Genomic DNA, 57,671 nt, shown 5'->3' on the forward strand with positions numbered 1-57,671 from the left:
TTGATCTTTCAGCGAGCCGCCGGGCTGAATTATAGCTGTAATTCCATGTTTTGCACTTTCTACTATGCTATCTGGGAATGGAAAAAATGCATCTGAAGCAAGCACTGCACCTTTACATTTTTCACCTGCTTTTTTCACTGCAATGTTCACACTATCTATTCTGCTTGTTTGCCCTGCGCCGATGCCAATAGCACAACCATCTTTTGCTATAACTATTGCGTTGGATTTCACATGTTTACATATTTTCCAGGCAAAAATAAGATCTTCCTTTTCTTTTTCTGTTGTAGTGCACTTTGTTACTTGTTCTGCTTTTATTGTGTGGTCATTATTTTCTTGCACCAAAAACCCACCAATAACATTTTTAGTTTGGTATTTCACATTTTGTTGAAAAGATTTATGAATAATCACTCTTAAATTTTTCTTTCTTTGTAAAATTTTTAGTGCCTCATTGTTTACCGATGGTGCTATCACTACTTCCAAAAATATCTCGTTTAATTTTTCCGCTAGCTTTAAATCTATCTCCCGGTTTAAGGCAACTATACCACCAAAACTGCTTACTTCATCGCACGATAGAGCTTTTTCATATGCCTCCAAAGCATTATTACCAATAGCAGCGCCACATGGGTTATTATGCTTGATTATCACTGCTGCAGGCTCTTTAAACTCAGAAATTATGTTAAGTGCGGACTCTATATCTACTATATTATTATAACTCAACTCTTTTCCATGTAGTTTTTCCAACGGATATTCTGTAAATTGATTACTATAAAATGCAGCTTTTTGATGGGGATTTTCACCATACCTGAGTTCTTGTACTTTATGCCCGTATAGAGCAAAAAACTCTGGTAACTCATTATTTTTACTCTGGGATAAAAACCAACTGTGAATATTAGAATCGTAGTGTGCAGTGAGAGCAAATGCTTTGGTTGCTAAGTGTTTTCTATATTCCAATGTTGTTTCATTGTTATTTTTTATCATCTCAGCTTTTAGTGCTTCGTAGTCTTGAATGCTAGAAATAACTGAAGTAAAACGAAAGTTTTTTGCTGCAGCTCTAATTAATGCCACCCCGCCGATATCAATTTGTTCTATAATTTGCTCTTCATTTGAGCTGCTACTTACTGTCTCCCAAAATGGGTATAGGTTAGTTATAAGCAGGTCTATTGGCTCAATTTCTAGATCTTGCACTTCCTTTTTGTGCTTTTCTCGATCATAAAGTATTCCTCCATGAATTTTAGGGTGTAAAGTTTTTACTCTACCACCCAGTATCTCTGGAAATTGCGTATAATCTGATACTTCTTGCGTTTTTATTCCGGCATCAGATAGTGCTTTATAAGTATTGCCCGTTGAAAGAATTTCTATTTGTTGCTGCGTTAAAAACGATGCAAGATCAATTATATTCGTTTTATCGTATACTGATATTAAAGCTCTTTTTATTTTCATTTTTATATGGAAAGTTTTTTAAGATTATATCTAAGAAAAGAAAATTTGTCTATATATAGCTACTACGTCATACCGCCGCGGTATCCACAACTGTACGAACATTGTGATACAAGAGACCAAGAAAGATGTCACCCAGTCTGGGATCCAGAAAACTTCACTTTAAATGAGCACACCAGGTGGCTGTACAATAGAAACTGGATTCCAGACTGGAATGACACCATCTACTACTCAAATTACCTGCAAATTGCAATGTTCGTACACCAAAACGCGGTATCTTGTTGTAGATTCCGCTAACAAGCAGCGGAATACCAAATTGTATAAGTTGCTTTAGCCCTCCTAACCCTCCCTTCAAAGCAGTCTATTCTATAAATTTTTTTACCATGCTTGATTTCAAGCCACGAATAAAATCTTCAATACTACAAGGATTTCTCCCTTCCATTTGTACAACTTTAGGAATTAAAGTGCCACCTTTTAAACTTATGTGCATATTATCGTTAACAATCTTACCTTGTTCTGAAGCGAGAGCTTCAAAATCAGCATCAAGTATCCTGATACGTTTATTCTCTATCTTGATGAATGCTTTTGGGTAAAACGCTTTAACTTTTCTATAAGCAACTTCACAGGCATCACTTGCATAAATTTTATAGTCTTCCACTTTGTCAGCGTAACATGCATCGTTATCGTTCTGTTTTAAGGGAAGCTGTTTTTCAATTTCGTTTAGCACTTTCAGCAGTAAATCACTGCCTAGCTTAGATAATTTATCATGCAATGTCTTGTAATTATCGTTCTTTTCGATAAGAAATTTTTCCTGTTTTAAAATAGGGCCGGAATCTAATCCTTCATCCAGTTGCATAATGCTAACCCCGGTTTCTTGATCTCCTGCTAAAATTGTGTGCTGTATCGGAGCTGCACCGCGCCACCTCGGTAGTAATGAAGGATGAATATTAATACAACCATATTTAGGAATATTCAAAATTTCTCTTGGAAGTATCAATCCATACGCAGCTACAACTGCAACGTCTGGCTTGAAATTTCTAAATTTTTCTTGCTCTGCCGAGAACTTTAGAGAGATAGGAGTACATACCTCTATGTTACTTTCTTCAGCGATAACATGTACTGGAGATTTCATTGGCTTCTGTCCACGCCCCGAAGGTTTTGGAGCCTTGGTGTATACTGTCACCACTTCGCTCTTTGATTTCAGTAACAAGCTCAGAGAATTAACAGCAAATCCTGGTGATCCCATGAAAATAATTCTCATGGTGTTTTTGCTTTAAGAATTCTCCGCTAATTTACCACTTACAGTTTCTACTAATTTGGCAAAATCATCCTTATAATTAACTGCCATCTCAGCAAGAATTTTTCTATTTAAATCAATGCCGGCAAGTGTAAGACCATGCATAAACCTACCATAAGTAAGCCCATGCTCTCTTGCTGCTGCATTAATACGTATTATCCATAAGCTACGGAAATCACGTTTACGGGTTCTTCTGTCTCTATAAGCATATTGCAGTGCTTTTTCAACTCTTTGTAATGCAATTCTATAACAACTTTTTGCGCGCCCTCTATAACCCTTTGCCAGTTTCAATATTTTTTTATGACGAGCGTGAGTAGTGACTCCACGTTTTACCCGAGCCATTTTATTTTACCTCCATTTTGTTAAATACCGTAAGGCATATGAAGCTTAACTATACGCGAGTCAGATTTACCAAGAATCGTTGTACCGCGCTGATTACGAATATTAGATTTACTTCTCTTTACCATGCCATGCCTTTTGCCTGACTGAGTAGAAATAACTTTACCCTTAGCTGTAAGGTGAAAGCGCTTTTTCACAGAAGATTTGGTTTTTAATTTTATTTTCTTCATATTCCAAATAAATTTACAAGCACTACTATTGAGTTCTTTAATAGTAATTAAGCATTAGTATAAATAATTTTATTAAAGAATCAAATTAAAATTGCATATTAAAGGAGTTTAAAAGTAATTACGCCCAATATGTGTGTTATACCTTCTTTATTCCCAAGTGGCAACAATACTTGCCTCATTTTAACACTTTCACTTTCTTCCTCTTCATTGATCGGGCATTTACTCTCTATTACAGTATCAAGTTTATCAATAACTGCATCTATTTTATATAGTCGCAAAAATGGTGCATCAATTGCATACTTATTATCAATGCGCGTCTTTTTCTCAAAACCATAGAATTCAACAGCCTTTTCTCCTGCATTTTCACAAATATAACCTTGATCCTTGACTTCAATGACAAAACAATGCTGCCATGATTCCATTATTTCTGCAGTGTCTATTTCATGCCTTTCTGGCCAATCTCTGTCTGATCCTTTTATGTCATTCCAGTGTTGAGTCACCACATTTGCTATTCTTTTTTCTTTGCCTACATAAATTTCCATTCCAATTTCCACATATAAAACACAGATATGAGGTAAATTTATCGTGAATATATTGATTTTTTCTTACCACAAGGTGCATGTCACTAGAAGTTCTGAGATCTAGAGAGTGGTATTGATTTTATTTCCATTACAACTTATTATTTATAGATAACCTCAATAAAAACGATGAAGCTAAACGAAATCAGAGAAAGATTTATAAAATTTTTTGTAAATAATGACCACGAGCAGGTTTCTTCTTCTCCTTTGATTCCAGAACATGACCCAACGCTCATGTTCACAAATGCTGGTATGGTGCAGTTTAAAAATATTTTTACTGGTGCTCAAAAAACTGAAATGAAACGTGCTGTCTCAAGTCAAAAGTGCCTAAGAGCAGGCGGTAAACACAATGATCTGGAAAATGTTGGCTATACAACTCGGCATCACACATTTTTTGAAATGCTCGGAAATTTTAGCTTCGGTGATTACTTTAAGGAAACTGCGATAGAATTTGCGTGGGAATTTATCACTAAAGAGTTATCTCTTGATAAAAACAGACTATCCATAACCGTCTACCATACTGATGATGAGGCGTACGAGATTTGGCGTAAGATAAGTGGCTTTTCAAGTGATAAAATCATAAGAATTACAACGGATGATAACTTTTGGAGTATGGGAAGCACTGGTCCGTGCGGTCCATGTTCTGAAATTTTTTATGACCATGGGAGTCCTAATTTACAAGAGGGCGATAGAATTGTTGAAATCTGGAATCTGGTATTCATGGAGTTTAACAAAGATGAAGAAGGTAATTTACACAAATTGCCAAAAAAATGCATCGATACTGGAATGGGCCTTGAAAGAATAGCGGCTGTTATGCAAAACGTCCATGATAACTATGATATTGATCTATTTTCTGCTCTGATAAGTAAATCACAAGAGTACTGTGGAAGAACGGAAAATAAAATAGCGCATAAGATCATAGCAGATCATCTTCGCGCGGCTGCATTTCTCATCGCAGAAGGAGTGCTTCCTGGAAATGAGGGCAGGAATTACGTATTACGCAGATTAATTAGGAGAGCCACACGTTATATTCACCTGCTTGGATATAATGATTCCCTACTCCATCGTATTTTTCCAGTGTTGATAGATAGCACGAGTTCGGCTTATATGGGAGCTGAATTAGTCAGAGCTAAAAGCTTAATAGAAACGACGTTAAAATCAGAGGAAGAAAACTTTAAAGACACTTTGATGAAAGGTATCAATCTCCTGGAGAAATTCACTACAGATTTAAAATCGGGCGATACTTTGCCTGGAGAATCAGCGTTTAAGCTATATGACACCTACGGATTTCCTTTGGATATTACACTTGATATTTTAAAAGAGAAAAAAATAAATTTTGACCAAAAGGGTTTTGATGATGCAATGGGAGAACAAAAAGAGAGAGCACGTGCTAAATGGGCTGGATCTGGTGAAAAATCTGTTGAGCAAGTATGGTGTGATTTGATCAATAAATTTGGCAAAACAAAATTTGTTGGTTATGAGTTCAATGAAGTAAGTGATGCGAAAATACTAGCTATAGTTTCCTCTAAAAATGAAGTAATTGATTCTGCAAAGGAGGGAGAAAAGATAACCATTATACTTGATAAAACACCTTTTTATGGCGAGTCAGGTGGACAAGTGGGAGATACTGGCAATCTGATCAAATCTGATAGAAGTATTATTATAGTCGAGAATACCAATAAGGTTAATGACCTATATTTGCACAGATGCATAGTTAAGTTCGGTTCAATTTGTAAAGGTAACACAGTTGCAGCAAGCATTGACAAGGAAAGAAGGCAAACCTTAAGAAGAAATCATTCAGCTACACATCTTCTGCACTTTACACTCAGAAAAATTCTAGGTGATCATGTCACTCAAAAAGGTTCCCTAGTTGCACCGGATAAGTTACGATTTGACTTTAGTCATAACACTCAAGTTACTCAGGATCAGCTATTCTTAGTAGAAGATATGGTAAACTCTCTAATCAGAGAAAACCTTTCTACGTCTACAAAAATTCAGAGCATGAATCAGGCAATAGACGAAGGAGCTATGGCGTTATTCGGCGAAAAATATAGCGATCAAGTAAGAGTAGTGAAGATTGGAGATTCAAGGGAACTGTGTGGTGGCACACACGTTGAACATACTGGAGAAATTGGTTTGTTTAAGATAGTAACAGAGAGTTCTGTTGCTTTTGGAGTGAGGAGAATTGAAGCTTTAACTGGTCAGGAAGCAATCAATTATGTACGTGATAATGAAATTAACTTAAAAAAAGTTGCAGAATTCGTAAAAGCGCCAGTGAGTGAAATAACAAGCAGATTAAGTATTTTAAGTCAAGAACACAAAAAATCCGAAACCAAAATAAAAAACCTATATAAAAAGCTTGTGAGTGCAGAGAATATAAAAAGCACCGAAATAAATGGAATAAATTTTATAAGCCACACTTTCACTGATATTCCAGCAAATGTAATAAGAGAGTTTGTTTTGCAGCAACAAAAACCAAAAACGGTAATAGCTTTTACGGCAACAGAAAAAGATAAAACAGTCTTGATTATTAAAGTAAGTAAAGACTTAATCAATAAGATTAGCGCAAAAGAACTAATATCCATAGCAGTTAAAAAGAACTGTGGTGGGAATGCTGAACTTGCACAAACAGGCTGTGATAGCAATAAAATAGATGATGCCATTACAGCCATTTATAGCAAAATAACAGCTTCTAATACCAATTCCCATTACAGGGCAAACAGATGGACAATGATGGAAGAAAAGCCATACTGAAGTAAGTAAAATAGCGAGGTTTAAATGGCATTAAGATCAAAATTATTGGATGAAAAAGTAGTAGAATCAGCAAAAGAAATGCTGAAGAAAGTAAGGAATAATGCATATGTTTCAAAAAAACTAAATGCTGTAATTGCAGCAAAAAAGTACAGTATAACGGCTGTAGCAAAAATATATTGCATTTCAAGAAGCGCACTAACTTCGTGGGTAAAACTCTTGAAAATTGGCAGAGAAGAAAAACTGTTTGCTCCTTCACAACGTCGTAGAAAAACTAAATTAAATCAGGCTCAACTACAGCAAATTGAAGAGTGGATAGAAGAAAATCCTAATATCACCATTAAAGAAATGAGAATAAGAATCCAGGAAAAGTTCGGATTAAATATCAGCAAATCTACAGTACACCGCCATATGCAAAAGATGAAATTCTCATATATTACACCAAGACCAGTTCATAATGGACAAGATAAAAGCAAACAAGAGGAATTCAAAAAAAAATCTCAATGGAGCTATTAGCAAGTATCCAGAAAAAGAGCTATTTTTCTTTGATGAATCACGGTTTGGCACACATTCAAAAGTTGGACATGTGTGGTTTAAAAAGGGGATTAGAACACAGGTTAAAACAAAATTAGGTAGGCAAAATTTCTATCTCTATAGTGCAGTTAATCCTAGAAATGGAGAGAGTTCTAGCTTATTTGCACCAAATGTCAACACTGATTGCATGAACATATTTCTTGAGCAAATTTCGCAATATCTAGAAACACGAGAGGCTTTTCTCGTTATGGACTGTGCTAGTTGGCATAGGTCAAAAAATTTAAAGGTACCTAAAAATATCGACATTATATACCTACCTCCATACTCACCTGAGCTAAATCCTGTTGAGAGGCTTTGGTTATATATAAAACAGAACATTTTGCGCAATAAAATATACGATACAATTGCTCTACTTGAGGGTGCTTTGTGCAAATTTATTACTTCTCTTGCCAGCTCCACAACTAAACAACTCTGCAATGTTTCCTATTTGACTGGACAACAATGAGAATTGGTATAAGAGGTTGTCCGGAAACAAGTAAAAGGCTATAATATCTGAAATTTTAGTACGGGGTAAAGATGAGAAAAAAGTATCCAACAGATCTAAGCGAAAGGGAATGGGCAAGAATAGAAAAACACTTCAGAGTATCATACAAGAAAGGAGGAAGGCCGCCAAAGTATAGCAAAAGAGAAATATTAGAAGCAATTTTCTATGTATTGCGTACAGGGTGTCAATGGCGGTATTTACCAAATGATTTTCCGCTATGGAAGACTGTGTATGAGCAGTTCAGGCAATGGAAGAAGCAGGGAATTTTTGAGAAAATGAATTATGAAATTACAAAATATAGTAGAAGAAAAATAGGAAGGAATGAGCAGCCGAGTGCCTGTATAGTAGATAGTCAATCTGTAAAGACTACAGAAAAGGGGGGATCAAAGGCTATGATGGAAGTAAAAAAGTAAAGGGTAGAAAAAGGCATATAATTACAGACACTCAGGGTTTTATACTAGGTTGTTACGTAGGCGCTGCTAACGAAAATGATAGAGATGGTATTAAAATAGCATTAAACAATATGAGAACAAAATATACTAAAGTTAAAAAAATGTGGGCTGACATGGGATACCAAGGAAGAAATTTAAAGAATCACACAAAGGAAGAATATGACATAGATATTGAAATTGTTACAAGGCCTCCATGTAGATTTTGGGTGCACAAAGATACGCCACCTGAGCTACTACCAACAAGAGAACAAGGGTTTAAAGTACAGCCAAGAAGATGGGTTGTAGAAAGGACTTTTGCTTGGGTTAATAGGAATAGAAGGCTATCGAAGGAGTATGATTTACTCACAACATCCACTGAGAATTTCATATACCTAGCTATGAGTAGGGTTATGTTAAAGAGGGAATATGCTTGAATTTACTAGTTTCCGGACAACCTCTTAGCATAGATCCCGCTAACAGGTAGCGGGATGACGGTTGTCAGGCTAGCTGTCATCCAAGTAGCTCGACTACTTGGATCCAGGAAAAAGAATGGTGTCATGAAAGTAGCTGACACTGATTCCTTTATGATGGTGTCATCCCAGTGCCCAGACACTGGGATCCAGGAAACTTAATTGCAAGTAATGCATTGGATTTGGTGAGTATGGGTTTTGCGTTATAGAATGAAGCACTTTTGGTGAATTTATAAAGAAAGCTGGATGCCAGTGGGCTTTGTTGCATCGCTCAAGTGAAAAGAACTGGCAGTTACTGACAAAATTCATTATAAATAGCGATTTAACTGTTGAAGAAAAAATATGCCACAAAAAATGAGGGTCAGTAACCATAGCGAATATAACAAATTTCTAGAAAAAAGAGGAAATATTTTTCATTATATCAACGAAGCCATAGAAAAGTGGTACGAGAATGGTCCAAAAATACCAGGTGGCAACAATATTTATAGCGATAAAGTTGTAATTTTGGTGCACATAATAACTTGTTTATTTAGAATAGGCCTGAGGCAAACAGTTGGGTTTATAGCAGGATACCTTGAGCAAATTGGGAAAAATTTGCAAGTTATCAGCTATTCACAATCATCAAGAAGGTTTAAGAAACTCAATATTAAGATCAATGATTGCAGAATTGATAAAAATAATATGGAAGATATCGAAATTGCTATAGACAGTACAGGAATTAGTATATACAACAACACTCCTGGTCATAGCAAAGAAAATATCGAAGATAGAAAGTATCGCAGCTATGAACAGACAAGAAAATTGCATGTAATGTTGAATACAAACAGCAAAAAAGCCATAGCTGTAAAATACAGTAACGGTGTCTACTCTGATCACTATGGAGCTTGTGATTTGCTAAAAGAAGTCGATTTTCAGTATGTCATAAAAGTACTATATGTAGATAGGGCATATGACAGAGAAAAGCTCTATAAGCTGTGTAATCAATATGGTATAAAAACGAAAATTCCTCCGAAAAACAACGCAGCAGAGCATCCAAAGTTAGACTATATGGCTGAGAGAAATTCTGCAGTCAAGCTCATAAAGTCATATGATGAAGATGGTATAAAGAAGTGGAAAAAAGAGATGAGTTATGGAAAAAGATCTTATATAGAAGGTTTTTTCTCGCGATTAAAAAAGACATTTGGGTTTAGTTTTAGGAGCAAATCTGAAATTAATCGTGAGAAGGAACTGCTACTCAAGTGTTATTTGCTTAACAAATTTACTGAAATAGGCATGGCTAAGTTTGAGATAGCTTCATGAATTTATTGTACGTTACCTACTATCCGAAGAGCGATGCAACAAAGCCATCCCAGTGTCACGCACTGGGATGACATCATCCTTTTTTTTGGATTCCAGCGTCACGCGCTGGAATGACACCTCTCTTGGGCTCTCTTAGCTATAAATATTAAGGAATTTACCAAACGAAAAAAAAGGCAAAAGAAGCCCCGTGGTTGGCTAATTACTTACATTATACTTTCAAGTATGGCGTTTTTTTATTCTAAACGCTTAATAACCGCGATTTAGTTGCTTTTAAGCCGCAACTAATCTAAATTATAAACATTAAGAAATTTACTAAACAGAAAAAAAGGCAAAAGAAACCCTAGGGTAGCTAGTTATTCACTATCCATTTTTTAAATCGGCGTTTTTTGATGTTTTAAATGCTTTATAAGCGCATTTCAGCTTATATTAGGTAAAAACCTAGAAATTTTATAAAGACATAAGGTGCACATAGTGCAAAAAATTAAACATGGGACGCCAGATACGTGAGTTTTTTTGTCATTTAATCTGTACAGAGAAGATAAATAAATAGCTTCAGTTTCATGATAAGGGAGCTGGCGAAGGGTGTCAAGTAAGTTTTTTCGTTTCTATTTCCAATAAAAGTTTGTTATATGGTTATGCAAGAAGTCTATTTAATAGCGCTTTCTATGAGAGAAATCGTATTATCCATTCCATAAAGCTTTATGAAAGATCCCATTCTTGGACCGGTTTTTTGGCCAAGTAACGTTTCATATAATAGCTGAAACCAGTCACGTAAGTTAGTGTAATCATATTTTTTTCCAATAGAAAATACCTGAGATTGAATTTCTTCAGCAGTAGCAGTTATAGATAGAGAATGTAAAGTGTCCTTCAAATCTAGTAACGCTTCTTTCTCTTTTTCATTTGGAGTTTTATATGATTTTGTTGGCTTGATAAAATCGTGATAATACTTTACTGCAAAGTCTGAAAGTCTATCAAGCATTTTATTATTTTCTGGTGTAACGTTTGGTGCATAAGAGGATATAAAACCCCATAGGATCTCTTTGTTTTCAGCATTACAAGCTGCTGCTAGGTTTAAAAGTAGTGAGAAATTTATGCCTGAAGTTTCTATACTGGAAACATTGCCCTGGTGAATGTGCCAAGCAGGATTATTTATATCCTTTTCTTTGTTCTCATGATAACGCTTTACAAATTCTAAATATTCATCAGTTGATTTTGGTATCACATCAAAATATAAACGTTTAGCTTTTTTAGGACTCTGAAAAATGTACAATGCTAAGCTCTCTGTTGGTGCGTAAGTTAGCCACTCTTCAATTGAAATGCCATTTCCTTTTGATTTTGATATTTTCTTTCCTTCTTTATCAAGGAAAAGCTCGTAGCAAAACAGAAGTGGTGGCTTTTCTCCAAGTATTTCACATATTTGACTTGAAAGCACAGCAGATGGAGTTAAATCTTTTCCGTGAGCTTCGTAATTTACTCCAAATGCGGCCCACCTCATTCCCCAATCAGGTTTCCATTGCAGTTTACATTTTCCTTTTGTCACTGGAACTTCTATTTTTTCCCCGTTTGGGTCTTCATATGTGATTGTTCCTTTCTCTGTATTTGTTTCAATTACTGGAACTTGTAAAACTTGAGAAGTTTTTGGGCATATTGGCAAGAATGGACTATAAGTCTGCTGTCTTTCTTCCCGAAATGATGGAAGCATTACGTCCATCACTTTATCATAATTTTTCAGTAAGAGTAAAAGTTTTTCATCGTAAACGCCAGATTTATAACACTCTGTTGCACTCCTGAACTCGTATTCAAATTCAAACATATCAAGAAATTTACACAACAATGAATTCATATGATGACCATAACTCTGATGAGTGCCAAATGGATCAGGTATCATAGTCAATGGTTTATTTAAGTGCTCTCTTAGCATCTCTTGATTTGGCACATTATCTGGTATTTTTCGCAAACCATCCATATCATCTGAAACTGCAATGATTTTGGTTTTTATACCAGGAGCTATTTTTTTTAATGCATTTACAATAACTGTAGTGCGGAAAACCTCTCCAAAGGTTCCTATGTGGGGTAAACCAGAGGGTCCATAACCAGTTTCAAATATTATTTCTTTTTTATTAGGAAACTCTTGCAATATTTTTTCTGCTTCTTGAAATGGCCAACTTGTCATTACCGGGATTAAATAATGTATCTTAACTTAAAGTGCTACTAGTTTCAATGGATTTTTAATATAATGATATAGTATTAGTGTTAGAGCTATTATTAGAAGGTTAAAGATATGTCCACAGGTAGTATACAAACAGATCAATTATTTAAAGGTCTTACAAGACCTGCAATGCTCTTTGGTGTGAGTTATATGTTTGCAATATTAAACGTCCTGATTTGCATGCTAATTTTCATTAATTCAAATGATTTAAGAGTGATTCTCTTAATGTTACCAGGTATGCATGGACTTGGTTATATAGCTTCTGCAAAAGAACCGTTGTTTATTGAATTATTTATGGTAAAATTGGGAAAGTGCTCGAAATGTTTAAATCGTTTTTACCATGGAGCCAATTCTTATGATATTGCTTAACGTTGTGTGATGCTGAGGTTTAGGGCTATTCAATCAAAGAATAAATCTACTCTGAACAGGGAAGTTCACGCTGCTGAATTTATTCCTTATTCTTGCTATTGGAATAGCACAACCTTGATGACAAAAGAAAATTGGTTGGTTAAGGTTATAAAATTAAGTGGTTTTGCATTTGAAACTGCCGATGACGAGGATTTAGTCATACAGAAGAACATCAGGAATCAGATGCTAAGAAGCATTTCATCTCCGGCATTTAGTTTGTATTTTCATACTATCAGACGTAAGAAAAATATTTTTTCTGATGAATTTGCAAGTCAAGGTTTGCCGAATTTTTTCGCTAATCACGTAAATCTAAAATGGAGAGAAAAACACGCAACAAGGAAATCATTTATTAATGACCTATACATTACGATTATCCGTAGAGCGGACACAAAAGGAGTAGAATTTTTGTCACATCTACTAAAAAAATTCGGACATGTAACTTCAAAACATGCTTGGGAAAGTGATATACGTGCCACGTATGAAGATTTAGAGGAAACGACAAATCGTGTAGTGACAAGCCTTAGAAATTATTCGCCTAAAATTCTTGGAGTAAAAGAAACTCCAGATGGTTTGTTCTGCGAAATAATGGAGTTTCTATCTAGAATCGTAAATTGTGGCTTCGTTACAAATACGCTTTTTCCGCTAAGAACTGAAATATCAAGATACTTACCAGTACATAGGTTATTCTTTGGCCGTAAGATGATACAGGTTGTGACTCATAATGAGAGTAAATATGCTGGAATAATTAGTATCAAAGAATATGGAAATCATACTTCTGCAGGAATGCTTGATTCGTTTTTACAACTTCCTTACGAGTTTATAATTACGCAATCTTTTCAATTTATAAACAGGCAAATGGCGATTGGAAAAATGCAGATACAGCAAAATCGAATGATACAGTCTGCAGATAAAGCTATTTCTCAAATAGCAGAAATTTCTCAAGCGCTTGATGACGCAATGAGTGGTAAGATTGCCTTTGGTCAACATCACCTGACTATTTTATGTATAGAAAAAAGTCCTAAATCATTGGATAACGCTCTGTCGTTGGTAGAATCAGAGCTTTCTAATTGCGGTGTTTACCCTATACGTGAGAGAGTTAACCTTGAACCAGCATTTTGGGCGCAAATTCCTGGTAATTTCGATTATATAGTGAGAAAAGCTACAATAAGTAGTCTTAATTTGGCTGGATTTGCATCTCAACATAATTATCCTACTGGTAATAAATTCAATAACCACTGGGGAGATGCCGTTACAGTTTTTGACACGACATCTGGTACTCCATTTTTTTTCAACTTTCATATAAGGGATGTTGGACACACTATGATAATTGGCCCAACTGGTGCTGGTAAAACTGTTTTAATGAATTTCCTGTGTGCCCAAGCGATGAAGTTTTCTCCAAGGATATTCTTTTTTGATAAAGATCGCGGTGCAGAGATTTTCTTAAGAGCACTTAGTGGTATCTATACTGTAATAGAACCAAGAACTAAAACAAATTTTAATCCTTTACAACTTGATGATACCTCTGACAATAGAACATTTTTAATGGAGTGGATAAAGTCTTTAATTTCGGTATATAATGACAAATTTACTTCAGAAGATATTGCACGAATTAATGATGCAATTGAAGGAAATTTTAAATTAAGAAAAGAAGACAGATTCTTGAGAAACCTCGTACCGTTTTTAGGGCTTGCAGGTCCTGATACTCTAGCTGGGGCAATATCTATGTGGCATGATAATGGTTCTCATGCTGCAATATTTGACAATAAAGAAGATTTGCTAGATTTTTCACGAGCAAGAGTATTTGGTTTTGAGATGGCTAGCTTGCTCAAAGATCCTGTTGCTCTTGGACCGGTCTTGATTTATTTATTTCATAGGATTAGTATATCTCTTGATGGCACTCCATCTATTATCGTTCTTGATGAGGCATGGGCGTTAATAGATAATCCAGTTTTTGCACCCAAGATAAAAGACTGGTTGAAGGTACTGAGAAAACTAAATGCTTTTGTGATTTTTGCTACTCAGAGTGTTGAGGATGCAAGTAAAAGTACTATTAGCGATACGCTTGTACAACAAACAGCGACACAGATTTTTTTACCAAATCTGAAAGCTACTAGTGTCTATCGGGATGTTTTTATGTTAACTGAACGTGAATATATATTAATTAAGCACACAGATCCGAGTACTAGATTCTTTTTGGTGAAACAAGGAGTCAATGCTGTAGTAGCTAGAATAGACTTAAAAGGCCTGGATGATATAATCAACGTATTATCCGGACGTGCAGAAAGTGTTCTATTGTTACACGATATATTAAATGAAGTTGGGGACAACCCAAAAGTATGGTTGCCTATATTTTATCAGAAGGTAAAAAATGTTTAAGACTAAGCTGTCATTGCTATTAATTGCGATATTTTTACTAAATATAGACTTTTTACTCTCATATCCAGTGCTTGCAGATGGAGTAAGTGGTACTGACAAGACAGAATTTGTTAGCAGATTTAATTCCACTGGCAGTTTTAGTCGTGCCTCTAATCCTGATTGTGGAGCGTTTAAAACAGCTGCAGCACTTGCTGGAATAGCGATTGCTGTTGGCGCAATATTTACTGGCATTGTTTTGATCGTTTCTTCTGCTGGTTTGTTTACCGCTCTTGTTATTGTTGGAATGATAGCTGCAATTGTTGGAGTCTGGAAAGCGATAGGAGGGCTTGTTGTTTGTGAACATAGTTTTGTTAAACACCCAGTTGCACGTGATCATGATGGAAAATACAAAAATTTTAAATTAGAAGACACAGGTTATAGTGGCTGCACCAATGAAAATTACCAAACAGAAGAGGAATATTTTTCTTGTTTGCAAAATAAAGCTCGGGAAGACGTGAACAAAAAAGATTATGACGGGAAAAGAGCAGAAAAAGAAGCCTTAAATTCTAACGTTCAGGAGAGTACAGAGAGTTATTACTGGCCAAAAAACGGTGTGCAATACAGTGAATATATAGAAGTATGTCATCGAAACCCTTTAACTTTTGGTAATCTTTTTAACAAGAAAGACTTTGATTTCAGAAAAGAAACTGGATACATAGATTTTGATGTCAGGGAGAAAGATACTGGATATGTAGATGGGTCATGGTCCCCGAAGGTTGATGGTGAGCTGAAATGTAAAGTTCTCAAAGCAGGACAGAGCGAACCCATACATGGAGCTACATTTAAAGCAGTAAGAAAAATGGGCAGATTATGTGTGGAGTTAGCAAGTGTGAAAATGCTTGGTATCGAAATGACTCCTTGGCCGCAAGGGGTTGATATGGGGTGCACGGAATTGCCACCTGACCCACTTGCTCCTATGTGTGAAAAATCTGTGATGATATTCAAAAATAAAGATGGTACAGGAGAGGAGAAAGTTCCTATTGGTAATAATGATGACTATAAAACTATTATCAGATCTAAAGAAAAAAGACTCAACGGACAAGGGGGGAAAATTTTTGTAGGTTATGATAATGCTGGCTGTTTTAGCTCGTATGTTTCTGAAGCTTGTTATAACCAGGCAGGGAGTAAATCATTAGCTCCTATTCCCGTAACTTCTATGATAGTGCAATGCATTAAGGAATCGTTAGATAATTTAGTTGCAGGTAAAGGTGCACCAAATGGTGAGAGTTTTATATCTGTAGCACAGAAAAGGCTGAAAAACACTGTAACTGCTGTTTTAGTTTTAGCTTTAATACTGTTCTCTATAAAAGCCATGTCTGGTGGAGTTCAGAGGCCTCAAGAAATGTATATGTTGATCATAAAATTCGCTTTAGTGATTTACTTCACAACAGGCAGTACCATGTCTCATTATTATGGAGAATTAACTCGTCTCTCAAATGGTTTGTCAGAGATAGTGCTAAAAGCATCATCTGAAAGTAAAGGCATATGTAATTATAAAGCAGGTACAGATTATGAATATACTCGTGCAGGAAAGAGGGTATCTTACAGTTATCTTGCACCTTGGGATAGGCTTGATTGTAGAATTTTATTTTATTTAGGTGCCCCTTTAGATGGAATTGGTGGCAAAATTGGTACTGGAGGTGTTGCAACGTTAGCAGTCTTGCTTGGTGCTGCTCCTGTCTTATTAGTTGCAGGTTCAGTAATCGGTATTATTTTTGCTGGTGGACAAATTTTAGTAGCTCTTGTCTGTATATTTATGGCCGTTCTGATGATGATGGTTATTTTGTGGCTGTGCTATGTATTTATTTTATCTCTAGTTGCTTTAAGTGTAATCATCATTTTATCACCTTTGTTCATTCCTATGGTTTTATTCCAACACACCAAAGGATATTTTGAAGGCTGGGTGAAAGAGTTGATTACCTATAGCTTATACCCGGTTATCCTTTTTGCGTTTTTGTCCTTTATGTTCATAGCATGTGATAAAATCTATTTTAAAAATTTAAATTTTGAACTGGACGAGTCATATAAAAATGAACAACCGGACAAGTCATATGAAAAGAAACAAGCAGAAATCTCATATAGTAAGAAAAAACAGTGGTTTAAATTGAAAAATGGGGAATGTGATAAAAATGAAACTACTCTTGCATGTATGATGCAAAATTATAGCTTTAAAAAGAGCAGCATACTTGGTCTATTCGACTTTACATACATGGAGTTTGGCAGCTCTCTCATCGGAGAATTATTAAAATTGTGTTTAGTATTATTCCTCTTTTACCACTTTTTAAACATTCTTCCTGGCATGGCTGCTGAACTTGCTGGTAACCATAGAGCAGCACTTGGCTCAGGTCAGACACCTGGACAAATGGTGGGCAAAGCTTTATCTGCTGCCAAAGCTGCTGCTGGGGGTGTTGCTGGAGTTGCTGGTGCTGCTGCTAAGAAGTTGAGTGGTGGAGACAAGAGTAAATCTCGAGGTTCTGGTTCTAGTAGCTCCGAGAGTGTTAACAAAAGCACTGAATGAGTTGGATTTATGCTAAAATTTTTGCTGATAATACCGTTTTTTTTTCTGTCAGGCTGCGGGGAACATCACTGTATTAAGCCAGAAAATTTATCAGGTTTGCGTGAAAAACTAGATATAGTGTCAACAGAGCAGAAGTGGGTTGATTCCGGTGTTAATATCTCAGATAGAATAAGAGTAACAGAGATTGGTATAGTGCCTAGTAAGGTTAATTTTTGCCCTAAGCAGTATGAAGATTTTGCAATTGGGCCTGGGGAAAATAGCGTTACATTACCATTTGCACTTAAGGAAGGCGATACGATAAGCTTTAGTGTTATTGGAAGTAAAGTGTGTAAAGATAAAGAGAGTGAGACAAAAATCAGGTATGTGAAAATTGATGAAAAGTGCAGCGAACAAGAAACGGAACATTTTGCACATGTTTTAAATCGAGAAGGATGTCAGGGTGAAATATGTCCTAATAAATATATAATAGGCGATGCGCAATGGTTGAATGGAAAAGAGTACTGGGATTCAGATTTTTCGCAGTTAAGTCAAGATACAAACATTATTAATTCTATAAAACAAGGAGAAAGTGTAAACTGCAGTGAGCTTTCAAGTGATCAGAAAAACAAAACAGATACGCGCATTTTGAATTTACTCTGCGGACGTATATGTAAATTTCCTTCCGACAGCGGAAACAAAGGTTGCGCATACATTGAATACAATAGTATAGAAGGTGAGATATTCAATGCTTTAAATTCTAGTGGTGAATCTGTTATTGCTGAAACTATTAGTAACGTATTAAAGGAAAAACAGGTAAAAACTGACATTACACTATTACGTGTTCACATGGATGGTGAAGATTTTGAACACATTCCAACAGGTGGCATATGCACTAACTGTGATTATAAGATAGAAAAATACCATCGAACACCAAGTTTAACTTTTAGTTTATGTAGTAGAAATGACGAGCACTGCTATGATAGAAATGACAAAGGTGGTTTCAACATAAGAGTAGCGAAGAACCACAGTCTGGAGAATAGTTTGTATATAAGCGTCTCTGACAAACTTCCTGAGCATAAGCCTGGTGAAAACCAAGCGGATATATCTGTAGATATCAGCAAAGTTCATGATACTGAGTACATGGAAGGCTTAAAGGAAAAGTTAAAAGAAAAAAAAGGCACCATATATTATGGAATAAGAGACCATGGCTGCGATTACAAAAATGAAGGTCAGTTTAGTATTAACCTAACAACTAAAGAGCCACCTACAAAAACTTTTAGTGCAATATATAATTTCTTTGATGAAAAAGTGAAAACTGCATTTTTCGGCTCTAATTATAAAGACCCTAACGCAATTCACTCTGATACTAGTCCTGTGAAGTCTCTTTACGAAAGTTTTATAAAATCAAGCAGAACAAATACCATTAGATCTACTATAATATCACTATTAGTACTATATATAATCTTATATACTCTTTATTACTTTTTTGGATTAACTCATATTTCTATATATGAGTTTTTAATTATATGCGTAAAGATAGGAATCATCGCCCAGCTATTGCAGGATAATAGCTGGGACTTTTTTTATAACAACGCATTCTCTATATTTATTAACACTCCAAAACAACTAATAGAAATAGCAAATTTTAGAGGCACTACTTCAAATGTTTTTGAGTTTCTTGATTTGCCGCTCAATAGGTTCTTGTCATCGCATTCAGTATTGTTAATAGTATCTCTTATATTTTCTGGCCCTTTGGGCATTGTATCTTTTTGCTTGGTGATTTGGGGTTTAATCACAGTGAGCTTATCTATTTTTAATGCCTTATTTTCTTTTATTACATCTATAGCAATAGTTGCGTTATTACTTTCTTTAGCACCTATTTTTATTATTTGTCTTTTATTTGCGTATACTAGGCAGATGTTTCAAAACTGGGTTAAAAATTTAGCAAGATTTGCAATTCATCCAGTGGTCCTTTTAATTTTTATATCACTGATAAGTCAGGTTATGGATTATATTGTGTATTCAGTATTTGATTTTGAGGTCTGCTCTACATGTATACTTAATATTAACCTAAAGATTTTTAACCCTTGTATTTTTTATGGTTATGCTTCCAAATATACACCTAATATTACCGCTATGATGGCTTTTGTTATTTTGGGACACGCTATGAAAGCTTTAGTTGAAGCTTCTTCGGCAATATCTGACTCGTTGTTTGGTGCTTATGTAGCAAGCGAACCTGGAAGACAGTATCAACAAAGCTTAATGGGAACAGTAGGGTTAGATGAACAAAGCGTTCAAAGAAGAGAAAGAGGAGATGCCTCTCAACAGTCAGGTACGTCAAGACCTCAAATACCACAAGGGACTCAAAGGTCAACGCCTCAGATACCACAAGGAAGACAGCAATGATAAGTAAAAGATCACTATTGTTGATACTGTGTCTTGCAATCACTGGTTGTAATATGGATTGTGTCGAGCCTGGGTTGCAGAGCAAAAACACCAGCGTTAATGTGGATGTTCCAGTTCGTAAAGCCGATAAAATTCATTGGGTTGATTCTGGTCAGGTAATTAGTCAGGGTGAGAAAATCAAATTCACCCTCGATGGATCAGTAAATTTTTGCCCTTTTAAAGAAGACAAAAATCCAAGGAAAGTACTTGTGCCAGCTAGCTTTTGTGCTGATGGCTCAGAACCAAATTATAGTAAGGCTGCGGATATTAATAGTGTACCTAACAATTATGGTGTTAATGAAAGTAAAAACGAACTATGTGGTGGCAAAGGATTTGGCAGCAATAGACGTTATGTGGACACTGGAATTAAAGTAAATCCTGGTGACAAGTTAAGCTTCAGCTTAGTTCCCAGAAAAATAACAATTGATTACGACAATCCAGAAGGGAAAGGCATCAATTTTGATGACAATTGTTATAAAGCTGTAGAAAATGACCGTAAGGAAACTGTATATAAGAAAGCTACAGTGAGTGAAGTACATCAGGGGGGAGAGTTTTTTTGTGATGGTAAAGATGGTACAAAAAATAAAATACAATTTTTACCTCTTGATAAAACAAAAGCAAAGGAAAGCAAAGTGCTAGTTGGCAATGGGTATACCCCATATGATAATAAGGTGCATTTTAATAAAGGTTATATTCAAGACAACGAACCATGGGTATATGGTTCACTACTTGATTTACGCCGCGCTAAAATAGGATTGAACGAGTTATGTGATGGAAAAAACTGTAGTCTTGATGAGAGAAAAAAGTACTCCTCCTATGAGCTTAACTGTTACCATCAAAATATATGCTATACTGAGAAGGGTATATGGAACTATGGTTTAGGTCAAGCAGGAGAACGGAACTGTGTCTCCTCTATAAGGTATAAGAAGTACGATAAAGGAAATAAATGTGATATGTATTCTTATCTAGAAAAAATGGAAGGGAATGTTAAAGCAGGTAGTTTTACTGAAGATGATAAATCTTGGGCTGAGGCTCTTGTTGCAAAAATAAGCGATCCAGGTGATGCAAGTATTTCTGAAGGCAAGCGTAATGATATGAAGGGCGATGCTAAAGGTATTCAATGTCTTCCAAAAAGAGGAGGAGCAGGAAAGGAGAAAAATGATAAACTAGTATGCTCAAAAATCAGTGATAATTTTGAAGATTTTTCCTTAAAATTAAATCATGACTATCCAATAGGAAGTGTAACACCTGGTAGCAGTGTGATGCTTGCCATTGCAGATTATGGTCACTATGGAGCTAATAGAGGTGGGTACCATGTTAAAGTGACTAGATCATGTGAATATATTAATGGCGAAAAATTATATGTATATTTAGGTGATGAGCCACCTAAAGATTTGCATGGTGTGGGAACTAATGATTTTAAAGTGGTAGAAGTGAGAGAAAGAGTAAACGGAAAAGATGAGTACACCATATTAGATGTAATAAGCGGAGAACACTTTCAGAACGAAGAATCTAAGAAGATATATTTCGGCATCAATGTAAGCAACGTAGAGAGAGATGACATTACAGATAAAAATGGCAAATATTATGAAAATAATAAGTACACAGTAACTTTATTTGTTAAAAGAAAAATTAATGATTTTATTTCATCGAATGTAAACGGGGTATTTAAACTTATAAAAGAAGAAGTAATTGGGGACAGCGTTAAAGATTCATACAAAGGATATGCAAGAGGTCTTCTTCAAGGGGTAAGAGCTTTGCTTACTCTATACGTTATATTTACTGTCGTTGGCTATATGCTTGGAACAATACAGCTAAGTAAATTTGATTTCATTGTAAGAATGTTCAAGATAGCATTTATAGCTTTTGCCTTTAGCGATAGAAGCTGGGAACTTTTTGGTACAACTTTATCCAGACTTTTTATAGATGGTAGCACTTATTTGGTTGATAGCTTTTCTGGCTATATAGGGGAAGGGGGGAGAAAATTTGCATTCTTAGACTTGACAGCAGGAGTATTATTCACAGCAGAAACTTGGTTAAAGTTTTTATCATTGATGCTCTCTGGTCCTTTTGGCTTTATTGCATTTTTGGCAATACTCTACGCTACTTTTATGTTCTTAAAATGCATTATTAGCGCTACGTTTAAATATGTAATATCTACTGTTCTAGTGGCGTTTTTACTGTCATTAACACCTTTATTTATCGTATTTATTCTATTTCAAAAGACTAAACCCTTGTTTGATAATTGGATAAAAACGTTGGCTCATGTTTCATTAGAACCAGTCATTTTATTTTCATTTTTATCTCTTTTAAATCAGTTGATGTATTCAGTTTTATATAACCTCACAAATTTTTCTGCATGCTATCAATGTTTAATTAGCGTAAATTTCTTATCGTATGATCTGTGCTTGATGAAATCAATACTGCCTCTTGGATACAGTCCTGGCACTAGCGTTGATGTTGCACTCAGTACCGGAGAAAGGGCTGGTGGACACTTTGCAGCATTACCTATAGACCTAATCCAGGCGTTTATATACCTCATTATTGCCGGTGCAATGGAAGCTTTTGTTTCTATATCGGAAACTATGGTACAAACACTATTTAGCTCTGGTTATGGAGTTACTGGCGGTGTTGGTACAGTTGCTAAGAGCGCATCGCAAGCTATGCTGTCAACCGTTGGCCTTGATGATAAGACCCAAAGTATGATACAGAGTATCAAGCAGAAAATGAGTAAAGATCGGGGAAAAATTGAGGCTAAATTACCTAACACGCCAAAGCAACCAGACAAAAAAGAAGATTCTAAAGGAAGTTCTGATAAAACAACGAGTGATAGACCTAAAACATTAAAACAATCAGATCAGCAAAAAAATTCTGATGAAACAATAAGAAGTGATCCTAGTGCTAAAGCTAAAAACAAGGAAGAAAATGGAGAGGAGTAAGATATAAATGATATTATGGAGTAACTAATTAAAAAGATATTTTAAGTAAAGTTTTAGAAATTTATTCTGTATTTGGAAAAAGTTTAGATATGCAATCACGTTTAGGCAAATGTTGGTTTAGGGTATTACTTCTTGCAGCTTATGTGCTGATCACAGGTTGTAGTAAAAACGATATACCTTTTCCAAGGTGTATATCTGCTGACTATTTTGGTCCTAAACCTATTGCAGTAAGCGCTCATTTTTCAAGCGACCACGATGCGTTTATTCCAGGAGATGGAGAAGTTATTGATCCTGAAACTGGCGAAATTAATTATGGTTTTCACCATAACCAAGTGGTGAAGTGGGAGGATACCGGACTCGAAACCAATGGAGATAGTTTAAAAGTGCGAGTTAATGGTGCATGGACATCTTGGAGTAATAATAACAAGAAGGAATCTAAAAAAGGCAGTTATACCTTACAAAGCTTGGAGCAGTTAAAATATGCAACTAAATTTGAAGGTAAACAAAGTGATAATAGTTTACCTAATTTTCACTTAGTTTGTAATGATTATAAACCTAGCATACAAAAATTTTCAAGTAAGCCTAATGCAAGTTGCACTGTAAATTGCAAGTGCATTAATGAAGATGATAGTGCAAATACAGTATCACGTGGTGCTCCATGTTGGTTTACCAACGGTCATGGTGCTTATCTTTTGTTTCAAACGGGGAAAGATGATCCTAACGAAAATCTAAAGTTAATGCGCGATCCTCAATATCCTACTGTACATCTAGGTTATAACTCCACAGCAGAGGGCGACAATGGATTTTTTACTTTAGACAGAGATAACACTAAATTAAAGGACAGAAATTGTAATGAGTTGAAGTTAAAAAAGGGATGGAAAATATATGTAAAAATATTAGATAGATATTACTTAGATAATGTAGGTGGCTACTCTTTTGAGTTCTTAAGTGGAGTGCAGCAGCCAAGTAGTTTTGGGTTTTTTGATTATATTTATAACTATCTAAAATGTGTATTATTGATTAACAAAAATTGTGAAGAGCATTTTAACAGTAACGATCCTGCAGCTGCACAAGCTATGTTCGAAAATATAGCTGAAAAAAGTACGAGCTTTCACAATTTTGTTCTTTCCTTGCTTGTTCTATTTGTAATGATTTCATCGCTTCTTTATCTTTTTGGCATGATACAAGAGACTAAGCATGATATGCTCATCAGAATGATGAAAATCACTCTAGTAATAGTGCTTATATCTCCTGGAAGTTTTAGATTTTTCTATGATCATTTTCTTGTTTTATTCGTTAAAGGTCTTGAACAATTGATAAGTATAATTACTAACTTTGCTCCCAACATGAACACCGGAAGTATTGCTCAAGGAGATGAAGCTAAGTTGTTTAGCTTCATGGAGGACATGTTCAATAAGTTTTTTGCTTATTCTGTTTGGAAAAAGTTTGCAGCGTTTTTGCATTACCAAATGTGGGCAAGCCTTCTGATGATACCGGCAATTTTCATAGGGATAGTTTTATATTTCTTGCTGTGCTTATATGCTTACATAATATTCCTCTCTGGTTTTATGGGTATAGCTTTTCTTATAGCTATCATGCCGCTGTTCCTAATCTCTATTTTATTCTCACCACTGAAAAGTCTATTTGAAGGTTGGATAAAATTCTGCATCAGCTTTTGTTTGAAGTCGATTATGATATTTGCTCTCTTGTCATTACTGGCTTCCATTATAATGAATACCTTTTATAGACAACTAGGTTTTACTGTATGCTACAATAAATGGTTCGAGGTAAGGTTATGTGCTCCAAAATGGGTGTTTGGTGGTTTTTGTATCATTGATAAACAGTATTTTGGTTGGACCCCAGGGCAAATTTTTGTACCTTACACTCTTGGAGAAGCTTCTCCACTTAACATAGATAAAAATATAGAAGGTATAGAAAAACTAAGCAGAGAAGGTGGTACAATAAAATTTACTGGCGGCGCTGGATATATCCCTCTTCCACCTGATTACATTGAAAAAGGGTTTCGTTATATAGATTATCCTTTCTTTAACCCAATTCCTGGTACTGAGAAGAATCCAGCAGACCACTATATTGCAGAAAGTGATATGATAGTGAAGAATGACTGTAGAGCAAAAGATCTAGTACGCTTAACAAATAGTTTATCATATGCATCAGAAAAAGCTGATATTCTACTGTTGATCAACAATATAGACAAAAAGATAGGTGGTATGAATAGTAAAATAACAGAGCTTTACTGTCGATCTCAGCAAGATGAAGCAAAGTGTAAAAATTATAGGAAAATAGTGGATGACTACAGAAAAGGTACCATAAGACCAGATCTCAAAAGAGAGATAAAGTCTTTGGTGCAAAGAGTATTAGAACAACAAGGTTGTGGAAGACTGAAACTTCATGATTTATATAAGGATCCCAACAGTGAATACTGTAAGAAATGTAAAGATTGTGAGGATTGCAAAGATTATCGAGAAAATAGTGATTACCAAAGGGTGCAAGACATACAGAGAGGTTATTTAATCAATGCAGGGGAAATCTTTGTATTATTCTTGCTTTCATTTTTAATGTTCTCCTTACGCACGTTCGTACAACAAATGGGCTCAAGTATCGCTGGTGGTGGATTCAGCGTTTACAATATATCTAGTATGTATTCTAAGCATTCTCCAAGCGCTACTGCACATGGCGACCCAGATGCGTCTTTTGTAAGTCAAATCTTATATTTTGGCAAATCAGCAGTGCAAGATAAAATTGGTGGAGGGTTAGAGTCTTTAGGCAGTTGGGCTACTCATTTACCGGATAGATTAGCTGGAGGTGCAGCTAATCTGCTGGGGAGAGTACCAAGAGTTGGAGGAGTGCTGAAATACGCTATTGATGTGCCACGTAAATTTGTAGGTGCTACTATTGAAGCAACAAAATTTGCAACATCACCTAAAAATGACGTTGATAAACTTGAGGAAAAAATCTACAGGGCATTTGGAGTTGATAAGGAAGATATTACGCATAGAAGGATCGGTAAATATTTAGAATATTACAAAGGATATGTAGGATCACATTTGGGCTATACAATAGAAGATGCTATGAAATTTACTTGGGAGCATGGCCTTGACTCTATAGGAAAGCATGGCTATGATCATAACCTACTCTATAGAGCAAAAGAATATAGGCGAGATTTCTTAGAGAAGCTTCATGATTACACTATCGGCCGTAAGAGAGAACCAGAAAAAGACAATCCTGATCAATCAAATAAGGTAGAACGAGAGTTAGGCACGGAACTAGTAAGAGATAACCATGATCAGCCACTAGAAGAAGGCGACCCTCTTCGACTACGAGGGGGAGGTCAGCCAGATAAGGTAGTACGAGAACTAAGCACAGAACAAGAAGACAAGCCTAATCAACTACAGCATGATCAGCCAACAGAAGAAGATAAGCCTGATCAATCAAATGAAGTGACACGAAATTTAGGCACGGAACCAAAAGGCCCAGATGAAATTGATGATTTTGGATCTGCTTTTGAAGGTATGGAAAAACGTGCTGAAAGAGAAGGCAGAAGAAATCAAGATAAAGTTTACAACCTCTCACCACTTTTTGAAATGAACACTCCAGAAGCTGTAGAAAAACGTGCTGAAAGAGCTAGAAGAAAAGAAGAAAGAGATCGAAAAGACGAAGTTTATAATCTTAAGCCTTTATTTAAAGAACCAAAAAATCCAGAAGAGTACGTTAAGGCACTTTTTGGAATGAATACCCAGGAAGCTATAAAAAAACGTGCTGAAAGAGAGGAAAAAAGAAATCGAGAAGACAGTAAAAGGAAATTACCGGAACCAATGAGGAAACCAGATGCAAAAGGAGATGAGAAGAGGATTGAAGATGAAGACTAATAAAAATTTCAAAGGCCTTGATTATTATAAATTGCAGCAAGACAAAGATGGCAACATAAAGTTAAATGACTACGACGACATTTTAAATGCGCGTAGGGCAAGGGTAGACTTGTTGCGGGATAACACATCACTTGACAAGGATGTCAATTTTGCTAAATTGAATAAAGCTTTGAGTGAGAAATTTGTAGATAATCATAGTTTATTGTCTGAATTTGATAAGGAAGACAAAGAGATTGTACAAGAAAGGATTAAGGTGTTTAGTATTTTAGAAAGTCTTGAAGACCTTAAAAGCGTGAAAAGTGAAGATCTGTTAGAGGTTAGCTTACTGCTGTCAGATCTTAGCTTCATAGAGAGAAATGTTGTACTAAATACCGATCAGAATTCTGATCTAGCAGGATTTAAAAACCTATTTATTGAAAAAAAAGCATCTGGTGAAGAGTATAGTGAAGAAGAATGTAGAGGCTTTCTTGATAATATAGATAAAATCAATACTATAATTAAGTTAGAGTTAGAAAGCAGAATTGAAGGGCTAAATCATGATGAAAAAAATGATCATGATGATTTACAAGATGAGATTGGTCAAGCAATTAATGCAGCAGGCAAATCAGAAAAAGATAACTGATGAGTCTTGTGTTTGTGTTTTTCTTACAAGCGACTCGATAGCTTCTCTCTATTAAACTGCTAAAGCCATATTGACATTAATCATATAGTATAAATAATTAATTATTTTGGAGCTTATTTAATATGCTACGCATCATTGCAGGCAAATATCGCGGAAGAAAAATAACTACAGGTAAGCATTTAGCTGCACGGCCAACTATGAGTATTGTCCGAGAAGCAATATTTAATATGCTTTCCTCAAGAAAACCTATTTATAACTTGAATGTACTTGATTTATTCTGTGGTAGTGGTTCTTTTTCATTTGAAGCGCTTTCTCGCGACGCTAAACATGCATTCATGGTGGATTCAGATTATTACAATTTGCAACTGCCTAAAAAAACAGCAGAAGATTTTGGAATTACGAACAATGTCACGCTAATTTGTTGTAGTGCTAACAAATTGCCACAACCTATTTCAAAGTGCGATGTAGTTTTTATAGACCCACCTTACAATAGCAATCTAGTTGAATCAACGTTGAATGGACTAGCTCACTCAGGCTGGTTAAGTGATGATGCATTGATAATTCTAGAGATTAGGAAAAACGAAGATTTTGAGTGCAATAAAAACTTCAGTATAATCTTGGAACGCACCTACGGTATAGCGAGAATAATTTTTCTTTCTCTATTAACTTGAACTTGCATATACTTTTCATTGATGAGTTCCAGTTCTATTTTCGTCAAGTTTCCGGAGAAATTACTTATTCTGTACTGCCCTAGATCAAAATTTTTATTAAATTCAGAGTCTATTAAATATTCATGTGCTTCTTCAATAAATTTATTTTCTTTTTCTTCGTAACTGGTGTATTTTGTTGTACCATTATTATCCTCACGATAAACTAAATGTTCTTTATGATCAGCATGAATATTTTTATTTTCACAAACCTTTTCAGGATCGTGCTCAAGTACTTTTCTACCAACAATCAATAGCTTATAAGAAATTTCCTATGATTCCTTTTAAGCGAGTTTTGAATTTTTGAAATGTCATGACATTGTTGATACGGTTATCAAGAAACGATAAAGTATCCACAAAATCTTCTGAATAATCATTGATAAAAAAAAGTATCGTACTTAAGTACACTCCAGCTAATATTGCTCTTTTTGTATAGTAGTTAAAATCTGTTGATTGGTCATAAATGCCATACCAAATCGCACTAACAGTTCTGTATAAAAGTTTACTAGAAAAATATGTATTTTTTGGTGATACAGAGAATAATAAAACATTTTTTAAAAGTTCTCTATAATTTGGTAGCTTAGCGTAATTTGAAAGGCGTATTTGAATGGCTAACTTTACTCGCTCTCGCACTTTCATATCTTCTAAATTAGAATTCCTTAGTTCAGCTTCCATTGAGCTATTTAAGTCCTCTGCTATGTGCTCCAAAGCGCTATATATTCCATTCTGAAATTTGCAAAAGCTATTAGCTAGATTAAGGTCAGTGCACACCTTTAATAGGGTTTCATCGCTTATCCCTTCAAATGGAATAACCCTAATTAGCTTATCTATTATTAACTTTTGTTCCACGCAACATCATACTAAACAGCATGTGTGATTGTACCTGAGATTTTCAAACATTCTACAAAATGCTTCACCACGTTCCTCGAAATTTTTCCATTGATCAAAAGAAGCACACGCGGGAGAAAGTAATATTGTTACTTCTTCTGCGCTATTTAAGGCCTCTTCAAAAGCCAATCTGAATGCATCTTCTAGATTGCAACATTTAACATAATCTACTTTATTCTCCATAACATTTGCAAAAGCTTCGGTTGATTCTCCAATAAGAAAAGCTTTTCTAACCCTTGTAAAATGCTTGCTTAATGATTCTATTCCACCTTTTTTGCTTCTTCCACCAGCGATCCAATTTATGTTTTCATAAGATAAGATCGCCTTTTCGCTCGATTTTGCATTAGTTGCTTTGCTATCGTTCACGAAAAACACATTTCTTATTTTGCCAAGCAGTTCATTCCTATGCCTCAGTCCTGAAAAGGACTTGATTCCATTGATAATAGTGTTGCTATCTACTCCAAGTACCTTACATACGGCATATGTGGCTGCTATGTTTTCTGCGTTGGATATTAGGTTTATTTTCACGTCGCTTACTGATAAGCTATGATTCTCTAGTTTTAACGAGATCTTCTGGATCCCAGTGCCCCTTTTGTCATCCAAGTAGCTGACACTGGGATCCAGATAATTTCGATCTATACCAGTAATCTGTTCACTATAATCAAGCAAATTGTTACCTGCCAATGATATTAGATCTCTTGCACCACCCTCTGTCATCTGAGTAGTTGGCAATGGTTTTTCTTTTCTGGATTCCAGCGTCACGCGCTGGAATGACATCGGGGAATATGTTACTGAGATTGGAATTTTGTCTCCAGTGAATTTGTTGAATATATCAGCAGTAATCTCATTGTCACATCCTATTACGGCAACCTCACTACCGTTTATCAGTTTTAATTTAGTTGCTATGTAGTTCTCCATACTTCCATGCCTATCTATGTGATCTGGTGTAATATTGAGCAGTGCTGAAATGTCCACGTTAATTTCATTCATCAACTCCAATTGAAAAGAGGAGAGTTCGATTACATAAATTTCTGCATCTCTTTCTAGATCCAAAACAGGAACGCCTAAATTTCCACCAATAGCTACTTTTTTCCCTGCAGATTTTAATATGTGCCCTATTAGTGATGTAGTGGTTGATTTACCATTTGTTCCTGTGACGCCTATTACCTTCTGGTTCGTAGTTTTAGCTTCAAGAAATAGCTCAATGTCTGATTTTATTTTGCAATCAAATCTCCTTGCAAGTTTTACTATCCAATGTGGCTCTGTTGGCACTCCAGGGCTTAAAACCAATGCACTGATCTCATGCCAATTGTATTCCTTGGGATGAATAAAATTACATTTTTTATTCATCATTTTTGCATTTGCTATTTGCTCTTCATGATCATCCCATGCATATATTCTTGCACCACTCTTTGTTAGAGCGTTAATGGCGGATAAACCAGTTTTACCAAGACCAAAAACCGCGAGGTTTTGATTTTTGTATTTGTTTAGTTGCACTGCTAGATAACTTATGCGAACCATTTTATAAAGATATCGTACAAATTACAACAGACTTCTTTCGTAGGTTACAACTGTCATTCAATAGAAACAAAAAACTTCCTTGACAAACTCCGCCAGCCCCCTTATCATGAAACTGAAGCTATTTATTTATCTTCTCTGTACAGATTAAATGACAGAAAAACTCACGTATCTGGCATCTCATGTTTAATTTTTTGCACTATGTGCACCTTATGTCTTTATCAAATTTCTAGGTTTTTACCTACACAAGCTGAGATACGCTTATAAAGCATTTAAAACATTAAAAAACGCCAACTTAAAAAATGGATAGTGAATAATTAGCTACCCTAGGGTTTCTTTTGCCTTTTTTTCTGTTTAGTAAATTTCTTAATGTTTATAATTTAGATTAGTTGCGGCTTAAAAGCAACTGAATCGCGGTTATTAAACGTTTAGAATAAAAAAACGCCATACTTGAAAGTATAATGTAAGTAATTAGCCAACCACGGGGCTTCTTTTGCCTTTTTTTCATTTGGTAAATTTCTTAATATTTATGGCTGAACGACAATCGTCATCCCGCTGCTTGTTAGCGGGATCTAGAGATACCGCGGCGGTATGACGGTTAAGTGGGGTGTCATCCCAGTGTCAGCTACTCGGATGACAGGAGAAGGAGGCTACTTGCATGACACCATTCTTTTTTCTGGATCCAAGTAATCAGGGCACTGGGATGACAAGAAGAGGGCACTGCCGTCATAAAGGAACCAGTGTCAGCTACTCGGATGACAACAAAGAGCTACTTGGATAACAAGAAATATAGGTACTGGAATTGTAAAGAGTTTGCAAATATTAGTTATTACCTGTAGGATATAGAGAAATTAGTAAGGATTTTAATAGGAATAATATGCCATCTGTTACTTTTATTTTACCTGATGGGAGTAAGAAAAGCTATGAAGCTGCAGAGGGAGAAACTCTGCTCAATTTAGCCCACAGAAGTGATCCAGATCTGCTTGAAGGTGCATGTGAAGGTTCTCTTGCTTGCTCTACATGCCATGTAATTGTTGATCCAAAGTTTTATAATGCTGTAGAAATACATAACCCTATATCTGATGAGGAAAATGATATGTTAGACCTAGCTTTCGGCTTAACAGAGACGTCGAGGCTTGGATGCCAAATAAAAATCACAAAAGATATCGACGGCTTGTGTGTAACCATACCAAGGGGTACAAGAAACATATCATTAGATAAACAGGGGAATCATGCGTAAGATTTTTATCTATATTATCATCTCTTTACTTTTGTTTATTCCTGTAGCGTATAGTGGTTTTTGGTATTTTTCTGCATGTAAGGTAAAAAATCTTTTAGCTGAAACAATACTATACATTAACGACGAAAAATTTGATATTTCACATGATTTTAGTGGATTTCCTACTAACCTAATTTTCCGTGTGACAAACCCAAAATTTTCCAATGAGCAATTAACCATCTCATCTGATGCTTTATTGATAAAAAATAGATTGTTTGATAAATCAGTATATATCTACATACCAAGCAATGAAGTCAACATTGCTGTTCATGATGATGAGAAAAAGAATATAAAATGCCACACAAACGATAGCAGCCACTTTGTTGTTAGACTAAACGATTTACCATCTTCATTGCGATTCAACAGAAATAGTACCGTGATAGACTATATAGGTACACTTCGTTACGAAGATTATGGATTAAAATGTGATGTTTCAGAAAATCAGCAAAGTGTTATAACTGAAGTGAATGATAAAAGTAATTACATTCAATTTTACCTCGATAAAGAACTGAGTGGAAATGCTAAGCTAGGATTTGATTTGTATACTTATCGGTATAAAAATACTGCAAGTCCTGAAAGTTACCTTAGTATCGATACTAAATTTGATTATGAATTTGTAAACGACATCTCGGCTTCCAGAATTAATTTCAATATAGAGAAATTTTTGATTCAAAGTAATAATTTTTCTTTTGCTGCAGATGGTGGGGTAAACAATTACAACTTAGTTACTTATTCATTTAAAGACAAAATCAACGTGGCTATATCAAATTATAAAGAATTAATCTCGTTTATGATTGGTGACTCAAAAACTTCAGATGCGTTTGAAAAATTAATGTCTTCCTTATCAGAAAAAACAACTGATGATGGCATTCAATTTTCAATAAAGTACGATGATGATGTAGGGTCAAGTTTTATTGGAAAGTTATCCACCACTGATTTTATGAACCAGCTCAGTAAAATAACCCAATTAACCAAGGATGAGAGCAGTAGTTAGTTTACTTTTCATATTGATATTCCACTCAGGCGTAAACGCTTTTACTCTGGATAATAAACTCAGAGATAAAAGCATGGAAAAACGAGCAACAAGTTTATTTGAAATAATAAGGTGTCCAATATGTTCTGGCGAATCATTGTCTGAATCTGGATCTCAGATCGCGTATGATATGCGAGAAGCAATTCGTAAAAAAATCAATGATGGATACACAGATGAAGAGATAATCTCAGAGTTAAAAAATTCTTACGGCAATTCAATTATAATCGTACCGCCTATAAAATCTAGCACTTACATTTTGTGGTTTATTCCACTTACAACTCTGCTTATTGGGTGTTTTTTAATACAAAGATACATCAATACAACCACTTAAACCTTTTATATATAGCTAAAGTGACTTAGAGGTTGTCCGGAAACAAGTAAAAGGCTATAATATCTGAAATTTTAGTACGGGGTAAAGATGAGAAAAAAGTATCCAACAGATCTAAGCGAAAGGGAATGGGCAAGAATAGAAAAACACTTCAGAGTATCATACAAGAAAGGAGGAAGGCCGCCAAAGTATAGCAAAAGAGAAATATTAGAAGCAATTTTCTATGTATTGCGTACAGGGTGTCAATGGCGGTATTTACCAAATGATTTTCCGCTATGGAAGACTGTGTATGAGCAGTTCAGGCAATGGAAGAAGCAGGGAATTTTTGAGAAAATGAATTATGAAATTACAAAATATAGTAGAAGAAAAATAGGAAGGAATGAGCAGCCGAGTGCCTGTATAGTAGATAGTCAATCTGTAAAGACTACAGAAAAGGGGGGATCAAAGGCTATGATGGAAGTAAAAAAGTAAAGGGTAGAAAAAGGCATATAATTACAGACACTCAGGGTTTTATACTAGGTTGTTACGTAGGCGCTGCTAACGAAAATGATAGAGATGGTATTAAAATAGCATTAAACAATATGAGAACAAAATATACTAAAGTTAAAAAAATGTGGGCTGACATGGGATACCAAGGAAGAAATTTAAAGAATCACATAAAGGAAGAATATGACATAGATATTGAAATTGTTACAAGGCCTCCATGTAGATTTTGGGTGCACAAAGATACGCCACCTGAGCTACTACCAACAAGAGAACAAGGGTTTAAAGTACAGCCAAGAAGATGGGTTGTAGAAAGGACTTTTGCTTGGGTTAATAGGAATAGAAGGCTATCGAAGGAGTATGATTTACTCACAACATCCACTGAGAATTTCATATACCTAGCTATGAGTAGGGTTATGTTAAAGAGGGAATATGCTTGAATTTACTAGTTTCCGGACAACCTCTAACTTTAAAATCATAGAAAATACTGTCGAAAAAGGAAGTTTTCTTGTTCGTGTAAAACTCAACACAATGGATTTTCTGAAAAGTTTTCGAGTATATTATATTTTTAATTTGTAGAATAAGGTTTTTTCCTTTTTGCATATTTCACCTAAAAAGGACACATTTTAGACTTCTTTGTTGAAATAAAACAGAAACAAAAGTGCTGTCCCTTGCACTCTTTGGATAATTTAATGATAAAAAATTTGGAGAGAAATTTTATACACAATCTCTGACATTTTTCCTTAAGTTGACGCCATTGCCTGAACGGATACAACTTAATTTTTAATCTGCAGGAGTCAAGTTGAGAATGTCCAATTTTCCACTTTCTTTATAGCATAACATACTTCAGCGCCTCTTGCTCCTCTTGAAGTCCAATGGGCTCACCACTTATGTGTAAATTAATCGTTAATGTTGTACACGTTCTTTTCTTTTTCTACTCTCTCTTGCTCTTCAATACAATATATAGCAAGCGGATTAGCTTTAAGTCTTTCGACTCCTATTTCTTCTCCTGTTCCATCGCAGTAACCATAAGTGCCTAATTTTATTTTTTCTAACGCCTCCTTAATTTTTTCTTTTCTATCTTTTCGACGCTTGATTAATTCCTCGTTTCCACTATCTCCATCAGAATAGTATGTATCAATACTATTCTCTTCTAGTTCTTGTTTCTCCAGCTCAGCGAGTATTGACTGTAACTTTAAGCTGAAGTATTCCAGTTGTTTTACGCTCATATATTCTTCATCTTCTGAAGGAGTGTAATCTTCTGGTGACTTTATTTTTGGTAACTTTTCCATAATTGCATTATCAAAAAAATAATAAAACCTATATAATTTATGAACAAAAAATTATACTACCTCAAAGTAAACACTATAATTTATAATAAACATTTAAAAGCCTAGTATGATCGACTCAGTAAAAAAATTAGTAATAGATGATAAGAACTTTACCTATATAGTATGTATTTTTATCATAATGTTAAGTTTATCTTCATTTACACTTAAAAACAACAATAAACAAGAAGTTATGTTAACATTAACATGGATATGTGCTACATTTGTTTTGCAGATTTCTACAAATAATTTGTTTACATCTGATTATCATGATGGAATATTAGAGCAAATCTTTGTACAGCCACTCTCTTCTAGGCTTATAGTTGCTTATAAAATTTTCGCTCACTGGCTATTATTTGGATTACCAATTTCAGTGATTTCTTCCATATTCAGCTTTGCAGTTCTATGCAATAGTATTGAACACTCAATAGCAGTTGGAGTGTCTTTATTATTTAATACGCTGATAATCATTAATATTTCAGCTACTGGAAATGCATTGATGATTGGTCGAAACAACTTAGCATCAGGAGTATCGCAAATTCTTGTTTTGCCAATGATAATGCCAACCTTTGTGTATTTTAAAATGCTAACTCAATTTGAAAATTTGTCCTTGAATATTTATACACTACTAATCACCATCTTAATTTTTGTTATTTTGATTGTTAACAGCACCATAACTACTCACATGGCACTAAAATTTGCTGTGGAACAGGATTGAAAAATCTTACTGTTATTCAGTAGACTTCTTGCATAACCTAGAAAAAAGGCAAATAGTTATTATAGATTTAGGTTTATCGACAATTTGAAAAACCTTCATTCCAGCATCCTTCCCTGTCATCCAAGTAGCCCTTCGTTGTCATCCCAGTGTCAAAAACTGGGATAACAGCTAACCTGACAACCGTCATCCCGCTACTTGTTAGCGGCTAAGAGATACCGTGACGGTATGACGGTTCGCGGTGGCATGACGAGAAAGGGGCTACTTGGATGATACCTTTTTTCTACTTAGTTTGGGTTATGCAAGAAGTCTATTCCTTCATAAGGAGAAGTAGTTAAAGGAATTTACTCTATTTCTCCCTCTTTTTTTATTATTTTTAATCTATAGTTAACGTAAAAGAGATATGCAAAAACTCTATTGATCCATAGTCTGCAAATTATTAATAACACTTACTTTAAAGAACCTCACTTTACGCTGATCTTTGAGCGCTCTTCTGTGGTATTTTGTAAGAGTATAACTTGTGAAATCGTCTTCCCTATAGATTAAAGAGTTACACTGCTTTATATGTGATGCTATCCACTCTGCATAGTCCTGATGATCGGTTGCAATGAATATTTCCCCTGTTATAAGTATTTTTTTTGCTAATAAATTTAAAAATTCCGTATTAATTAATCGTCTTTTATTGTGACTTCTTTTTGGCCATGGATCTGGAAAGAGAATAAAGAATCTTTCAACACTGTTATCAGGAAAATTTGCAATCAATTCTCTTGCATCTTCTGTCCACATTAAAATATTTTTTATGTTCTGTATTTCTATGTTTGTCAGCAAGCGAAAAACCCCCTTTAAGTAGGGCTCACATCCTATAAATAATAGATCAGGTTCATTGAGCACCTGGTAAAGCATATTTTCACCGTTGCCAAAGCCTATTTCTACCCATATTCTTTTTTGTGAATTTACAATTTTCTCTATAGATTCCTTGCTGTTTTGAATAGAATATTTTTCCAATATTTCATCAACATCAGGTTTTAGCCTGGACCTTCTGGAGAACGATCTAATCCACTTGCTATTCTTAAATAGCATATTCTTGATACATATATAATTTTCTCACTATATTTTATATAGCTTAAACAATTCTCGAAATGAGTTAATGAAAAATTACTTGTCAATAATTGTTAATATTATATAATATATGAGTTCTAATAAAGTTTAAGTTAAAGGTATGAATAATAATAATCCAGTCGTAAATCTACCGGTTACTATCAGAAAGCTATCATCAAACAAATTTATAGAAGAGATATGTCAAGGCCAATTTGAGGATCAAGATAATACCTTGTTTGAAGATTCTTTTGTTAACAAAATTAAAGAAGGAGATGTGGTAGAAGGTGTAATTACAAGAATAAACCCTAACGACGTTGTGGTTGATATTGGTTTAAAATCTGACGGGAGAATTCTGATCAAGGAACTCGGTTGTAATGATGAGGTCATTATTGGCTCGAAAATCAGAGTTTATGTGGAAAGAATTGAAGATTATCATGGTAATGTTGTTCTTAGTCGTGAAAAAGCAATTAGGGACGAAAAATGGAATAAGTTGGAAGAAGATACAGTTACAAGGGCTGAAGTAAGCGGAGTTATTAAACGCTCAATTAAATGTGGCTTTATTGTTGATCTTGGTGACGGAATAAGCGCTTTTTTACCGCTGAGTCATGTGGATTTGAAGCAAGTAAAAGATGCGAAGCACCTTATTGAAACTGAACAAAAGTTCATCGTGCTTAAAATGGATAAGAAGCAGGGCAATATTGTAGTATCAAGAAAGCTGGTGTTAGAAAAATTGCACGCTGGTGAAAAAATTAAATTTTTAGAATCTTTAAATGAAGGTGATATAATAGAAGGGAAAATAAAAAGTATCACTCATTACGGTGTATTTGTCGGTATTCATGAATCAGATGTAGTGGGAGTTATAGATGGATTGTTACATATTACAGATATCTCTTGGAGTAGGGTAAGTCATCCGTCTGCAGTTTTTACTTGTGGTCAGACTATAAAAGTTAAAATTATAAAAATAGACAAGGAAAATGCTAAAATTTCCTTGGGTGTGAAGCAGCTAGAAGATAGCCCTTGGCAAGATGCAGAGTCAAAATATCCAGTTGATAGTGTGCATAAGGGTTATGTAACAAGCATAGAAGATTATGGATTATTTGTTGAGCTTAGACCTGGAATTGAAGGTTTAGTGCACTCGTCAGAAATAACTTGGGTTAAGAGTAATTTACCAGTTAGTAGTCTCGTAACAAGGGGACAAGAAGTATATGTAAAAATTCTCAGTATTGACATTGCTAAGAGTAGGATGAGTTTAAGCATGAAAAGGTGTGTAGACAACCCTTGGCAAGTATTTATCAATAAATATCCTCCTGGTTCTATTGTTTCTGGTGAAGTGAAGAATAATACCGGCTCATATGTATCTGTTGCTTTCGGTGATTCTGAAATAGATGAGAACGTAGAAGGGACAATATATGTGAAAGATTTTAGTTGGTCTAAAAATGGTTCAGATGAGATAAAGAAGTATAATGTAGGTGATAAAATAGAAGCAAAAGTAATAAGGGCTAACGTGAATCGGGCAAGAATTTATCTTGGAATAAAACAAATAGAGTATGATCCTCTTGAAGAACTGATAAAGAAAGTTAAGGTAGGTGATAAAATACAGGTTATTGTAGGTAAGAGAGAAGATAATGGACTAGTCGTTGAAGTTGAGAACGATGTAACCCTTCTAATAGATCAAGAGCATTTACCAGAGAATAAAAAATTCTCTATATCAGAAAAAATAGAAGTTGAAGTATTGGGTGTTGAAGAATATAACATAGCATTATCTGCTAAGTGATAAGGTTTACTTATTTTGGCTTCATATAAATGGCAACAAAGTCTGATATAATAGCGAGGGTAGCAAAAAGACATCCTTTTTTAGATAAGATTGTTATAGCAGCTATAGTTGATAGATTTTTTGGGATACTTTCAAGCACATTGAAACATCATAATAGAGTTGAAATTAGGGGGTTTGGTTCTTTTTCAGTTAGAAGTTATAACTTGAAAGAAACAAGCCATTTAATGTTACAGAAGTTTACAAAGAATCAATACTTTAAAACATATTTTCGTAGCAGTAAAAAATTATCTGATTTGATAAATGAATAAAAATTTATACCATAAATAAGATGAAAGTAGGGGTTTGAGTTTATACTGTACGATAGAAATTTTTAGCACCATATGCAAGTAGTAGAAATAGTTATACGCAATAACACATATAAAATATCTTGCGAAAGTGGGAAGGGGAATCATTTATTACGCCTTGCTAATAGTTTTGACAAGTTAGTTAGTTCTGTATCTCAAAAAACTGGAGGTAAGGGTTCGGATGCATTAAATTTCTTACTTGCAGCACTAATTCTTGAGGATAAAATTTTAGAATTAACAAAGCGATTAGATGAAGTAAATCAAGAGCGCGAAAAGTATAGAAACGAGAAAAGAATAGAATATACTGAGGTACTAGATAAGGTAAATAAGATTATCACTAATCTTGAGTGCATAAAGGATTAGCTTCAATAAAGCAAGCAATTAAATTGACTATCTGACTATTCAAGCCAGGAGGGAGGTTTGTCTTACGAGTTATGTAACAATATAATTCGTAATCATCAAGATCAACTATTTTTTCGTATTCGATTAGTTCGCTTAAGGAAAATTTATCAAGATATTTCAATGCGAAATGCCCTAAAAGTATATCGGTTTCTTTGCAACCCCTATGCCAGCTTCTATATATTAATTTTCTTCTGAATAGTGAGGTATCTGTCATTACAATTAAACTTTTTTTAATTTAAAAGTTAAACTAAATACTTGTCAAGCGAGGCGCATTTTAATATACTTAACATTTTGTTAAGATCTAAATATACAGGTGGAATTAATTTCTAATCTTATCCATCAATTTAGCGATGGAATATATTATTTTTTATCATTTTCTTTAATAATTTCTGTCATAGTATTCGTGCATGAATATGGGCATTATGTTGTTGCCAAAGCATGCAAAGTTAAAGTTGAATCTTTTTCCATAGGTTTTGGTCCTGAAATTTTTGGTTTTAACGATAAGTCTGGAACTAGATGGAAATTAAGCGCTGTTCCATTGGGTGGTTATGTTAAAATGCTAGGAGATACTAATGCAGCGAGTGTCCCAGCTGATCAACAAGAATTAACGGAAGAAGAAAAATTGTATTCATTTCATACAAAAACGCGTCATAAAAAAGCAGCAGTAGTTTTTGCAGGGCCTTTTGCAAACATGGTATTTGCTGTTATAGCTTTTACAATATTTTTTAGCATAGCAGGTTATTATCGCACTCCACCGGTGATTGAAAATGTAATCGAAGGTAGTGCAGCTAAGCAAGCTGGTTTGTTGCCAGGTGACACTATTACACAAATCAATGAGCATAAAATAAAATACTTTGAAGATATTTCACGTGTGATAATGTCGAATCCTAAAACAAGAATGGAGATTGAGTATAGCAGAAATAATGAGAAGCACAGGACCAGTTTAACTCCATTAATAATCAAGGACAAAGACGTTTTTGGCAACACAATAGAAAGAGAAACTATAGGGATTATTTCAGTCAATACATTAAAGCAGTCGTCTTTTCTTGGGGCTGTGAGCTTATCAGTAAGTGAAACTTACCACACTATGTGCTTAACGATCAAAGCTCTCTTTCACATTATTGTTGGTAAAAGGAGTATCAATGAAATAGGTGGACCAATAAAAATCGCAAAATATTCAGGACAATCAGCTAAAAAGGGATTTATTATGGTTCTATATTTTATGGCAATCATTTCAGCTAATTTAGCTGCAATTAACTTGCTGCCAATACCACTGCTAGATGGTGGGCATTTATTTCATTATATCATAGAAGCGGTTATACGTAGGGATTTAAGCTTGAAATGTCAAAAATATGCAGCTATTTTTGGTGCTTTAGTGTTGTTTTTGCTTATGGCAACTGGAATGTCAAATGATATTAGGGATCTTTTTTGAAATAAAATATGAAAAAGCTATTTTATATACTGGTAGTGGTTTTTATTTCTTTTCCTGCCCTGCTTGTTGCTTTAGGAACTGCGGAAAAAGTGCAGGTGAAAGATGTCAAATGTATTGGTAATGAGAGGGTAAGCAACCAGACAATAGGGTTCTATATAAAACTAAAATCTGGTGATTATATAAACGACGATGATATAGACTCAATTATAAAAGATCTATATAAAACAAAGTTATTTGCTAGTGTTAATGCTTACATAGATGATAAAAAAAATTTAGTAATAAAAATTCAAGAAAATCCACTAATTAACAAGATAATATTAAAGGGTAATAAGTTATTTAATAGCAAAGAGTTACTAAATAATGTGATTCAGTCAAAATCGCTAACTATTTTCACTGAAACAAAATTGCAAAACGATTTAATGAATTTAATCACTACTTATAGAAATAACGGTAAGGTTGGCGTTAAAATTGAATATGAGTTGGAGAAGCTCGATAGTAATAGGGTCAATCTAATTTTCAAAATAAAAGAAGGCAAAACCTCTAAAATTAAGGATATAAGATTTATAGGCAATAAAAACTTTTCTGAAAATGAGCTAGAGCAAGTTATTAAAAGACATAGTAATGACATATTTAGTAAGTTATTTAGAGCCATTTTTAAAGGCGAAAATCATTATTCACCGCAATATCTATTGATTAACACAGAATTGCTCGATCGTTTTTATTCGTCTAAGGGATATATTCAAAATAATATTCAACCAATTGTTGAGGTTGATAATAACAATCAAACAGAGTTAACTTTTTTGATTGACGAAGGACAGCAGTATTTGTTTGGAAATAATGAGGTTAATATTGAAACTGAAATTCAGGATTTGAGCCTAAAAGAAGAAATATTGGATTTTATAACAGAGGAAAACGATAAGATATTTAATAGAGTTAAAATTAATAATACAGTAGAAAAAATAAACAAATATTTAAATGAAAAAGGATACATATTTGCAAAAGTTAATCCAGAGTATGCACAACGTGACAACGTTGTAGATGTAACCTACAGAGTGCTGCCGGGTAAAAAGATTTATATAAATCAAATTACAATTGATGGTAACGATCGCACTTTAGATAAAGTGATCAGAAGTAAGCTAAGTGTAGCAGAAGGTGATGCATACAATATATCTGAGATTCAAAAGTCACGTAAAAAACTAATGAGTAGTGATTTTTTTGAAACAGTGAAAGTAAATAGTTACGCAGTTAATGACAATACAGTAAATCTTGACTTAAATGTTAAAGAAAAAAACACTACTTCGTTGTATTTGGGAGGCGGTGTGTCTCTTCCTGGTGGAGCATTGATTAAAATTGACCTCAAAGACCGTAATTTATTTGGTACTGGAAAAGAGCTCTCTTTTGCTCTTGAAAAAAGTCAATACGTATTTTCTACTGATTTAGAGTTTGTTGAAAATAATTTTAACGATTCTGATACGTCACTAGGCATGGGTGTATTTTATGAAAAACAAGATAAACCAAACACTACTTTTGATAGTTGCGATATGGGATTTTTTACAAAGTTATCATATAAAGTCACAGAGAACTTAACTAATTCCCTTCGCTATTCTTATAAGTATAATCATATACACATGGATAATAAGGGTGGACAAGACACCGATATCTCTGAAATAATACTGGACCGAAAAGGTAAACATCAGATTTCATCAGTGGGATACACGTTGGCATATAATAAACTGGATAATCTATATGCTCCAAAAGAAGGGTATTTACTGCGCTTAAGTCAGGATATTTCAGGATTGGGAGGAAACGTGAATTTCCTAAAATCTGAATTCTTATCTTTTTATACGCACCCTATATTAAGCAAAATTGACGATGATATAACGCTACGCTTTAAGATGGCGGCAGGTCATATTTTTTCTTATACTGATGAAAATCTAAACATTGGCCAGCACTTTTTTAAAGGGGGTAATGAGATTAGAGGGTTTGACCTTTCCGGTATTGGACCAAGAGCAGAAGACAAAAATAAAAGCTCATTAGGAGGCAAAACTTATTTTAATCTAACACAGCAAGTGGATTTTCCTCTACCAAAACTATATGACTATGCTGGTATCAAAGGCTCACTATTTGTTGACTATGCGACACTTTTTGGCTTAGATGATAAAAATAAGAAGTATGAAGGGAAATACTATGATAGCAAGCTTGTGAGAGTGTCACCAGGTTTTGGCTTTTCAATGCTTTCTCCTTTTGGTAGACTTAGATTGGATTTCGGGTTTCCTTTAGTAAAGGAATCTTATGATGTAATACCATCACCAAATGTTAAATTTTCTATTGAAGCGGGGATTTGAATGAAATATATACAGTTATTTATATCAGTTATTGCCTTAATTATTTCCTTATTTGTGGGGTATAAGTTTGTAGGATATCAACCTCAGAACACAAAAGCTGCAATTATCGATAGTGACAAAGTCATCAATGAATCTCTTGCTCTGCAAAATATACAACAACAAATAAAGGAGCAGAATTCTAGATTACAACAAGAATTTGAAAGTGAGTTAGAAAAACTTAAGCCATCAAAAGAAGAATTTGAACTTTTGTCAGAAGAAGCAAAAAAAGAAAAGACAGAACAGTTTAATAAGCACACTGTAAATACTAGAGATAATTACGCTAAAAAAATGTTACATTTAGAAGAAAGCTATAGAGACGCAGTAGAGAGTGTTTTTAACAAGATAAAAGAAGTCGCTAAAAAAACGGCAGAAAAAAACAACATAGATTTGGTACTATTTATTTCAAAAAAGAACCAAGTTTTATACTCCATGGATGAAGTTGATTTATCAGATGTGGTATTAAACAATATAAACAAGAAAATACCTGAATTTGCTTTGAAAGGCATTGAGTAGGCTTATGCAATTTAATATCAGTGATATTATAAAAATATTACCACATTCTTATCCGTTTCTCTTAGTAGATAGAGTTATAGAGTGTGATCCTGGTAAAAGTATAAAAGCAATCAAAAATGTGACTTTCAATGAGCCATTTTTTATTGGCCACTTCCCTGGTCATCCAATAATGCCAGGAGTCTTGATAATTGAATCTCTAGCTCAGGCATCTGCTATATGTGTTCTAGGTAAAGAAACAATAGAAAATAAAGTTGTTTACTTGAGATCCATTGAAAATGCAAAATTCAGAAAGCCAGTTACTCCAGGGGACACATTGATTCTTCAAGCTAACATTCAAAGTGTGTGTTTAGGTGTACACAAATTTAGGTGTATTGCATCTGTTAGCGAAGAAAAAGTTGCAGAAGCAACAATCTCAGCAGTACTGCAAAATAAATAAAATCTTCATCTGTAAGAAACAGCATGTACACTTTATAGTATAGCAATGAAGCTGAATTTCAAAATCTCATTTTCGAATCTATATACTCGCAATGGATTAACAAAATTAGATGAGACATTTTTGAATTATATTAAATCATGTGATGAGAGCTTGTTTTGTTCATTAATTGAAGCAAGAGAAAAAGCAGCTTCTTCTTCGATGTCATCCCAGTGTCACCTCCCATCATCCCAGTGTCACCCCCCGTCATCCCAGTTTCACCCCCCGTCATCCCAGTGCTTGACACTGGGATCTAGAAAACAAGAAGGACGGTCAGCTACTTGGATGACAGATAGTCAGTTAATAGTAGACCTCTCATATTTACTTGATGAATTTATTGCAAAACTTTTCAATGTTGAAAAAGAAATAGAGGAGCTAAAGAAAAAGCACAACGACTTTGCTGTAATATATAAGTGCAAAAGATTATTTGTCCAACGCTATGCATTGAAGAAATACACTAATGTGGCGAATATAGATATTACTAACAAACTAAGTCATTTTCTCACTTTGCCAACAACAGAAAAAAATTTTGCTGAGCAGGTGATGCATTGGTTTGAAGATAAAGAAAATCACAAAGAAGAAATAGAACTTGCAGCACAATATGCAGTGTGGAGAGTAAAAAATAAACAGAGTATATTATTCAGTATTCATAAAAAAATCGACCACGAAAACCTCATACCATTTTCTAAAAAAGAAGTGGACAAAGTTGAAGTGCTGTATTCAAATGAAGTAAAAAGACGATACGGTTTTGATCTAACAAGCAAAAAGGTGAGTTTGAATAAAGCACTAGATAATGCTCACTACTGCATATTTTGTCATAAGCAAAGTAAGGACAGCTGCTCAAAGGGGCTAATTAATAACGACAATACTTTTAAACAATCTCCACTAAAAGTTGAACTGCACGGCTGCCCACTAGAGCAGAAAATATCAGAAATGAATCTGGTGAAAAGCGAAGGGTACAGCATAGCAAGTCTTGCAATTGTGATGATAGATAACCCATTATGCGCAGCCACTGGACACAGAATATGCAATGACTGCATGAATTCGTGCATATATCAAAAACAAGAACCCGTAAATGTGCCAGCAATTGAAACAAGGATTCTGGATGATGTGCTCAGTTTACCGTACGGATTTGAAATATATTCTCTGCTCAGCCGTTGGAATCCTTTAAATTTTCAGCGTTCATTGCCAAGAGAAAACACCGGAAAAAACATTCTAATTGTAGGCCTTGGTCCTGCTGGTTTTAATTTAGCTCATCATTTGTTGAACGATGGGCATAACGTTATCACCATTGATGGACTAAAAATTGAGCCTTTGATCGATAATTTCCAGCTAATTAAAGATTTTGAACACGAAAAATTGAGTGAACGCACGGCAGGAGGGTTTGGTGGGGTGGCAGAATATGGTATTACTTCTCGGTGGGATAAGAATTACTTAAAGATTATTAGATTACTGCTGGAAAGACGTGAGCATTTCGCACTTTATGGAGGCATTCGTTTTGGTGGCACGATTAATGTTGATGACGCGTTCAACTCGGGTTTTGATCACATTGCCCTAGCACTTGGCTCTGGCAAGCCACGAATGATCAAAATAAAGAATATACTAGCTCGTGGAGTGCGTATGGCATCTGACTTTCTTATGTCGTTACAACTGACTGGCGCTCTTAAATTTGATTCTATAGCAAATCTGCAAGTTCGTATGCCGATAGTTGTAATAGGGGCTGGGCTTACTGCGATTGACACTGCCACTGAAGCTTTAGCGTATTATCCAATTCAAGTAGAAAAATTTCTTCTTCGTTATGAGATATTAGTTGATAAGTATGGAAAGGACTGTGTTGAAAAAGATTGGACAGAAGAAGAGCGCGAAATTGCGAATGAGTTTATATCACACGCACAATTGATCCGAGAAAAGCAAAAGTTAGCAAAAAAAGAGAATAGAGAAATAAAAATATTAGAGTTGATGCAGAGTCTCGGGGGAGTGAAAGTTATATATAGAAAAGAGCTAAAAGATTCACCAAGTTATCGATTAAATAGCGAAGAGGTGCAAAATGGGCTGTCAGAAGGGATTTACTTTATTGAAAACTTAGAGCCAGTTGAAGTTGTGACGGATAAATATAACCATGCTGAATCAATAAAACTGATAGACACAAAATCCGGCGAAATCAAACGTATAAAAGCACGTTCTATTTTTATAGCAGCAGGTACTGAGCCAAATACAGTTATTGCAACAGAAGATAAAAAGCATTTTAAATTAAGTAATGGGTATTTTACTCATTTGAATTCATCAGGAAAAGAAATAGACCCAATATTTTCTCCTAAAATGCAAAATAAAGATAGAATATTAGTGTATAAGCAAGGCAATAAAACAATCAGCTTTTTTGGTGATCTTCACCCTTCGTATAGTGGCAGCGTCGTGAAAGCTATGGCAAGTGCTAAGAACGGCTACCCTATTATTTCTCAGCTTTTGAGTGGAGTTAATAGCTTCGTTTCTGTCATTCCAGTGTGTGATGTTGTGGGCCAGAAAAAAAATGCGTGGTCAAGTGTTGAAGACCTGGCTAATAAAGAATTATTTAATAGAATCAAAGAGCAATTCACTGCAAAGGTTATAAAAGTTCAATATTTAACAGACAAAGTTGTGGAAATAGTGATCAAAGCACCACTTGCGGCAAAGAATTTTAAGCCTGGGCAATTCTTTAGATTGCAAAATTTTGAAACCAATGGCAGAAAAGCCAATAATACAAACCTTGCTATGGAAGGTATAGCCGTAACCGGCACTGAAGTAGACAAAAAAAAAGGAATTATTTCCACTATTGTGCTGGAAATCGGCGGCTCCACTAATTTATGCAGACACTTAAGAGAAGGCGAGCAAATAATTCTTATGGGCCCAACTGGCAGACCTACTGAGGTTTACTAAGTCTCAATATTAAAGTGATGCCAAATTTTATTTCAAAAAGTAAATAATTTACTAACGCTCGTGCACAAATTAAAAATAAATTATGCACGAGTGTAGCGTTATGAATTAGGAGTGCTATATTAAAGCTTACCTCACTATTAAAGCTGTCGGTCAGATTAGATTAAAAACCTAATCTGACCGGTTTCTCTATAACCCTCTAAACTCTGATATAATTATATGATAATTAGTTTAATTAGTGGTTAATATGCAAATTGATTTTATTCATATATTGAGATAGCATAAACCATATTGGTTTTAATTATTGTGCAACTTTATAAATCGTCACTGTTACTTCTACTGACTGTATTAATAGTTATAGTCCTAAAATTACCTGAAAATTTGAGCATTGCAGTAAATTGGTCTCTCCCAATTCTAGATTTTGATTTATCTTTTCGTACCATACTAATATCTTTTTTATCAGTTGCATTTTTAGCTGTTCTACCAGCACAAAATTTGACTTTTTCAGAGATGCTATCTTTTGCTGCTTACACTATTAGTTCACTTTATGCAGTTTTATCTGAACATATGATATTGGTTATAATATTCTGTGAATTAATGACCATCAGTGCATTTTTTATTATCGCAGCTAGCTGTAGAGATAGTGGACCTGCAATAAGGTACGCTTGTGTACACTTTTTCGTTGGAGTTATATTAATAGCAGGATTGGCACTTCAAAGCACTAACCTGATAATTTTGGGTTTATTGATAAACTGCGCTTGTTTTCCTTTTTCGTTTTGGGTTGTTGATGCATATCCTGCTGCATCGCTACATGGCACCACATATCTCTCTTTATTTACCACTAAAGTCTCTTTTTTAGTGATGCTTTTACACACTTATAACCTATGGCAAGATTGTACTGAAATATTAGCGCTTGTAGGCACCATCACTGCAATTTACAGCATTATATTTGCTTCTCTTGAGCAAAATATTCGCAGATTTTTATGCTATAACGTTGTAGGACAAATGGGCTTGCTGATTATTGCAGGAAGTTTGCTCAGTCCTTCGGAAAAAGCAATACCAATTTTGATACTGCATATAATCTTCTCTCTTGTTTATCAATCATTATTGTTTGTGGTCAGTAATTCGATTATTTCACAAACAAAAACAATTAGTTTTAATGGAGTGGGTAAACTGATGTCAGTGGAAGGCATGTGTGCTATAATCGCAATACTTACAATGGCTGCATTTCCTGGAACCGTTGGATTTATCAGTAAATCATATATCACAGCTGAAATTGAAATGAACACTGTTGCCTTAAAAGGGTATAAAAATTTATATAAGCTTCTAAATTTGCTGCTTCATTTAAGCGTGGGGCTAAAGTTTCTTTATTACTTATTTATTGCAAAAAGTAAGTCAAAACCTTTAGCAGAGAGAGGAGGCAAAATGACTATGATTATTTTAGCATTTATATGCGTAATCGCTGGCAATCCTTACTTACCTATTTACAATAAGCCTTCAATTTTTAATCTTGCGTACAACACAAAAAATATTTGGTCGCAATTTAATTTATTACTATGTACCACTTTATTGTTTATTCCTTTACGCAAGTTATTTTACCCGAGAGTAAATTTTAAAATGGATGTTGATTGGATTTTTAGAGCTTTCATACCCTATATTATCTTGCTGTTCAATCAGTTAGTCTCTAAAACTAGAGAAATGTTTGCCAGCGTAGTGCAAAACTTGACTAATCCACTTACTGGTTTATACTTTAATAATATTACTAAACTTAAAGAAGTGCTGGGTTATAACTCAGTGAGTTTTGTTTCAGCTTCTTCTCTCTTTTTAATGAGTATTCTACTAATGCTATTATGTTTAAATCGTTAACTGAAAGTTTAAATTCTGTATTTAGTAAACTGAGAGGAAAGTCAATCATTTCTGAAGATGATTTTAATCTTGCCATGCGTGAAATACGCATAGCCTTAATTGAAGCTGACGTTTCACTTGAAGTTGCAAAAAAATTCATCAACGACATTAAAGATAAAGTGATTGGGGAAAAAGTCATAAAAAGTGTTTCTCCAGCACAAATGATAATTAAAATTGTACAGGATAATTTAGTTGCAGTTCTCGGATCAGAGAAAAGTGACTTAAATCTAGCAGTTAAACCCCCTGCTGTGATTATGATGGTGGGCTTACAAGGTGCAGGTAAAACAACTACCTCAGGAAAGCTTGCTTTAAAACTAAAAAAGCAAAAGAAAAAAGTGATGCTTGCCTCTTTAGACATTTATAGGCCTGCTGCCCAGAAACAACTTGAAGTGCTAGGTAAACAAATAGATGTGCAAACTTTACCTGTAGTAATAGATGAGAAGCCCATTACAATTACAAAAAGGGCAATAGCAATAGCAAAGAACGATAATTATGATGTATTAATACTAGACACTGCAGGCAGGCTTCATATTGACAATAATATGATGAATGAGTTGAAAGCCGTAAAGGAAATAGCTTCACCTGCAGAAGTTATTTTAGTAGCCGACGCAATGATAGGCCAGGATGCGGTCAACATTGCCAAATCATTCAATGAGGTAATAGGTGTAACCGGCATTATTCTCACCCGTGTTGATGGTGATGCACGTGGTGGTGCTGCTCTTTCTATGAAAATGATCGCCGATTGTCCAATTAAATTTATTGCTTGTGGTGAAAAATTAAGTGACCTCGATGATTTTTATCCCGATAGAATTGCAAAAAGGATACTTAGCATGGGTGATGTTGTATCATTGGTTGAAAAAGCTGCTGAGATTGTTGGTCAGGAAGAAATTGATAAGTTACAAAAGAAAGTGAAAAAAGGTAAATTCGACCTAAACGACCTAGTGGGAATGTTAAAAACTCTGAGTAAAATGGATGGCATTAGCAACATAATGAAATTCATTCCTAGTTCATTTACAAAAAAGCTAAGTAGCAGTGTGCCAGATGACAATAAAGTGAAAAAATATATAGCCATCATAAACTCAATGACTGAAAAAGAAAGGCAAAATCCAGATATTTTAAATGGCAAAAGAAGACTTAGAATTTCTAAGGGGTCCGGAACAACTGTAACTGACATTAATCTTCTAATTAAGCAGTATAATCAAATGAGCTCTATGGTAAATAAGTTCAGTAAAGTTGACCATAGTAAACTCAAAGAATCTGATTTGATGGATATGCTAAGCAGAAAGTAAGTGACCTTACCTTTAGCTATATCAAAAGCCGGCTTAGGTCTCGCAAAAAAATTTACAGCTTCTTGCTAGCCAAGAAATTTATTATTAATTTTAAGAAATACTATAGCTGACCCAAGCAACACGTCATACCGCGATTCATTTCATAACTGTACGAACATTGTAGTGTGGGCCACCAGTGGGGTGTCATCCGAGTAGCTTGACTACTTGGATCCAGAAAAAAGAATGGTGTCATGAAAGTAGCTGACACTGGTCTCCATCCAAAAGGGTGCCATCCGAGTAGCTTGACTACTTGGATCCAGGAAACTTAATTGCAAGTAATGCATTGGGTTTGGTGAGTATGGGTTTTGCGTTATAGAATGAAGCACTTTTTGTGAATTTGTAAAGAAAACTGGATCCAAGTAGTCAGGGCACTGGGATGACATCATCCTTTTTTTTGGATTCCAGACTGGAATGACAGCAGTCCTACGTCATACCGCGATTCATTCGCGGTATCTCTAGATCCCGCTAACAAGCAGCGGGATGACGGTTGTCGTTTAGCTACAAATATTAAGAAATTTACCAAACGAAAAAAAGGCAAAAGAAGCCCCGTGGTGGTTGGCTATTTACTATGTACTAAAATATCGGCGTTTTTTTTATTCTAAAACGCTTGATTAAGAGCGATTTAGCTGCTTTTAACTTGCAACTAACCTACACCGCAAGTGTTTAAGAAATTTACTAAGCAGGAAAAAAGGCAAAGAAACCCCGTAGTAGCTAGCATTCAAATTCTCCCTTGTCAATTTGACGTTTTTTGCTGTCTTAAACGCTTTGTAAGCTCGTTTCGGCTTATATAGGTAAAAACCTAAAAATTTTTAAAGACATGCGATGCACGTAGTGCGAAAAATTAAACATGAGACGCCAAATACCCTAAGTTTTTTGTCATTAACCTGCACAGATTGCGAAGATAAATAAATAGCTTCAGTTTCATGATAAGGGGGCTGGCGGAGTTTGTCAAGTAGGTTTTTTCGTTTCTATTGTAATGACAGTTATGGCCTGTGCAAGAAATCTATTGATTTACAGCAGGTTCTTTGTTACAGTTCGTAGTTATGCAAAGAAACTTAAAGCCTCATGAGTTTATTTACAGCCAGTGATTTACATAATTTGGAGCTGTATAGCTGAGTATTGTATATGATAATATTGATAACAAACGATGATGGCTTTGGAAGTGAAGGAATAAAATTACTCAAAGAGGTTGCACGGAATTTTGCGTCAGAAATATGGATAGTGGCACCAGATACTGATAGAAGCGGAGCTGCAAGATCTCTTGATTATCCAGTGAAACAATCTATTGGAATAAAACAACATAGTGAAAGGGAATTTAGTGTGTCTGGTACTCCTGCAGACTGTGTCATTATTGCGCTAAATAAAGTTATGAATAAAAAACCAGACTTAATATTGTCCGGAGTAAATATTGGATCAAATGTCGGGGACGATATTTGTTATTCAGGAACAATTGGTGCTGTAATGGAAGGTGCTGCAAGGTCTATACCTTCTATTGCACTGAGCCAAGTTTATCATGATAAAATAGACTGGCACAATACAAAGGTTTTTGCACCAAAGGTTATTGCCAAGCTCGTTAAGGTTGGTTGGCCTAAAAACATAGTGATGAGTGTAAATTTTCCTGCTACAGAAAAAGTAAAAGGAGTAGAATTTGCTGAACAAGGTGAATATAACATTGATGGGGATTTAATTTTTACTGAAAATTCGAATGGCTCTTTTAGCTTAAATTGGTCTCGAGAGCACTCAGGCAGTGGTAGTGTAAATAAAATAAAAGAAGGATTTATTACTATCACACCAGTAAAATTAGATTTTACAGATTATGATACATTGAATGCTATGAAAAATTCTTGTGCAGACGAATTTTCTTCTATAGCTGACTGAGAAAAACATTTGCATTGCTCCTAATTAGATGTTTTCTATTGTGTTATCGCGAGCAATTATTTTTTCTTCACCTGTATCCATGTTTTTAATCTTTAAAGTTTTACTACTCAATTCTTCATCGCCAAAAATTAAAGCAACTTTAGCATTTGCTTGATTTGCTTTTTTCATTCGGGTTTTAAGCGCTCCGCTATATTCATAGATCACATACAAATCATTTCTGCGCAATTCATTTGCAAGTGTTAGGGCATATTCTTCAGCCTCTCTACCGATTGGAATTAGGTAAATAGGTCGCTCTTCTTTCGGAGAATAATTGATTAACTCCATTATGCGTTCAATACCTCCTGCAAATCCTATTGCTGAAGTGTGTTTTCCACCCACTGAAGATACTAAATTATCGTATCTTCCACCGGCAAAAACTGCCCCTTGTGCGCCTAAATCCTCTGTAACAAACTCAAACACTGTGTGGCAATAATAATCCAAACCTCGAACTAGTTTATTGTTTACGGTATAAGGTATATCAAGAATTGTTAATCCATTTAGTATTTGTTCAAAGAAATCTGAGGACCCTTTCGTATAATAATTGCTGATTTTAGGAGCATCAGAAATTATTGATTTATCTTTCTCATCCTTGGAATCCAGTATTCTGAGTGGGTTTTTGATCAACCTATTTTTGCTATCTTCTGATAGATCATTTTGATACTTTGTAAAGTATAAGATCAAAGCTTCTCTATACTTAGTTATTGTTTCACCATCACCTAAAGAGTTGATTTCCAGCTTTACATTTTTATTGATGCCAAATTCAGTTAGTAAGTGCTGAACGAGTGATATCAATTCAATATCAGCTTTTGGATCTTCTATGCCAAAAACCTCAAAATTTATCTGATGAAATTGCCTTTGTCTTCCCTTTTGCGGCCTTTCATAGCGAAATGCAGGTCCTGTTGAGAATAATTTTATCGGTGTTTGCAGTTTTTTTTCAATGAGTAGCCTAACAATCGCTGCAGTGAACTCAGGACGTAAAGTTATGCTCTTTCCCCCTTTATCATTGAAGCTATACATCTCTTTAGTGATGATATCTGAGCTATCACCTAAGGTTTTTGTAAAAACCTCCGTGTATTCAAATATTGGAGTTTGGGCGGGCAAAAAGCCGTATAGACTTGAGATTCTATTTGCTGTTTGCTGAATGTATTTAAACTTGTACCATTCATCAAACAGGAGATCTTTTGTTCCTCTAACCGTTTGATTAGTCATAGTGTGGTCTCTATACCCGCAACCTCTGGTATGTGGTAGCTCAGCATATTCTGCACTCCTTGCTTGAGGGTAATTGCAGCACTTGGGCATCCAGAGCAGGCTCCTTGCAGCTCAACATAAACTATTCCATCTTTATAGCCACGGAATTTGATATCACCACCGTCTTGAGCAACTGCAGGTTTGATATAACTTTCCATCAATTCTTTTATTCTATTTACAATTTCTATATCATTTTCATCGAAAAATTCCTCATCTGATATATTATTATCATTCACTCCTTCTTTATCTAGCGCTTTTCCACCTGAAGTAAAGTGATCCATGATTGTAGTTAAAATTTCTACTTTTAGTGTATCCGAATTAATTCCACCCAATTTTGTTACTGAAATAAAATCATGACCAAAAAACACTCTTACCACATGTTCTATTTGAAAAAGATTTGCTGCTAACTTGGAGTTTTTTATTTCATCTGCATTTGAAAAATCAGCCGTTTCTCCTTCGTTTAGAATTGCAAATCCAGGAAGGAATTTTAGCGTATTTGGGTTTGGTGTTTCTTCAATCTGGATGAACATGTTATTTACCATGACAATTATAATTGTTACTATTTAATCATAAAATGATAAAAAAATATACATGTCATTCATCTTTTTTCTTTTTTTAGTATTCATAGTAATTACATTTGTCTTGCCTAGCGTTGTTGTATTTTTTCTTTTCCTGACAAAAAAAAATAACATAAGTTTCATGATGAACTCTATATTGAGTAAGTTTTTGAACGAATTTAATAGCAGTAGAAGTTATACTGAAAATTACACTGGTGACAACATATCCAAAGATGAAGCATTAAAGATACTGGGGCTGAATCCTGAGGCAAGTCAAAATGAAATCAATAAAGCATATCAAAATTTAATGAAGTTAGTTCATCCAGATAAGGGAGGCTCGGAATATTTTGCACAAAAGTTAAACGCGGCACGTGATAGGTTGCTGAAGAGGTAATTAATATTGCTTTAAAGTTTTTATTTGTGCATAAAGGATAAGCTGCTACAATAAAACGAGTTAAAGGTAGAGAAAGCTTTAAGTTATGCAAGATGATACTAAAAAAAAAACAACGATAGAAGAAGAAAAAGGCATATTAGGGTGGATAGAATATAGACTGCCTATATTTTCTTTTCTAAAACACACCTCTTCTTATCAAGTACCAAAAAACTTAAATTATGCTTGGAACTTTGGCTCTTTGGCTGGTATAGCGCTAATTTTACAAATAATAACAGGTATATTTCTTGCTATGCACTACACTCCGCATGTTGATTATGCGTTTAATAGTGTAGAGCGCATAATGCGGGATGTGAATTACGGGTGGTTAATACGCTACACTCACGCTGTTGGAGCATCGCTCTTCTTTATGGTAGTCTATGTTCATATAATGCGTGGATTATATTACGGATCTTATAAAAGACCGAGAGAGATGGTGTGGTTTATTGGAATATTTATATTTTTTGCAATGATGGCAACTGCCTTTATGGGGTATGTATTGCCTTGGGGACAAATGAGTTTCTGGGGTGCAACAGTTATAACCAACTTATTTTCTGCTATACCTTTAATTGGCAATAAAATAGTTATATGGTTATGGGGTGGTTTTTCAGTGGATAACCCAACACTTAACCGTTTTTTCGCTCTGCATTATCTTCTGCCTTTTGTTATTATTGCTTTAGCTATGCTTCATGTGATAGCTCTGCATAGGTTTGGCTCTGGTAACCCAAGTGGAGTGGAGGTAAAATCAGATAAGGATACCATCCCTCTCTATCCTTATTATATAGTCAAGGATTGCATAACTTTTGGTCTGTTTTTTGTAGTTTTGTTCGCATTTGTTTTCTATGCTCCCAATTATCTTGGACATCCAGACAATTATATAGAAGCTGACTCTATGGTAACTCCGGTACACATAGTGCCAGAGTGGTATTTTTTACCTTTTTATGCAATGCTACGTTCAATTCCAGATAAACTTACTGGTGTGCTTACCATGTTTGCGTCTATTTTAGTGTGGTTTTTGTTACCTTGGCTTGATAAATCAAAAGTTAAAAGTGGTGCTTATCGCCCGGTGTTTAAGAAATTTTTTTGGGTTTTTGCAATAAATTTTGTACTTCTTGCCTGGCTTGGAGGACAAGAGGTAAAAGAGCCTTACATCACTATGAGTAGGCTATCTACTCTTTATTACTTTGCATACTTTGTGATAGTTTTACCACTGCTTAGTAAGTATGAAAAGCCAAAAGAACCACCAAAAACCTTAAGTGATTCTGTGCCGGAGATGAGGTGATGTCAATTCAAAGCAGATCTCTTACAAAATTCTCTGTCATCCCAGAACTCTCTCCTGTCATCCCAGAGCCCTCTTTTGTCATCCCAGTGCTTGACACTGGGATCCAGAAAAAAAATAAATGGATTCCAGCATCATGTACACAATTGTATGAACGTTGTATACAACACACAGTGTCATTCCACTATCTTCCGTTTTCATCCCAGTGCTTGACACTAGGATCCAGGTATAAAAATACTTACAAATCATGCAATGGACAACAGATTCTAGGAGTGCACGATAACCATAATGTCAGTGATGAAATAAGCTGGATTCCAGTGTCAGCTACTTGCATGACATCAATTCGAAATTTACTAAAACAGTGGTTATGCATGGGATCTAATGTATTTGCAATCTTCTGCATGTTATTTCTATCTAGTCTTATATCTGCAGAAGAATTTAAATCATCACCAAATAAGAAAATAGACTGGAAATTTGATGGAATTGTCGGATCTTTCGATAGAGAGTCAATTCAGCGTGGCTATAAAGTGTATAAAGAAGTCTGTGCTGCTTGTCATTCAATGAATAGGGTAGCATTTCGTAATTTGCAAGATGTTGGTTTTTCTGAAGAAGATGTAAAACAGATTGCAGCTTCTTATCAAGTTAAAGATGGCCCAAATGATTTGGGTGAAATGTTCGATAGACCTGGAATACCTTCGGATTATTTTATTGCACCTTTTGATACAAAAGAAGCAGCTGCAGCAAGCAACAATGGTGCAGTCCCACCAGACTTATCATTAATTATTAAAGCAAGGCATGATGGTGCAAATTATGTCTATTCATTGTTAACAGGCTATCAAAACGGCGAACACGATGAAAATGATTTATATTTTAATTCGTATTTTCCAACAGGCAGATTAGCTATGGCGCCACCACTTTCTGAAGAAATGGTGGAATATGATGGTGCAAGGCAAGCCACAGTTGAAAATATGGCGTATGATGTGATAAATTTTTTACAATGGGCAGCAGAGCCAGAATTAGAGCGCCGGCATAAACTTGGATTAAAAGTAGTGGCGTATTTTATAATTTTAACAGTGTTTTTTGTATTAACTAACAACAAAGTTTGGAGCAAGCTCTATAAAAAGAAGTGATAGTCAATTTTGCCTCAAGCACAATGGTTGTCATCCAAGTAGCTAACACTGGTTCCTTTATGACAGTGTCATCCGAGTAGCTGACACTGGGATAGCTTTGTCGCATCGTACCTTATACGGTAATAATTTACGATAAATTCATGTAGCCATTTCGAATTTAGCCATACCAATGTCAGTAAATTTATTAAGCAAATAGCACTTAATGAGCAGTTCTTTTTCACGATTTAGATGTATGGTCCCAGAGAGTGATGGTATACTATCATCATCATTTAAGGAGTCATTATGGGACAGATATTACATGGGTGCGCCAAAACAACACAGACGATTCGTAGAGCAATACAAAATAGAAAAGAGAGCATAGCAAAACTCTCCAAGCATTATAACCTTAATCCAAAAACTATTATTAAGTGGAGAAAACGTTCATTTACGAAAGATGCTGATATGGGTCCAAAGCATCCAAGATCAACTGTTTTAACGCTAGAAGAGGAAGCTATAATAGTTACATTTCGCAAGTATACACTACTGCCACTAGATGATTGCCTTTACGCTCTGCAGTCTACAATTCCGCATTTGACTCGCTCTAGCTTGCATCGTTGTTTACAAAGACACAACATTAGCAGATTACCAACTGTTGATGGAGAAGTTAAGTCAAAAAAGAAATTCAAACAATATCCTATCGGTTACTTTCATATTGATATTGCTGAAGTTAGAACTGAGGAGGGCAAATTACATTTGTTTGTTGCTATTGATAGGACATCCAAATTTACCTATGTTGAGTTGTGTAACAGTGCTACAAAACCCATAGCTGCTGAGTTCTTACGTAATTTGATTAGAATTTTACCGTATAAAATCCATACTATTTTGACAGATAACGGTATACAATTTACAAACCAGAAGCGTCATAAGTATGCTTTCCAACATATATTTGATAGAGTTT

General features: G+C 34.9%; 47 protein-coding genes and 3 pseudogenes (2 of these 50 only partly in view). 34 read left to right on the plus strand and 16 right to left on the minus strand.

Features of this window, described 5'->3' with window-relative positions; translation table 11 throughout:
• Nucleotides 1–1,440: the 5' portion of a bifunctional phosphoribosylaminoimidazolecarboxamide formyltransferase/IMP cyclohydrolase gene (gene purH, locus AACH21_RS05490; protein ID WP_077188401.1), read on the minus strand. The gene continues 72 nt to the left of window position 1, outside the view; only the first 1,440 of its 1,512 coding nucleotides appear in the window; its start codon is at nucleotides 1,438–1,440; its stop codon lies off the left edge, out of view.
• Between the two features lie 6 nt (nucleotides 1,441–1,446).
• Here purH and AACH21_RS05495 point away from each other — a divergent pair, with 6 nt between their 5' ends.
• Nucleotides 1,447–1,734 carry a WPE palindromic element domain-containing protein gene (locus AACH21_RS05495; RefSeq protein ID WP_236514712.1) on the plus strand — a complete coding sequence of 96 codons (288 nt, stop codon included), beginning with the start codon at nucleotides 1,447–1,449 and terminating at the stop codon, nucleotides 1,732–1,734.
• Between the two features lie 64 nt (nucleotides 1,735–1,798).
• On the opposite strand, the gene fmt is transcribed toward AACH21_RS05495, so the two are convergent.
• The 4 genes from fmt to AACH21_RS05515 form a co-directional block, all read right to left on the minus strand.
• Nucleotides 1,799–2,698, minus strand: a complete 900-nt coding sequence (fmt, locus tag AACH21_RS05500) for a methionyl-tRNA formyltransferase (RefSeq protein WP_077188399.1) — start codon at nucleotides 2,696–2,698, stop codon at nucleotides 1,799–1,801.
• A gap of 12 nt (nucleotides 2,699–2,710) precedes the next feature.
• Nucleotides 2,711–3,076 (minus strand): 50S ribosomal protein L20, encoded by a 366-nt coding sequence (gene rplT, locus AACH21_RS05505; RefSeq protein ID WP_006279340.1) that lies wholly within the window; start codon nucleotides 3,074–3,076, stop codon nucleotides 2,711–2,713.
• Between the two features lie 20 nt (nucleotides 3,077–3,096).
• Nucleotides 3,097–3,303 carry a 50S ribosomal protein L35 gene (rpmI, locus tag AACH21_RS05510; RefSeq protein ID WP_007548610.1) on the minus strand — a complete coding sequence of 69 codons (207 nt, stop codon included), beginning with the start codon at nucleotides 3,301–3,303 and terminating at the stop codon, nucleotides 3,097–3,099.
• Between the two features lie 98 nt (nucleotides 3,304–3,401).
• A complete protein-coding gene (locus AACH21_RS05515) occupies nucleotides 3,402–3,845 on the minus strand; it encodes a PAS domain-containing protein (protein WP_010962890.1) in 444 nt (147 codons plus the stop codon).
• A 165-nt stretch (nucleotides 3,846–4,010) separates the two neighbouring features.
• Here AACH21_RS05515 and alaS point away from each other — a divergent pair, with 165 nt between their 5' ends.
• The 3 genes from alaS (at nucleotide 4,011) to AACH21_RS05530 (ending at nucleotide 8,575) form a co-directional block, all read left to right on the plus strand.
• Nucleotides 4,011–6,635, plus strand: a complete 2,625-nt coding sequence (alaS, locus tag AACH21_RS05520; RefSeq protein ID WP_338482402.1) for an alanine--tRNA ligase — start codon at nucleotides 4,011–4,013, stop codon at nucleotides 6,633–6,635.
• Nucleotides 6,636–6,659: 24 nt separating this feature from the next.
• Nucleotides 6,660–7,671, plus strand: a protein-coding gene (locus AACH21_RS05525) for an IS630 family transposase (protein WP_338482216.1) whose coding sequence is annotated in 2 segments (ribosomal slippage) — nucleotides 6,660–7,121 and nucleotides 7,123–7,671 — 1,011 coding nt in all. Because the reading frame shifts where the segments join, the coding sequence is not laid out codon by codon here.
• Nucleotides 7,672–7,742: 71 nt separating this feature from the next.
• Nucleotides 7,743–8,575, plus strand: a protein-coding gene (locus tag AACH21_RS05530) for an IS5-like element ISWpi1 family transposase (RefSeq protein ID WP_338482219.1) whose coding sequence is annotated in 2 segments (ribosomal slippage) — nucleotides 7,743–8,112 and nucleotides 8,112–8,575 — 834 coding nt in all. Because the reading frame shifts where the segments join, the coding sequence is not laid out codon by codon here.
• 148 nt (nucleotides 8,576–8,723) lie between these two features.
• Here AACH21_RS05530 and AACH21_RS05535 read toward each other — a convergent pair.
• The gene (locus tag AACH21_RS05535) at nucleotides 8,724–8,879 is read right to left on the minus strand and encodes a hypothetical protein (protein ID WP_236514716.1); all 156 of its coding nucleotides are present in this window, start codon (nucleotides 8,877–8,879) and stop codon (nucleotides 8,724–8,726) included.
• A 74-nt stretch (nucleotides 8,880–8,953) separates the two neighbouring features.
• Between AACH21_RS05535 and AACH21_RS05540 the strand changes: the two genes are divergently transcribed.
• Nucleotides 8,954–9,910 (plus strand): IS5 family transposase, encoded by a 957-nt coding sequence (locus AACH21_RS05540; RefSeq protein WP_338482405.1) that lies wholly within the window; start codon nucleotides 8,954–8,956, stop codon nucleotides 9,908–9,910.
• 646 nt (nucleotides 9,911–10,556) lie between these two features.
• On the opposite strand, the gene AACH21_RS05545 is transcribed toward AACH21_RS05540, so the two are convergent.
• Nucleotides 10,557–12,083 (minus strand): lysine--tRNA ligase, encoded by a 1,527-nt coding sequence (locus AACH21_RS05545; RefSeq protein WP_338482406.1) that lies wholly within the window; start codon nucleotides 12,081–12,083, stop codon nucleotides 10,557–10,559.
• 108 nt (nucleotides 12,084–12,191) lie between these two features.
• Here AACH21_RS05545 and AACH21_RS05550 point away from each other — a divergent pair, with 108 nt between their 5' ends.
• The 8 genes from AACH21_RS05550 (at nucleotide 12,192) to rsmD (ending at nucleotide 28,003) form a co-directional block, all read left to right on the plus strand.
• On the plus strand, nucleotides 12,192–12,488 hold the full coding sequence (locus AACH21_RS05550) for a type IV secretion system protein VirB3 (RefSeq protein WP_006279216.1): 297 nt from the start codon (nucleotides 12,192–12,194) through the stop codon (nucleotides 12,486–12,488).
• 9 nt (nucleotides 12,489–12,497) lie between these two features.
• Nucleotides 12,498–14,903: a VirB4 family type IV secretion/conjugal transfer ATPase gene (locus AACH21_RS05555; protein WP_338482408.1), complete on the plus strand. Its 2,406-nt coding sequence runs from the start codon at nucleotides 12,498–12,500 to the stop codon at nucleotides 14,901–14,903.
• Complete coding sequence (locus AACH21_RS05560) at nucleotides 14,896–17,460, plus strand: type IV secretion system protein (RefSeq protein WP_077188209.1); 2,565 nt, start codon at nucleotides 14,896–14,898, stop codon at nucleotides 17,458–17,460. Before AACH21_RS05555 ends, AACH21_RS05560 begins: the two co-directional genes overlap by 8 nt.
• Before the next feature lie 9 nt (nucleotides 17,461–17,469).
• Nucleotides 17,470–19,845 (plus strand): type IV secretion system protein, encoded by a 2,376-nt coding sequence (locus AACH21_RS05565; protein WP_265030068.1) that lies wholly within the window; start codon nucleotides 17,470–17,472, stop codon nucleotides 19,843–19,845.
• Entirely contained in the window at nucleotides 19,842–22,823 is a 2,982-nt protein-coding gene (locus tag AACH21_RS05570; RefSeq protein WP_338482410.1) for a type IV secretion system protein, read from the plus strand. Before AACH21_RS05565 ends, AACH21_RS05570 begins: the two co-directional genes overlap by 4 nt.
• A gap of 89 nt (nucleotides 22,824–22,912) precedes the next feature.
• Nucleotides 22,913–26,710 carry a type IV secretion system protein gene (locus AACH21_RS05575; RefSeq protein ID WP_338482411.1) on the plus strand — a complete coding sequence of 1,266 codons (3,798 nt, stop codon included), beginning with the start codon at nucleotides 22,913–22,915 and terminating at the stop codon, nucleotides 26,708–26,710.
• A complete protein-coding gene (locus AACH21_RS05580) occupies nucleotides 26,700–27,332 on the plus strand; it encodes a hypothetical protein (protein ID WP_010082417.1) in 633 nt (210 codons plus the stop codon). Before AACH21_RS05575 ends, AACH21_RS05580 begins: the two co-directional genes overlap by 11 nt.
• A 122-nt stretch (nucleotides 27,333–27,454) precedes the next feature.
• Nucleotides 27,455–28,003: a 16S rRNA (guanine(966)-N(2))-methyltransferase RsmD gene (gene rsmD / locus AACH21_RS05585; RefSeq protein WP_077188204.1), complete on the plus strand. Its 549-nt coding sequence runs from the start codon at nucleotides 27,455–27,457 to the stop codon at nucleotides 28,001–28,003.
• On the opposite strand, the gene AACH21_RS05590 is transcribed toward rsmD, so the two are convergent.
• The 3 genes from AACH21_RS05590 to AACH21_RS05600 are packed head-to-tail and all read right to left on the minus strand — an operon-like array spanning nucleotide 27,961 to nucleotide 30,448.
• Nucleotides 27,961–28,293 carry a hypothetical protein gene (locus tag AACH21_RS05590; protein WP_006279274.1) on the minus strand — a complete coding sequence of 111 codons (333 nt, stop codon included), beginning with the start codon at nucleotides 28,291–28,293 and terminating at the stop codon, nucleotides 27,961–27,963. The genes rsmD and AACH21_RS05590 overlap by 43 nt on opposite strands.
• A gap of 4 nt (nucleotides 28,294–28,297) precedes the next feature.
• Nucleotides 28,298–28,888 carry a COQ9 family protein gene (locus AACH21_RS05595; RefSeq protein WP_064125504.1) on the minus strand — a complete coding sequence of 197 codons (591 nt, stop codon included), beginning with the start codon at nucleotides 28,886–28,888 and terminating at the stop codon, nucleotides 28,298–28,300.
• Nucleotides 28,889–28,894: 6 nt separating this feature from the next.
• Nucleotides 28,895–30,448, minus strand: coding sequence for a UDP-N-acetylmuramoyl-L-alanine--D-glutamate ligase (locus AACH21_RS05600; RefSeq protein ID WP_338482412.1), 1,554 nt, complete (start codon nucleotides 30,446–30,448; stop codon nucleotides 28,895–28,897).
• Nucleotides 30,449–31,103: 655 nt separating this feature from the next.
• On the opposite strand from AACH21_RS05600, the gene AACH21_RS05605 reads away from it, so the two are divergent.
• The 5 genes and pseudogenes from AACH21_RS05605 (at nucleotide 31,104) to AACH21_RS05625 (ending at nucleotide 34,008) form a co-directional block, all read left to right on the plus strand.
• Nucleotides 31,104–31,226 (plus strand): hypothetical protein, encoded by a 123-nt coding sequence (locus tag AACH21_RS05605; protein ID WP_007549233.1) that lies wholly within the window; start codon nucleotides 31,104–31,106, stop codon nucleotides 31,224–31,226.
• Between the two features lie 96 nt (nucleotides 31,227–31,322).
• Nucleotides 31,323–31,685 carry a ferredoxin family 2Fe-2S iron-sulfur cluster binding protein gene (locus tag AACH21_RS05610; protein WP_077188202.1) on the plus strand — a complete coding sequence of 121 codons (363 nt, stop codon included), beginning with the start codon at nucleotides 31,323–31,325 and terminating at the stop codon, nucleotides 31,683–31,685.
• Entirely contained in the window at nucleotides 31,678–32,718 is a 1,041-nt protein-coding gene (locus AACH21_RS05615; protein ID WP_077188201.1) for a hypothetical protein, read from the plus strand. Before AACH21_RS05610 ends, AACH21_RS05615 begins: the two co-directional genes overlap by 8 nt.
• Nucleotides 32,702–33,088 (plus strand): cytochrome c-type biogenesis protein CcmH, encoded by a 387-nt coding sequence (locus AACH21_RS05620; RefSeq protein ID WP_015589263.1) that lies wholly within the window; start codon nucleotides 32,702–32,704, stop codon nucleotides 33,086–33,088. Before AACH21_RS05615 ends, AACH21_RS05620 begins: the two co-directional genes overlap by 17 nt.
• Nucleotides 33,089–33,175: 87 nt before the next feature.
• A pseudogene (locus AACH21_RS05625) lies at nucleotides 33,176–34,008 on the plus strand (IS5 family transposase).
• 24 nt (nucleotides 34,009–34,032) lie between these two features.
• Here AACH21_RS05625 and AACH21_RS05630 read toward each other — a convergent pair.
• Together AACH21_RS05630 and AACH21_RS05635 are read right to left on the minus strand one after the other, a co-directional pair.
• Nucleotides 34,033–34,171, minus strand: a pseudogene (locus AACH21_RS05630) (IS4 family transposase); the annotation flags it as partial.
• A 296-nt stretch (nucleotides 34,172–34,467) separates the two neighbouring features.
• On the minus strand, nucleotides 34,468–34,860 hold the full coding sequence (locus AACH21_RS05635; protein ID WP_064124828.1) for a TraR/DksA family transcriptional regulator: 393 nt from the start codon (nucleotides 34,858–34,860) through the stop codon (nucleotides 34,468–34,470).
• 106 nt (nucleotides 34,861–34,966) lie between these two features.
• On the opposite strand from AACH21_RS05635, the gene AACH21_RS05640 reads away from it, so the two are divergent.
• Nucleotides 34,967–35,614 (plus strand): heme exporter protein CcmB, encoded by a 648-nt coding sequence (locus tag AACH21_RS05640; RefSeq protein WP_077188200.1) that lies wholly within the window; start codon nucleotides 34,967–34,969, stop codon nucleotides 35,612–35,614.
• 411 nt (nucleotides 35,615–36,025) lie between these two features.
• On the opposite strand, the gene trmB is transcribed toward AACH21_RS05640, so the two are convergent.
• The gene (gene trmB, locus AACH21_RS05645; protein WP_338482416.1) at nucleotides 36,026–36,691 is read right to left on the minus strand and encodes a tRNA (guanosine(46)-N7)-methyltransferase TrmB; all 666 of its coding nucleotides are present in this window, start codon (nucleotides 36,689–36,691) and stop codon (nucleotides 36,026–36,028) included.
• Between the two features lie 139 nt (nucleotides 36,692–36,830).
• On the opposite strand from trmB, the gene AACH21_RS05650 reads away from it, so the two are divergent.
• From AACH21_RS05650 to AACH21_RS05660, 3 genes are all read left to right on the plus strand, one after another.
• The gene (locus AACH21_RS05650; protein WP_012673366.1) at nucleotides 36,831–38,483 is read left to right on the plus strand and encodes a 30S ribosomal protein S1; all 1,653 of its coding nucleotides are present in this window, start codon (nucleotides 36,831–36,833) and stop codon (nucleotides 38,481–38,483) included.
• A 29-nt stretch (nucleotides 38,484–38,512) separates the two neighbouring features.
• Nucleotides 38,513–38,791 carry an HU family DNA-binding protein gene (locus AACH21_RS05655; RefSeq protein WP_010963035.1) on the plus strand — a complete coding sequence of 93 codons (279 nt, stop codon included), beginning with the start codon at nucleotides 38,513–38,515 and terminating at the stop codon, nucleotides 38,789–38,791.
• 72 nt (nucleotides 38,792–38,863) lie between these two features.
• Nucleotides 38,864–39,190 (plus strand): cell division protein ZapA, encoded by a 327-nt coding sequence (locus AACH21_RS05660; protein WP_010082086.1) that lies wholly within the window; start codon nucleotides 38,864–38,866, stop codon nucleotides 39,188–39,190.
• On the opposite strand, the gene AACH21_RS05665 is transcribed toward AACH21_RS05660, so the two are convergent.
• Entirely contained in the window at nucleotides 39,165–39,443 is a 279-nt protein-coding gene (locus tag AACH21_RS05665) for a succinate dehydrogenase assembly factor 2 (protein WP_265024198.1), read from the minus strand. The two genes, AACH21_RS05660 and AACH21_RS05665, sit on opposite strands and share 26 nt — an antisense overlap.
• Before the next feature lie 99 nt (nucleotides 39,444–39,542).
• Between AACH21_RS05665 and rseP the strand changes: the two genes are divergently transcribed.
• The 8 genes from rseP to surE all read left to right on the plus strand — a co-directional run bounded on the left by rseP (nucleotide 39,543) and on the right by surE (nucleotide 52,051).
• The gene (rseP, locus tag AACH21_RS05670) at nucleotides 39,543–40,661 is read left to right on the plus strand and encodes an RIP metalloprotease RseP (protein WP_338482419.1); all 1,119 of its coding nucleotides are present in this window, start codon (nucleotides 39,543–39,545) and stop codon (nucleotides 40,659–40,661) included.
• Nucleotides 40,662–40,669: 8 nt separating this feature from the next.
• A complete protein-coding gene (gene bamA, locus AACH21_RS05675; protein ID WP_338482421.1) occupies nucleotides 40,670–43,006 on the plus strand; it encodes an outer membrane protein assembly factor BamA in 2,337 nt (778 codons plus the stop codon).
• Nucleotides 43,007–43,558, plus strand: a complete 552-nt coding sequence (locus AACH21_RS05680) for an OmpH family outer membrane protein (protein WP_077188197.1) — start codon at nucleotides 43,007–43,009, stop codon at nucleotides 43,556–43,558.
• Between the two features lie 4 nt (nucleotides 43,559–43,562).
• Nucleotides 43,563–43,994 carry a 3-hydroxyacyl-ACP dehydratase FabZ gene (fabZ, locus tag AACH21_RS05685; RefSeq protein WP_006279640.1) on the plus strand — a complete coding sequence of 144 codons (432 nt, stop codon included), beginning with the start codon at nucleotides 43,563–43,565 and terminating at the stop codon, nucleotides 43,992–43,994.
• Between the two features lie 45 nt (nucleotides 43,995–44,039).
• Complete coding sequence (locus tag AACH21_RS05690) at nucleotides 44,040–46,943, plus strand: FAD-dependent oxidoreductase (RefSeq protein ID WP_338482422.1); 2,904 nt, start codon at nucleotides 44,040–44,042, stop codon at nucleotides 46,941–46,943.
• Nucleotides 46,944–47,246: 303 nt separating this feature from the next.
• Nucleotides 47,247–48,806: a proton-conducting transporter membrane subunit gene (locus AACH21_RS05695; RefSeq protein ID WP_236514983.1), complete on the plus strand. Its 1,560-nt coding sequence runs from the start codon at nucleotides 47,247–47,249 to the stop codon at nucleotides 48,804–48,806.
• Nucleotides 48,791–50,134, plus strand: coding sequence for a signal recognition particle protein (ffh, locus tag AACH21_RS05700; protein WP_095742798.1), 1,344 nt, complete (start codon nucleotides 48,791–48,793; stop codon nucleotides 50,132–50,134). Before AACH21_RS05695 ends, ffh begins: the two co-directional genes overlap by 16 nt.
• Before the next feature lie 1,164 nt (nucleotides 50,135–51,298).
• Complete coding sequence (gene surE / locus AACH21_RS05705; RefSeq protein ID WP_077190543.1) at nucleotides 51,299–52,051, plus strand: 5'/3'-nucleotidase SurE; 753 nt, start codon at nucleotides 51,299–51,301, stop codon at nucleotides 52,049–52,051.
• A 24-nt stretch (nucleotides 52,052–52,075) separates the two neighbouring features.
• On the opposite strand, the gene hisS is transcribed toward surE, so the two are convergent.
• The gene (gene hisS, locus AACH21_RS05710; protein ID WP_077188193.1) at nucleotides 52,076–53,299 is read right to left on the minus strand and encodes a histidine--tRNA ligase; all 1,224 of its coding nucleotides are present in this window, start codon (nucleotides 53,297–53,299) and stop codon (nucleotides 52,076–52,078) included.
• Entirely contained in the window at nucleotides 53,296–53,868 is a 573-nt protein-coding gene (locus tag AACH21_RS05715; RefSeq protein WP_338482826.1) for a NifU family protein, read from the minus strand. The genes hisS and AACH21_RS05715 overlap by 4 nt, the downstream gene beginning before the upstream one ends.
• Before the next feature lie 169 nt (nucleotides 53,869–54,037).
• Here AACH21_RS05715 and AACH21_RS05720 point away from each other — a divergent pair, with 169 nt between their 5' ends.
• The 4 genes and pseudogenes from AACH21_RS05720 to AACH21_RS05735 form a co-directional block, all read left to right on the plus strand.
• Nucleotides 54,038–54,289 (plus strand): J domain-containing protein, encoded by a 252-nt coding sequence (locus AACH21_RS05720; RefSeq protein WP_236514981.1) that lies wholly within the window; start codon nucleotides 54,038–54,040, stop codon nucleotides 54,287–54,289.
• A gap of 85 nt (nucleotides 54,290–54,374) precedes the next feature.
• Nucleotides 54,375–55,607 (plus strand): cytochrome b/b6, encoded by a 1,233-nt coding sequence (locus AACH21_RS05725; protein WP_338482423.1) that lies wholly within the window; start codon nucleotides 54,375–54,377, stop codon nucleotides 55,605–55,607.
• A 368-nt stretch (nucleotides 55,608–55,975) separates the two neighbouring features.
• Nucleotides 55,976–56,734 (plus strand): cytochrome c1, encoded by a 759-nt coding sequence (locus tag AACH21_RS05730; protein ID WP_338482827.1) that lies wholly within the window; start codon nucleotides 55,976–55,978, stop codon nucleotides 56,732–56,734.
• 282 nt (nucleotides 56,735–57,016) lie between these two features.
• Nucleotides 57,017–57,671 (plus strand): annotated as a pseudogene (locus AACH21_RS05735) (IS481 family transposase); its annotated part runs 290 nt beyond the window's last position; the annotation flags it as partial.

Source organism: Wolbachia endosymbiont (group A) of Ophion costatus, from assembly GCF_963969245.1.
Classification (GTDB): Bacteria; Pseudomonadota; Alphaproteobacteria; order Rickettsiales; family Anaplasmataceae; genus Wolbachia; species Wolbachia pipientis.

Coding starts and splice junctions, on each gene's coding strand:
- AACH21_RS05640 (WP_077188200.1), top strand. CDS start 34,967: ATGATCGACTCAGTAAAAAAATTAGTAATAGATGATAAGAACTTTACC.
- AACH21_RS05635 (WP_064124828.1), bottom strand. CDS start 34,860: ATGGAAAAGTTACCAAAAATAAAGTCACCAGAAGATTACACTCCTTCA.
- AACH21_RS05565 (WP_265030068.1), top strand. CDS start 17,470: ATGCTAAAATTTTTGCTGATAATACCGTTTTTTTTTCTGTCAGGCTGC.
- bamA (WP_338482421.1), top strand. CDS start 40,670: ATGAAAAAGCTATTTTATATACTGGTAGTGGTTTTTATTTCTTTTCCT.
- rplT (WP_006279340.1), bottom strand. CDS start 3,076: ATGGCTCGGGTAAAACGTGGAGTCACTACTCACGCTCGTCATAAAAAA.
- fabZ (WP_006279640.1), top strand. CDS start 43,563: ATGCAATTTAATATCAGTGATATTATAAAAATATTACCACATTCTTAT.
- AACH21_RS05535 (WP_236514716.1), bottom strand. CDS start 8,879: ATGCAACAAAGCCCACTGGCATCCAGCTTTCTTTATAAATTCACCAAA.
- AACH21_RS05720 (WP_236514981.1), top strand. CDS start 54,038: ATGATGAACTCTATATTGAGTAAGTTTTTGAACGAATTTAATAGCAGT.
- AACH21_RS05550 (WP_006279216.1), top strand. CDS start 12,192: ATGTCCACAGGTAGTATACAAACAGATCAATTATTTAAAGGTCTTACA.
- AACH21_RS05575 (WP_338482411.1), top strand. CDS start 22,913: ATGCAATCACGTTTAGGCAAATGTTGGTTTAGGGTATTACTTCTTGCA.
- AACH21_RS05690 (WP_338482422.1), top strand. CDS start 44,040: ATGAAGCTGAATTTCAAAATCTCATTTTCGAATCTATATACTCGCAAT.
- hisS (WP_077188193.1), bottom strand. CDS start 53,299: ATGACTAATCAAACGGTTAGAGGAACAAAAGATCTCCTGTTTGATGAA.
- AACH21_RS05540 (WP_338482405.1), top strand. CDS start 8,954: ATGCCACAAAAAATGAGGGTCAGTAACCATAGCGAATATAACAAATTT.
- AACH21_RS05730 (WP_338482827.1), top strand. CDS start 55,976: ATGGGATCTAATGTATTTGCAATCTTCTGCATGTTATTTCTATCTAGT.
- AACH21_RS05620 (WP_015589263.1), top strand. CDS start 32,702: ATGAGAGCAGTAGTTAGTTTACTTTTCATATTGATATTCCACTCAGGC.
- AACH21_RS05495 (WP_236514712.1), top strand. CDS start 1,447: ATGGAAAGTTTTTTAAGATTATATCTAAGAAAAGAAAATTTGTCTATA.
- ffh (WP_095742798.1), top strand. CDS start 48,791: ATGTTTAAATCGTTAACTGAAAGTTTAAATTCTGTATTTAGTAAACTG.
- rpmI (WP_007548610.1), bottom strand. CDS start 3,303: ATGAAGAAAATAAAATTAAAAACCAAATCTTCTGTGAAAAAGCGCTTT.
- alaS (WP_338482402.1), top strand. CDS start 4,011: ATGAAGCTAAACGAAATCAGAGAAAGATTTATAAAATTTTTTGTAAAT.
- AACH21_RS05580 (WP_010082417.1), top strand. CDS start 26,700: ATGAAGACTAATAAAAATTTCAAAGGCCTTGATTATTATAAATTGCAG.
- AACH21_RS05610 (WP_077188202.1), top strand. CDS start 31,323: ATGCCATCTGTTACTTTTATTTTACCTGATGGGAGTAAGAAAAGCTAT.
- surE (WP_077190543.1), top strand. CDS start 51,299: ATGATAATATTGATAACAAACGATGATGGCTTTGGAAGTGAAGGAATA.
- rsmD (WP_077188204.1), top strand. CDS start 27,455: ATGCTACGCATCATTGCAGGCAAATATCGCGGAAGAAAAATAACTACA.
- AACH21_RS05725 (WP_338482423.1), top strand. CDS start 54,375: ATGCAAGATGATACTAAAAAAAAAACAACGATAGAAGAAGAAAAAGGC.
- AACH21_RS05600 (WP_338482412.1), bottom strand. CDS start 30,448: ATGGTTCGCATAAGTTATCTAGCAGTGCAACTAAACAAATACAAAAAT.
- AACH21_RS05570 (WP_338482410.1), top strand. CDS start 19,842: ATGATAAGTAAAAGATCACTATTGTTGATACTGTGTCTTGCAATCACT.
- AACH21_RS05615 (WP_077188201.1), top strand. CDS start 31,678: ATGCGTAAGATTTTTATCTATATTATCATCTCTTTACTTTTGTTTATT.
- AACH21_RS05680 (WP_077188197.1), top strand. CDS start 43,007: ATGAAATATATACAGTTATTTATATCAGTTATTGCCTTAATTATTTCC.
- AACH21_RS05555 (WP_338482408.1), top strand. CDS start 12,498: ATGCTGAGGTTTAGGGCTATTCAATCAAAGAATAAATCTACTCTGAAC.
- AACH21_RS05655 (WP_010963035.1), top strand. CDS start 38,513: ATGGCAACAAAGTCTGATATAATAGCGAGGGTAGCAAAAAGACATCCT.
- AACH21_RS05560 (WP_077188209.1), top strand. CDS start 14,896: ATGTTTAAGACTAAGCTGTCATTGCTATTAATTGCGATATTTTTACTA.
- trmB (WP_338482416.1), bottom strand. CDS start 36,691: ATGCTATTTAAGAATAGCAAGTGGATTAGATCGTTCTCCAGAAGGTCC.
- AACH21_RS05660 (WP_010082086.1), top strand. CDS start 38,864: ATGCAAGTAGTAGAAATAGTTATACGCAATAACACATATAAAATATCT.
- AACH21_RS05650 (WP_012673366.1), top strand. CDS start 36,831: ATGAATAATAATAATCCAGTCGTAAATCTACCGGTTACTATCAGAAAG.
- AACH21_RS05605 (WP_007549233.1), top strand. CDS start 31,104: ATGACACCATTCTTTTTTCTGGATCCAAGTAATCAGGGCACTGGGATG.
- fmt (WP_077188399.1), bottom strand. CDS start 2,698: ATGAGAATTATTTTCATGGGATCACCAGGATTTGCTGTTAATTCTCTG.
- AACH21_RS05515 (WP_010962890.1), bottom strand. CDS start 3,845: ATGGAAATTTATGTAGGCAAAGAAAAAAGAATAGCAAATGTGGTGACT.
- AACH21_RS05715 (WP_338482826.1), bottom strand. CDS start 53,868: ATGTTCATCCAGATTGAAGAAACACCAAACCCAAATACGCTAAAATTC.
- AACH21_RS05665 (WP_265024198.1), bottom strand. CDS start 39,443: ATGACAGATACCTCACTATTCAGAAGAAAATTAATATATAGAAGCTGG.
- AACH21_RS05545 (WP_338482406.1), bottom strand. CDS start 12,083: ATGACAAGTTGGCCATTTCAAGAAGCAGAAAAAATATTGCAAGAGTTT.